Genomic DNA, 57,671 nt, shown 5'->3' on the forward strand with positions numbered 1-57,671 from the left:
CGTAGCATCCACTTTCGTAACCTTCACCACTAAGTACACCACCTTCAACCAATACGGTTCCTCCTTCTTTTTGACCTTTTTCCAAGGCATCTTGGTACATTTTTACTGCATCCGTGTCAATCAATGGACCAACGTGGTTATTTTCATCCAATGGGTTTCCAATGCGAAGTTGTTTATAGGCATCGGTAACTGCTGCTTTTACTTGATCGTAGATGGAATCGTGGATGATCAACCTTCTTGTTGAAGTACAACGTTGTCCCGCGGTTCCAACAGCACCAAACACTGCACCGATCACTGTCATTTTAATGTCTGCCTCTGGAGTTACGATGATGGCATTGTTTCCTCCAAGTTCCAATAGCGATTTCCCCAATCGGGCGGCAACTGCTTGCGCTACAATTTTCCCCATACGGATAGATCCTGTAGCCGAAACCAAGGGCACACGATTATCATTGGTCATCATTTCACCGACCTTGTAATCTCCATTGATTAGGCAAGAAATACCTTCTGGCAGATTGTTTTCACGGAATACCTCCGCAATAATGTTTTGACATGCAACCCCACACATGGGTGTTTTTTCCGAAGGCTTCCACACACAAACATCCCCACATACCCAGGCAAGGGCAGTGTTCCAGGCCCAAACGGCAACCGGAAAGTTAAAGGCGGAAATGATTCCGACAATCCCTAGTGGGTGATACTGTTCGTACATTCGGTGACCCGGGCGTTCCGAGTGCATGGTCAGCCCGTGTAATTGTCTTGAAAGGCCAACTGCAAAATCGCAGATATCTATCATTTCCTGGACCTCTCCCAAGCCTTCTTGGTAGGATTTTCCCATTTCATAGGACACCAATTTCCCCAAAGGCTCCTTAAGCTCACGGAGCTTTTCACCAAATTGGCGTACAATTTCCCCTCTTTGTGGAGCAGGAACCAATCGCCATTCCTTAAACGCTTCCGTGGCGGACTGCATTACCTTCTCGTAATCATCGGAGGTGGTGGTTTTAACCTTTCCAATCAGCGCTCCATCCACTGGGGAATAGGAAGCTATGGCCTCGCCGGAACCAAAGTTCTCAGACCCGGTGGAAGTACCATCATTTATTTCGTTTAAGCCCAACATTTTTAGGGCCTCATCAATTCCAAATGCAACTGCGGTTTTTGACATTTATAACTTTTTATAGGTGTATTGTTATATTTTGCAATATTACGAATATTCCGGATGAACATAGTGAAGATTTCCTAAAGGAAAAAATGCATTAATAATAATCCTATTCCTAGTAAAGCGGGAAGTGCTTGGATGGTAAAAATCTTCTTGGAGGCCGTGAACGCACCATATATTCCTGCCACCGAAACACAGCCCAAAAAGAACAGGGCCACATACACTTGCCACTCCGGATCTTTAATTAGCAATGACCAAATAAGCCCTAGGGCCAAAAAGCCATTGTATAAACCTTGATTTGCGGCCAAGGTCTTGGTGGGCTCAAACAATTCTTCCGGAAATTTGCGGAACACTTTTTTTGCCTTTGTGGTCCAAGCGAACATTTCTAGCCATAAAAAATAAAAGTGTAGTAGGGCAACAAGGCAGATAATTAATTTAGCAGCAAGCAACATAGCTATTCCTTTGAGGTAAAACGTTCATCTGTTGGCATGACAGTGCCACAATTGTCACAAGTCCTTAATTCTTCCGAATTGTAAAAATGCTCGAAATGGGCCAAAAAGTCCTTTTCAATATCGTGTAGTGTAAAATAGGCCTCGTAAAGTTTATGGTTACAGGTGTCACAGAACCACAGGAGGCCATCGTCCACATTCATGTGATTTCTTTTGCGTTCCACCACCAAACCAATCGAGCCTTCATGTCTCACCGGGGAATGTGGAATTTTTGCTGGATGAAGATACATATCCCCAGGGCCTAATTGCATGGTCTTCTTTTGACCGTCTTCCTGGATATGCACTTCAATATTTCCTTCCAACTGATAAAAGAGTTCCTCGGTTTCGTTATAGTGATAATCCTTACGGGCATTGGGACCGGCCACGATCATTACAATATAATCCCCAGCGTCTTTGTACAGGTTCCGGTTGCCAACCGGAGGCTTAAGGGTATCTCGATTTTCCTCGACCCACTTATTTAAATTGAAAGGAGCTTGTACCGCCATGTCCAAGATTTTTTGAAAGGTATAAAAAACCTTTTTGCCAACATAGGGTTTAACAAAAAGACCCATGCTATGCATGGGTCCGTATTCCTTTGTATCCTCAAGGTTTATTCTGCGTCCACCCGCATAAATATTTGGGTATAATAAGGTCTACCCTGTTTGTCCACCTGGACACTTAAGGTTGTATGGGTAAAATTCCCCTCCAATGTCGTTTTATGTGTGGAACTCTTGAGCCAACCTTCCAAGGTCTTCTCCGCGGTATTGTAAAAACGGGCAACATTTTCACTCACTTTCACGGCATTGATTTCAGTGGCAATCTTGCTTGCCCTTTCCTCGAAATTATCATGACTCAATTTGTTCTTGGAAATCATATAATCGTTATGGTCCTTGGCATGCACATAGGAGGAAGGACTTGACTGAAGCGAGCTCTCGCCAATAGATTTTCTGTGATCGTTCACTAGGTTGAGCAATTCCGTTTCCATTTTTGCCGGATCAATAACAGCCTTTTCGTTTTCGAGGAAAGTCTCAGTCAACTCCAGCTCTTCTTGAACGGACGGTGACTTACTGCACATCGTTAGTGCAGCGACGGATGCAAAGACCCAAAGGGTATAAAATATCTTTTTCATTTTCGGGGGTGTGCGTTGGGGCGGTTCTAAAACCCCAAGTGTTCAAGAGGCTAAACTATCGGAGAAGTCACCTAATTCCATAAATACTCCATGGAGCACAAAAATCAACGTTAAGTGGTACATATAACAGCATTGGTCTCTGAACTTACTGAGCGTGAGTTCATTTCATCGGAAAAAGCGCACCGTTTATATAATGATGTTATTCGGCTGATCCGAATGGTCTTGGTCCGAATCCGTTTCGGGCCGCTCGGCCTCTAGGACCCAGGAAAAAACCAAAGCCCCTATCTCCTTAACGGGGGTATAGAAAAGGGATTCTTTTTTCGTATCCTCATTTATAAAGTTGAAGGATGAGGTAAGGCGTTCAAAAAAAATCAGGAGTGCTCCAATAACAATGGCAGTTTTCAACATTCCAAATATGGCTCCTGCAATTTTATTCAAAAGGCCCAACATGGCGAAGTCCGCAATTTTGGTCAGGAATTTTCCAGCGAAATGAATCAGCACAACAATCCCAATAAAAGTGATAAGAAACGCGGACACCTTTAAATATTGGCCGTCCCAGCCCATATTTTCCGAAAGGTAATCTGCAGTTAGATAAGAAAAGTGGATGGAACCATATATTCCAGCAATTAGGGCGACCAAGGAGGCAATTTCGACAAAAAGACCGTTTTTCAATCCCTTATAAAGGCTCCAAGCCAAAAGACCGCCTATTACGATATCCAAAAAGTTCATCCCATCAATTTTAACAAATATAGGATATTGATTCCTACCTTTGATTATCCTAAAAATTGTATGGCAAGAGACGAAACACTTAAAGAACGATGGGAGCAATTGGTTGAAAAACTATCGGCCCAATTTTCGGATGGCGACCCCTTGGATCTCGACGGGATCATCTATTTGGTGGGGGTGCAGGAATTGGGCAATTTTCACCGTAGTTTTAAGAAAGATGAAAAAGTAAATCTTATGCATATCGCAATCTGTAGATTGCTGGAGCCTTATGGGTATTACGATTTTGATTTTTTTGATGAGGATGGATGGCCCCATTACATAGTAAAGGAACAGCTGCCACCTTTGAAACCTGGAGAGCAGGCCATACTTATGAAAGAGGCCTTGGTGCACTATTTTCTGGAAAAAGAGTACATTCAATAATAGAAATCCTTCAAATGGACCAACCAACACCTTTTACGAATCTGGACAGGGATGAGCGAATCCTGAAAGCAACTCAAACAACCTTTGATCTTGTGGTCATTGGTGGAGGAATCACAGGAGGGGGTATCGCCCTGGATGCTGCCGCTCGAGGGCTAAAAGTTTTGTTGCTGGAAAAAGGGGATTTTGCCTCCGGGACAAGTAGCAAGTCCACCAAATTGATCCATGGAGGACTTCGCTATTTAAAACAGTTCGATTTTTGGTTAGTCAAGGAAGTAGGTTCAGAAAGGGCCATTGTTCACAAATTGGCCCCCCATTTGGTATTGCCCGAAAAAATGTTACTCCCCTTGATCGAGGGCGGGTCCTATGGTAAATGGCTGACTTCAATTGGGCTGAAAGTATATGATATTTTGGCCCAGGTAAGCGGGGACGACAAACGTCAAATGTTGGAAAAAAAGCAAGCGTTGAAGCTGGAGCCACTTTTGCCTAAAAAGATTTTGAACGGTGCCGGGTACTATGCCGAATATCGCACGGATGATGCCCGTTTAACCTTGGAAAACATTAAAACAAGTCTACAATTTGGAGCCGAGGCCCTGAACTACATGAAGGTAACAGGGTTCCAGTATACGGATGGGAAGGTAACTGGGGTAACTGTTGAGGATGAGGTGTCGGGGAAAGAACAAAATATCAACACCAAATATGTGGTAAGCGCAGCAGGTCCATGGGTCGATGAACTGCGGACCATCAACAATTCCAAAAAGGGAAAGCGCCTTCATTTAACCAAAGGGGTCCATCTGGTGTTCCCAAAGGAAAAACTTCCCGTAAAACAATCCGTGTATTTTGATGTGCCGGATGGTCGTATGATGTTTGCCATTCCAAGAGGCAAGGTGACATATGTGGGGACCACAGATACCAACTTTAATCTTGATAAAGACCATGTGCGAACAGATTTGGCTGATGCAATCTATTTGATATCGGCAGTGAACAATATGTTTCCAAACATCCAATTGGAAATGGAGGATATAGTTTCATCTTGGGCAGGACTCCGCCCCTTGATCCATGAAGAGGGCAAATCGGCATCTGAATTGTCCCGAAAGGACGAGATCTTCACCTCAGATACTGGACTCATCAGTATAGCAGGAGGGAAATTGACAGGCTATCGCAAAATGGCCGAACGTACCGTGAACCGTATCGGGCAAAAAATGAACGAGGACCACGGAACAGAGGTCCCAGATTGCACAACAGATAAAATTCCCCTTTGCGGAAGTGCATTTAAGAAGTTCAAGCAGGTGAAGAAATATATAGAAGAGGTATTTCAGCGCATTGAAGGAGATGGATTTACCCAATATGATGCATGGTACCTGGTTACCACCTATGGCATTCAAACAGAAACAATTTTGGAGCACTATGCCCAGCTTGGCCAAGCAAGCAATCAGGAGCGGATGATCCGGGCTGAAACCCAGTTTTCCATAGCTAACGAAATGGTACTTAACCCAATGGATTTCTTTATTCGAAGAACAGGCCGGCTGTATTTTGACATTGAAAGTATTAGCCTGTTTATGGAGCCAGTGTTGGATGAGTTCAAACAGGCTTTTGGTTATGACCAAGCGCAATTACAATCCTTTAAGGAGCAATTGCTGCATGAGCTGGATGCCCACTCCAACTTTTCTTTGGATAGGGTTTAGGCACCTTGGAACAACCGATTGATCGGCTATTGGAATTCCCTATATTTGAGCGAATTAATTTCTTGGCAACCGATGGATGGCAACCTTTATTTTTTCTATGGTTGGTGGCAATTTGCTGTTTGCCTTTTCGCTTTTTTTGCCTTGATTGCGATTTGGTGGCAGATTGGGAAAAAGCAAAATGATTTTGGGCAAGTTTGGTTGGCCCTGTCGATTCTTGCTTGGGCATTTTCGGGTTTATTGGAGGTTTATTTTGCTGTAAGAATTCCCAATAGCGGACTATATCTGGAAAGTGGACGTAGCATTTTATCACTCTTTAACAGCCTGTTTATCCTATTGGCTCTGCCATGGTTCCGATATCTTCCCAAACCCTTGGCATACATTATAAAAGGAGGGTTCTGGAGATTCATTGTAGGGGTTCCGTTCCTTTTTTGTTTGGCATTTACCCTGCATAAACTAATAGCTGGCCGGGAATATGGATACATTCAGGAATTGGATGTCTACTATGCGATTTTCACCTTGGTATTTTTGGGCGGGGTGCTTTGGGAGTCCTTTGCAAAAAGAAGGTTAAAGGTGCTTTCCTGGTTGTCCCTGGTTTGTATTCTGATTATTCTGGTAGCGCAGTTTTTTAAACTCTCGGAATCTGAGGGGACACTGTTGCTATTTTCTGCCATTTTCAAAACCAGTTTGATCATGCTATTTTTTGCCCTTGCACTTAGTTGGGTCAAGGAACTTGCTGAAAATATCATCCCTAAATCCGCCAACTTGAGCCTGGTGTTTTCCAAGGAAAAAGACAACGCTGGAAAATGGATGTCCACGGTTTTATTAAACGGGTTTCCAGGAACCAAGGAGCGGAAATTAATCCTGAGTCCCCGCTTACATGCCCTCCTTTTGGAGTTTGCCCAGCGATGTAAAAATGGAGAAGATCCATGGCTCGAAATCAAGCCTAAGAATTTTTCGGTAACAGAAAAGACCTATGATATTGGGGACTACAATCAAATAAAAAGACTGCTTAATGCTCTTTTGGACGGTCTCTTCGGAAAAGACAATTGGACCCGCGAACAGCATTTGATTCCTTTAAAGAATACCTTGTTCGAAATGTCGGAAAGTAGGAATCGAAAGATTCGCATGATACTCCCTCCTGAAAACATATTCCTGTAAAACAACAACTTACGTATAGATTGTCGGCTCTCGGACTTACCGACATGGAATAAGCTTTTCCGACATCCCCTGTGATTTTTATGGTCTTTTTTCAATTTCCCGAAAATTTGAAAATAAGACCCATGAAATTCCCATCGCTATGTTTATTATTACTTGTCACTCTTTTTCCATTTCATGTGTCAGCACAAGGACTGGACAAGCAAATCAATGACTCCTTTATGCCATTTGCCGTTTGGTGGGAAGGGCTTATTCTTGGTACAATACCTATAGGAGGCGCCAATATTCCAGTAGTGCTAATGCTACTGATTTTGGGAGCCCTGTTCTTCACCATTTATTTTAAAGCGGTGAATGTGCGGCTTTTTCCCATGGCCATCAATGTAGTTCGAGGCAAATATGACGAACTGGAACGCGCTGCAAATGGGGGAGACCAAGGAGAGGTCAACCACTTTCAGGCTTTGGCTACAGCAGTTTCGGGAACAGTCGGATTAGGGAATATCTCCATGGTGGCCGTTGCCATTTCTATTGGAGGTCCGGGAGCAACCTTTTGGATGATCTTGGCCGGGATCCTTGGCATGTCCACAAAATTTGTGGAATGCACCCTGGGGGTGGCCTACCGCGATATCGATGAAAATGGGAAAGTGTTTGGCGGCCCCATGTACTATTTGTCCAAGGGTCTAAAAAGGAAAGGGTTTGCGACCCTTGGAAAAGTATTGGCTGGTATTTTTGCGGTCCTATGCGTGGGAGCATCCTTGGGTGGGGGCAACGCCTTTCAGACCAATCAGGCCGCAGCGCAAATAATAAGTCAATTTCACATAGAGCACCAGGCTTCCGGGAGCCTTATTGGATTGATTTTCGCCCTTTTCGTGGGGATTGTGATCATCGGGGGCATTAAACGGATTGCCAAGGTAACGGGCAAGGTGGTGCCTTTTATGGCCCTACTTTATGTTTTGGCGGCCCTTTTCATCATTTTTTCCAACATTTCGTTGGTGGATGATGCCCTTGCCTTGATAGTTACCGAAGCCTTTACGCCCAAAGCCACAGTAACAGGAGGGTTTATTGGGGTAATGATTCAAGGTTTTCGTCGGGCGGCATTTTCCAATGAGGCGGGGGCGGGATCTTCCGCGATAGCGCATTCTGCCGTGAACACCCCTTATGCTGCATCCGAAGGCTTGGTTGGCTTGCTGGAACCCTTTATTGATACTGTGTTGATTTGTACCATGACCGCCATTGTCCTGATCCTTTTTAATATGGACGGTATGTTTGTGTATGGGGATGTTGTCAATGGAAAAGCCTTAATGCTGGATGGGTCCCGATTGGGAGGAATCAATCTTACTTCCCAAGCCTTTGAGCACGCTATTCAAGGGTCGTCCTTTGTTTTGGTAATCGCGGTAATCCTCTTTGCTTTTTCCACGATTCTTTCGTGGTCCTATTATGGACTTCAAGCATGGAAGTATCTTTTTGGAAGGGGCAAATGGACAGACCTAATTTATAAGGTAATATTTTTAATGTTCACTGTTTTAGGGGCAGCCATCACCTTGGATGCGGTTATTAAATTTTCCGATGCCATGATTCTTGCCCTTGTTTTTCCTAACATGATCGGTTTGCTCTTTTTGTATCCGAAAGCCAAGAAAGAGCTCGAAAAATACCTGAACGCTATAAAAATGGGATTGAAAAAAGCATAGGGCTAGGGGAAAGCAATGGAATCCAACCCTGCCATTTCCCTGGCCCAATTAATAATAAGATTGATGGTGCCTTCGTCCCACTTGCCCGGTTTTCCCTCAAAAGAGTTTTTCGGACTTTCATGTATGGTATTCCAATGATCCAAACCAGGATACTCGTGCAAAAGATGGTCTGTATGGCCATTCCGTTTTAAGACTTCCATAATCATGTGATTGTCAAACGCAGACATGATCCAGTCGTGTGTTCCCCGTAAAATACGGACAGGCACTTTAATTTTTTCCCACTGCCCTGCCAAATCAAATTCCTGCAATTGTTGATAATAGGCTACGGGACGGCCATACATGTGTGCTGGGGAATGATAATTGTAATCGGCCAATGCCGGGTTTTCATCCACCACATCCTGATAAGATTTTTTCTGTACCATCATTCCATAATAAAGTGGGAAGTAATACTTGTTCATTTTTTCGGTTATCTGGGATTCGGTATTGCCTTGGAATTGAAGAATACGGCGTTCAATTTCCAACATGTGCTCAAACCAAGTCTTATAAAAAGTGCCGTCGGATATAACCCCTGCCAGGTCAAACTCGTTGGCCAATAAGGGAGCCAAGGCGCTCCCCATGCTAGAGCCATAAACCACGATTCTGGAAGAATCCACATAAGGCTTGGTTTTGAAATACTGAATCGCTGCTTGGTAACCCGCCAAATCCGTAACAAAATCTGATTGGCTGCAATCACCCTCGCTGTCACCAACTCCAGGCTTTTCAATCCGCATGACAACCATCCCCGATTTTTCCACCAAATCTTTGATAGTCTGCACCCAGTTTCCGCTTCGGCCCGGATAGGTTTCAATACTGGAACAACTGAGACCTCCAATAAGCACAACCGCGGGTTGTTTTCCCGTTTTTTTAGGCTTGGTAATAATGATTCTTTGAGTGATGCCATGGGCGCTGGTGACCTCTTCATAATAGGTGTCCAACCCAGCATGTTTTTCCTTCTCCAAGGGATTGAACTCTACCATTTTCTCAATGGATTGATGATTCCGAATCACTTTAATTTGGGTAGGGGTATTGGCCCTGAGTCCATAGGATATCTCGGTCCAGATTTCATCAGAGTTTACGGTAGTTCCATTAACCGCAACAATAAGGTCATTGGCTAAAAACCCAGCCTTCGCCAAAGGACTATTGGTATCTATTTCCAGAATTTTGGCACCGGGCTTTCCCGTTTGTGGACCTTGGATTTTGGCTTCCCAGGAACTTCGTCTTCCCAACACTTGGGATTGGATTGGGAAAGTAGCGACCAAAAGAAAGAATGCGATGAATAGACAACAGTTTTTCATGACGGATGTTTTATGATTTTCTTAAAAGTAGATTCCCTAATTTTAGACAAGGGACATTTTATGTCTAGGTGGGGGTTTTTTATACCAAACCCCTTTTGTACATGACATAAAAAATCATGGTTTAGTGAAATCGACCACTAATTTTTACCTATTTGGATCAAGAATCGCGACCCACTGCGTTTTCTGGGTATTGTACTACCTGCTATTTGGATTGCTTTGGGTTGGGGAAGAAGGGTACTTGGCCTCCTTTTATTTGGAATTTATTTTGCTCCCCACACGGATTTTGGCCGTGTACATCACCATCTATTTTTTGCTCCCGCGCTTTTTGTTGAAAAGAAAGTACCGTAGTTTCTTTATAGGCTATGGCCTTACGCTTTTGCTGGGGGGTATACTTCAAAGGGTTTTTATCCACTTATTTTATGAGGAGCTGCTCTTAAACGATTCCACTTCCGGGCTTTTTAGTGTGATGATGTTGGTGCGGGCCATTGTGCTCATCAACACCACTGTGTTACTGGTGCTTGGCGCAAAACTTTTTCAATTGTGGGCTATTGAACAGGAGAAAAACAAGAGCTTGGAAAGCGAAATCTTGGAAATACGGTCCAACAGAAAAACGCATCGGGTTCCGGTGGACAGTATTCTTTTTGTGGAGGGCTTGGGGAACTATGTTACTTACCACTTGGCCGATAAATCGAAAATTACCAGTTATGGGAGCATCAAGGCTACCCTGGCACAATTACCGCCCAATTTTAGGCGTGTGCACAAATCCTATATTGTAAATAAGGAACACATTAAATCCTACGATACCTTGACCATCGACCTGCAGGACACTACGATTCCCCGGGGTAAGAGTATTGCCGATGATGTATTGCTGAACTAATTCTAGTTTAGTTTATCCGTCAGTTTTTTAAAGACCTTTTTCGGATTTTTCTTTTCGTACAACACCTGATACACGGCATTGATAATGGGTGTTTTGGTCTTCTTAATTCGGTTTTGGTTGATGAGGTGGGCACTTTTGGTGGCATAATAACCTTCCGCGACCATGTTCATTTCCATCATGGCACTTTTTACGGTGTACCCCTTGCCGATCATATTGCCGAACATGCGGTTTCGGCTAAAGGTGGAATATCCGGTTACCAAAAGGTCCCCCAAATAGGCCGAATTGTTGATGTTCCGTTTCATTTTATAGACTTTGTCAATAAACCGTTTCATTTCCCGAATAGCATTGCTCATAAGCACGCTCTGGAAGTTGTCGCCATATCCCAATCCATGCGCAATTCCCGCCGCAATGGCATAAATGTTTTTTAGCATGGCGGCATATTCAGTGCCTATAATATCGTCCGAAATTTTGGTACGGATATAATGGCTTTGCAGTGCTTCCGCAACCATCTCGGCTTTTGGGGCATCCGCACAAGCAATGGTCAGGTAGGAAAGTCGTTCCAAAGCTACTTCCTCGGCATGGCAGGGCCCTGTGATCACCCCAATGTTTTTGAAGGGAATTTGATAAACATCGTGAAAATGTTCCCCAACGATTAAGCCACTCTCAGGAACAATTCCCTTAATAGCGGAAAATATGATTTTATGATCCAGTGAGGCAAAGAGCTTTTTAAGTTCTGATTCCAAAAAAGCTGAAGGAATGGCAAAAACAAGGACATCTGAGGCATCCACTACAGTGTTCATGTTATTGCTCAACAATAGTTTGGAAACATCGAACTCAACGGAGCTTAGATAGTTTGGATTATGGCCCTCCTCCATAATATGGTCAATGGCTGGTTCGCTACGCATGTACCAGGCCACTTGATCCAAGTTTTCGACCAACATCTTAACAATGGCAGTTCCCCAACTACCACCTCCAATTACCCCAAAGCGAAGCTTTTTATCCATCCATCCGATTTATGGGCAAAGCTAAAAAATATATCCCAGCACCTGTAATTTGTGCATAATCAAATAGTTATGATTTTGGCATAGTGCTTGGTTTATACCAAGTAGAATCAAAAACATGTAGATTATGAGAAATGGAAAACTACTTATTGGAATAGTGCTGGTTGGCATTTTGGCCAGCTCTTGTTATACAGAGGTCATTGTTGAAGATGACTTTATTGAAGAATCTCCCATAAATACGGCCCTGGTGCTTGAGTCCTTTGATTTGTGGTACGTGGACATCAATGCCACCAAAGGAAGTGGTGAAGTACCCTTTTTGCAACGGGCTTTTACCCTAACTTTTGATCGTGGGGTACTCCGGGCGAATAACAATCTGGTTGGAATTGGAAAGACCGGGAATGGCATGGGGATTTCCGTAGGAAACTATGGGACCTTGTCCGGTGCGGTTGAAATAGATCATGACGTGGATGGTTTATGGGTGTTGGAAGTTTTTGCCGTGAACAATAGTACTTTGGAATTATACGATTCCCGTTCGGATACCTCCTATATTGTTCGGGGATACCAGCGCAGTAATTTTGACTACGACCAGATTTTCTATGATAATATCCATTATTTCCTGCAAGAATATGAAGCTTGGGAAAAGGTCTTTACCAGTGAGGAAGGAGCTATCAATGAATTTGATGATGAGAACTTTTTACAGTTTTTATCGGGAACCGAAGGGGACTTCTTTAGATCATCAGTCGATGAAAACGGTACTCCCGTTGTGAATTTGCAATGGGATTACGAAGGGGACTATCAAATTTTTAATATTGCCAACGACCCCGACCTCAAAACTTTAACACTGGATTATGACTTTTTGGGCAATGACTATTTTGAACTTTACGTTATTGATGATAACACTATTGAACTTTATCATGTGGACAGCGAAACCGTTTATGAGTTTAAGGGAAGAGGATATATTCAGTATTTGAAAGCGGGAAATAAAGCTGGTAAAAAGCGTTCAAAAGTTAAAAATTCCATAATGAACGTTACAAAACAGAGAAAAATGTAAGGGAACAAGAAAGTGTTCGACATAGTTTACAAGTTTTTTGGTTGGTTATTTAGTTAAGAATCGCTCCAAGTTCTCCGCTTGGGGCGGTTCTTTTTTTAATCCCCAACCTTAACGATCTTTTTGTTGTGGACCAAATATTGTTTTTTAAAATCCGATGGATTTTCCCCGCTGATGCGTTTAAAGGTCCTGTTGAAATAAGAAAGGCTTTCGAAACCACATTCATAACAAGCTTCACTCACATTTTTGCCCATTAGCAACAATCTTTTGGCCTGACTGATTCGGTATTGGTTTAGAAAATTGATAAAGGTGTTACCGGTGGCTTTCTTGAAATACCGACAGAAAGCTTCTTTGCCGAGATTACATTGCTCCGCTACATCCACAATTCCGATTTTCTGTTGGTAATGCTTGTCCACAAATGCATAAATACCCCGCAACCGGTCTTGTTCCTTTTTCCGAAATTTATTGATGTAAGGCTGTTCATGAAGCAAAAAGAAATCTTGACTATGGGCCAGTTCCCTAAGGATACCGATGGATTCCATAAAAAACTCAAAAGGGGCAAGGGCGTGAAGCTTTTTCAATCGCTTCCCCACCTTATTTTTGGTTTCCCCCGTAAAGACAATACCGTGTCTTGATTTTTCGAAAAGCGCATTGATGCTCCCTAGTTCAGGAATGTTGGCAAGCACGGACTCCTTAAAGCCGGGCTTAATGTGCAAGACTTCTTTTTCATATTCGGTTTGCACTCCATAATCAAAATTTAAATGGGGAATGTTGGAGCCGATAAAAACCAAATCGCTATCCGAATAATTGGAAATGCTATCCCCCACGTGCCTGGTGGCACTGGCACCTTCAATGAAGACAAGCTCATACTCAGGATGGAAATGCCAGTAAAAAAGATGGTTCAACCTAGGGTGGTGCAAAAGTCGAAAAGGACTTTTGGAATCGGGCGATATGGTCTCCAGCTGCACCTTCATTTTAACTTTACTATGCATTAAATTAAAAATATGAACAGTAAATATCAAAATAATTCAAATTTGTATCAATATTGAGGTTGAGAAACAACAAGGTCCTTTCTAGTTTTACCCTATCGAATTTGGAAGTCAAAAAAATCAGAAACCATGGGAAAAGAATCAAAATTGGAAATGGCCAACAAGGCCCATGAAGAAATTCCTGGCAATCCCTCCACGGCAACCAGTAGCAAAATCAGACTAAACGACCGCTCCAAAGGTCAACCTCTTCGCGTACTATCTGAAGCGGATTGGGACTTTTGGGTGCATAATGGATACATTGTAATCAAGAATGCCATTCCCAAAGAGCAAGTCCAGGCCACGGCGGATTTTATCTGGGAATTTGATGAAAAGAACCCCAATGATACCAAAACCTGGTATGCCCCACCACGGGCAGAAATGAAGATGAAGGAACTTACCGGAACGGGCATGGTGGAGGTGTATAACCATCAGCATTTATGGAACAACAGGCAAATGCCAAAGGTTTACGATGCCTTTGTGGATGTTTGGGGCACCGAAAAATTATGGGTGACCATAGATCGCGCCAACCTGAATTTTCCCTTGCAAGAGGGAGTAAAGAAAAAAGGATTCATCCATTGGGATTATGACCCCGAAACCAAACCCCAAAATGTGCAAGGTGTATTGGCCCTTGCAGACCAGACGGATGAAAATATGGGTGGATTTCAATGTATACCGTGGCTTTATAGGAATTATGACACCTGGAAACTGACCCAACCCGAAGACAGGGATCATTTTCAGCCCAGTTTGGAAGGTTTGGAGGATAAAATTGTAAAAGTGAAAATGGAAGCAGGGGACTTGTTGATTTTCAATAGCTTGGAACCCCACGGTATACGGCCTAACCTGTCCGGGAACAAAGTACGGGTCGCCCAGTACATCTCCATGATGCCGGCCGAAGAAGACAATGAGGCTTTGCGACAATGGCGAATCAATTCATGGAAACACCGAATAGCGCCTGAGGGATATGCCTTCCCCGGGGACCCGCGTAATTGGGAGCAAGAGAAATACGAAACTGCAAAATTGAGCCCATTGGGAGAAAAATTATTAGGGCTAAAGAAGTGGTAAGATCACCAAATCCTTAAAAATGAGGCTATTTATGGCTAGCTTAGGGAATAATGGTATTTTTGCCCGCTTCAAGTAGAAAGACATGAAGAAGTACCTCAACCTTTTCGACTTTTCCCAAAAAGTAAACTACCGCACCGAAGTGCTTTCTGGATTGACCGTGGCCTTGGCCTTGGTGCCAGAAGCAATTGCCTTTGCCTTGATTCCCGGTTTTTCGCCCCTAACGGGCTTATATGCCGCCTTTGTCTTGGCATTGGTCACCTCCATTTTGGGAGGACGCCCGGGTATGATATCTGGGGCAACTGGTGCAGTGGCCGTTATTTTTGTCGGCTTGATTTTGGAACTCAAACAAACGTTTCCAGGCATTGAGCCCACCACAATTCTAAACTATGTTTTTGCTACGGTAATCATTGCCGGGGTCATCCAGATTTTGGCAGGGGTATTGCGATTGGGGAAGTTCATCCGACTGGTTCCCCATCCGGTGATGTTTGGATTTGTAAATGGGTTGGCCATTATCATTTTTATGGCACAGTTTCCAAATTTTTATGATAAAGGAACCGGAGAATTGTTGTCTGGGGCTTCATTGTATACCATGCTTGGGTTAACCGTTTTGACCATGATCATCATTTGGGGTTTCCCCAAACTGACCAAGGCCGTACCATCTTCTTTGTTGGCCATAATCGTTGTTTCGGCCATTGTAATTGGATTTGGAGTTGACACCTTAACGGTGGCCGATACCATGCAAGAAGGTGAAAGTATTAAAGGAGGGTTTCCTCCATTGTCCATTCCTAAAATCCCCTTTACCCTGGATACTTTCATGATTGTAATTCCCTATGCCGCCATTGTTGCTGGGGTTGGTCTGATTGAAAGTTTGCTTACCCTTAATATTATTGATGAGATTACCGAAACACGAGGAAGCGGCAACAAGGAATGTGTTGCCCAAGGGACTGCAAATATCCTTTCCGGATTCCTTTCCGGGATGGGTGGATGCGCCATGATCGGACAGAGCTTGATCAACACCTCCTCTGGGGCGAGGGCGCGACTTTCAGGAATCACTGCAGCAGTAATGCTTTTGGTGTTTATTATGTTTGGCAGCAATCTTATCGAACGCCTACCGATGGCCGCATTGGTCGGTTTAATGTTCATGGTGGCCATTGGAACCTTTGAGTGGGCCAGTTTCAAGACCTTTAGAAAAATGCCAAATTCCGATGTGATTGTGATGGTTTTGGTGACATTGATTACCGCGATAACCCATAATTTGGCCATAGCGGTTTTGTTGGGGGTAATTATTTCTGCCTTGGCCTATTCTTGGGAAAATGCAAAGCGTATCCGAGCTAGAAAACATGTGGATGAGGACGGTGTTAAACACTATGAAATATATGGTCCGTTGTTCTTTGGGTCCACTACCTTGTTTGCAGAAAAATTTGATGTGCAAAACGACCCAACCGAGGTAATCATCGATTTTCGTGAAAGCCGTGTTGCCGATATGTCGGGGATAGAAGCCCTGAACAAGATTACTGAACGCTATGCCAAAGCAGGCAAAAAGGTGCATTTAAGGCATTTGAGCAAGGATTGTATTCGATTGCTGAAAAATGCCGAAGACATTATCGAGGTCAATGTACTGGAAGATCCAACCTATAAGGTTGTTGTGGATAAAATAAACTAATGGGGTTTCCTTAGTTGGAAAAAATCAGGTAACCCACAAAAACAAAGAAGGCTAATACAAAAAGGGTTAAAAAGTACATACGTATTTCCATAAGACGATCCCTTTTGGCCTGTGCAATAATCTTATCCCTTATTTTCTTTTGTTCAAATGGCGTAAGTTCCTTGAAGTGCAGCTGGGTTTCATTGGTGTAACCTTCATAAGCCTCCCTAATTTCACTGTAACTGCGTCTTTTCCGCAATAAAGCGCGGTTCGCTTTTACGACTAACATTGGTTGACTTGCTGAACCCATGGGTTATTCTTTATCTATGGGTAGCGAAAATCCGATTTTGTTACAACAAGCAAGGATCAGTTGTTTCTTAACCTGCCATTAAAAACGCTAATATTTGGATTGATTGGATTACCCGATGCCCTTCGCATCATGGTAATTTGCCCGGCATGGTAAATGCAATCCGATAGCATCCCGTTGATCATGTTCCAATAGGGAAATGCACTTTGGTTGTCCCCACGTTGAAAGATGACCTTAAAGTTTTCAAAGTCCTCGGCCTTTTTGCCTGCCATGGATACACTGGCTGCTTTTAGGTTTTCCAAAGTTTTTTTTCGCAACTCTTCATAGGACAATTTTGAAAAATCGGCAGGGCGCACATTGGGTTTGGCCAGCGGTGCGTTTTTGATCATCTCGGACATTCCGTAAATATGGAAAAGGGTTTCCATAATAGTTCTTCCGTCCTCTGATGGTTTATAGGCCAAGTCCTTTTCCGTTAAATCTTTGGTGGCCCAATGGTACCGGAACCCAAGACCATCGATCATTCTGGCTGCCACATTACCAGGGCTATAATCAGCCGGGTAATCCGGAATTTGGTGGTATGGCAATTCTTCTTGCGCGTTCATGGTATTGATTAAAAATAAGGAAAGAAACAGAATCTTGGCAATGGTGAGCGGGTTCTTGGTTGTCATATTCTTTTTTAAATAGGCAGTCAAATTAACCGTTTTGTAGGTGACCTCCCAGTGTTTTGACAAACATTTAGCATAATGGATTACCTACTGAAGTTTAATTCCATTGTTGACCCTTCTTCCAATTTATCCCATTGTTCAAGGAGGTCGTTGAGGTTTTCTTGGATTCGACCCAAGGTTTCCGAAGTAAGATCAGGGGGATAGGGGAGTCCGTTTTCGGCAAGGATTTCCTTCAGCGTACTTATCAAATCAAAATCCCCTGCGCCGTTTTGCATGGCAGTCGTCAACAGGTTTACGATGTGTTCCGTTTGAAGGGACTCGACAGGTAGATTGTCAGGAATCAGCTCTTCCGGTCTTTGGTCTCTTGGCAATTCAAAATCCTCAATATTGAATCCGCTTGCCAATAGTCCATAGAATGCTTGGGTGAAACCCAAAACAGTTTCCACCGCAAAATGGGCGAAGTCGTGGATTTCAAAATTGGGATGTATCTCCGACCAAGTGGTACTGCCATCCTCCCTAATGCAGTTAAGAATACTGGGCTTGCCCCTTCTTTTTTTAAATTGAATTTTCACGGTTCTAAAAAACTCAGATTGATTTTAAGATTGGGTTAATGGGTTTCCCTACTCGACACACCCCTGATAAAAGGGCGCAAAAGGATGGATTTCGAGCTTGAAGAGTTTATGTTGAATGGCCACATCTTCATAAAGCATATTTTTCACTTCCTGCAGACCGCTTCCTTTAATGATCAGCATTCCGGTATCACTATAGCGTGCTCCTACGGAAATCTTTTTTTCCTTGCGAAGCTTTGAGAGAAATGAGGAGTGCTCTTTAAAATAAGCTTGCTCATGGGGTTGTTTGTCAGCATCCCAGCTTTCTCCTAAAGTATATAGGGCAACAAAGTAAGATGTTGCTTTTTCGGTTTCTTGGGAAAACAAAAGAATGGGAATACAAAGCAGGGGCAAAAGAACCAACAGCTTCTTTATATTGATTAAGTGAATACCTTTCATGATGGTAGGATTTTGTTTTATTCCCGAAGACTCCAAATTTCGTATAAGGGAGCTCCCTTGCTACTGAACCCCGAATGGTGCCAATTGCCTTCTTTAAGATCAAAATCAAAAACAAGGCTGGCCCCGACGCGTGAATTGTCCCTAGAGAAAAACTCTATGTTTTCTGTATATTTTCCATCGACGGTGGTATAGTTTCCTCCCCCGGTTCCCATAAACTGTTTGGTTTCCGTGTTATAGGCAATCCATTGGAAACGCGTCCCAGAAAGAATTTTCATGGTTTTTCGAGGCCGGTTGGTGTCCCTGGACCTCAGCTCCCCGTTTTGTTTTCTGCCCGACATTAACCAAGCCCCAGCCAAGGCACCGGGCGAGCCATCATCAATGCGGGTCCAAACCAAATCATGATCCTTCGCTTTCAAGGTATTTTCGTCCAGTTCAATTTCAAAGACCACCTTGGTTCCGACCCTTTCCGGTTTTTGGGTGTCGAATTCCACGGTCTCTGTCAAGGTGGATCCGTCGAGTTCCCACGCCCCACCATTGGTGCTTATAAAAGCTCCGTTTTTAGCATCGAACCAAGTAGCAACTTGGTAGCCATCAGAAAAAATAACTACAATCCGAACGGATTGACCATTTTCGTTGGTGCTGATATTTTCCCAAGCCCCCAATAAACTTTGACCGTAATGGGAGCTGATAAAAAGGCAAGCGATTAAAGAGAGTGCGAATTTTTTCATGGGTTGGCCGTATCTATACCCATAAAAATACCCAACCTTGGGCAATCCCAAGACAATTTAACATAAAATTGACTTGGCTTTCGCCAAGTCAAATAGTCTGATAATTAAATATTTAGGATTATAGGGTGCGCAAATACTCTGCAATATCCCGAGCTTCTTCTTCGGAAAGATTTTGGTTGAGCATGATGGCATTGTTATACTCTTTCAACAACGCCTTGGCAATTGGATCTTCGCGCAACATACCATCAGGGTTAAGGATCATGTTCATGACCCACGCTGGACTACGTCGTTCGTAAACCCCTTTGACTGCAGGACCGATCATACGTTGGTCCACCATGTGGCAGGCCACACATATGGAATTGAAACTAGCTTCTCCCCGAGCAGCCATTTCCTCGTCAATAGCATCTGGAAAAGTCAGATCTTTGATGGGTCCAACCCCATTGTTGTCCAAATCCACAGGCACACCTTGGGCGGCATCTGCTTTATTATCTTCTGTTTTGGAGCGACTTACTTCAAAGCCATCCTTTTTTTCTTCCTTTTTTCCTCCGCAGCTTGCAACAAAGGCTGCCAATGCTAAGAACACTAGTATTTTTTTCATTTCGCTAAATTGTGTTGTAGTCAGTTGAATTTGTAGGCACTAAGATAACCAAATGGTCAAAACTTTTTTGTTATTTATTATGATGCCCGTAACATTCGGAGGGAACCTTTAGGTGAGGGAGTCGAAAAACTGCAATGCCCTGGTTTCCGAATAACAGATGTTGTGCTTTCCCCAAAAACCTACATGGCCACCATATTTGGGGACTTCCAAATGAATAAGCTCGCTCTTTTCCGCTTCAGCAATTGGATAACAATCCTTCCCAAGAAAAGAGTCGTCCGCAGCGTTGATGATAAGCGAGGGCACTTGAATGTTGTTTAAAAACTGAAGGGAACTACACTTGGCATAATAGTCCAGTGCATCCTCAAAATTGTGGGCTCGACTAGTGTACACATCATCAAAATCCTTTAAGGTTTTGATCGATTTTATATCCGATGTGGAAATCAATTCTGGAAACATTTGCTGTTTCACCCGAAGTTTTGCGAGTAGATGTCTTTTAAATCGTCGGGCGTACAACACATTTTTGAAGGTCAAAAGTTGTTCACAGGAATCGCGTAGGCTACAAGGAACAGAAACAGCCACCGCACCCTTAATTTCGGTTGGGATTTGAATGCCTTCTCCCAAATATTTAAGGGACAAATTCCCGCCCAAACTAAAACCCTTAAGATAAATGCTCCCATAGACCTTGGTTTTCAGAATATGTTCAATGATCTGGTGCAAGTCGGAGGTAGCACCGCTGTGGTAGGAACGATACCTTAGATTGGGTTCCCCACTGCATCCCCGGTAATTCACCGCACAGGCATCATATCCATTTTCGTTGAAAAGTTTGGCACTTCCAGTGATGTATGGCCGCTGGGCATCACCTTCAAGGCCATGCAATAAAACAACCAATTTCTGGTGGGGTGGGGCGGCGTAACTCCAGTCCAGGTCCAAAAAGTCACCATCAGAAAGGGTAATACGCTCCCTGGATTGGACAGGGTTCTTCACCTGTCTAAAGAGACCGTTATAGATGGTTGCCAAATGTCCATTCTTGAAAAAGAGGGGCGGACTATAACTTGAGGGAACAATGGGCATTAATATAGGATATTGTGCATGGGCTTTATTTTGGGAGGAAGGTTTTCTTCATCCAACATATCCCGCAGATCAATTTCAATGGTTCTGCACAAAGCGGTCATGGGCACGTCGTTGATCCGCCCTTCAAAAGGATCCTCGCTGTTGCTGCCCACTTTTTCCATGGTTGAAAATATCCAGGATATCAAAATGGAAAAGAAGATCATTAAAACAATGTACCACCAGTTGTTTCCAGAATCCAATTCCTTCAGTTGGGTTTCGAACACGTTCAACAATCCAAAGGGAAGCAAAAGCAAAAAAATCCAAGTAAAGACGGTGCTGAAATACGCATATTGTCTGGGAAAAGGAGTATTCTTGATGCGTTCGCACTTGCCTTGAAGATTGTACATTTCCTCCAGATTTCCATGGAAAACTTGCTTATCGAACTCTGTTATTTTTCCTTCAGCCAATAATTTCTTCAGATGCTGACCTTGCTTTTTAATCAGATGGGTCGCCACATTTTTCCTGTTTTCCAAACCATCAACTTCTGCTGGGCTCAATAACATGTCCATGCCGGTGCAGACCGGATTTCGTTCCCCGTGCCTGTCAAACAAGCGTTCAACCGCCCTGTTTTCCCGAATGGAAAAGCTGGAGGGTTGCCTAAGTTGGATGCGAAGGGCGTTGATCCACGCAATATGTCGGTAAATTAGTGCCACTTGTGCCGCCCGATCGTTTTCCACAAAACTCAGCACATTATTGGCCCAGGTACGTGAGTAGTTCACAATACCGCCCCAAATTTTTCTTGCCTCCCAAAAACGATCATAGCTTTGACTGTTTTTGAAACCTATATAAAAGGCCACAGCAATACCAATAACGGAAAGGGGCTGAAATGGAATATCGATGTGGGTCCATCCACAAACGTGATAGAGATAAAAAATGATGGCAGCATAGAAGGTAAAAAAGAGAAGGTTTTTCCAAGCAAACCTTAAAATAAGGGACCAGCTAATATTCCGTTTGATGTACATTGCAGTTAGGTTAGTTGATTAACACTTACCAAAATACAAAGAAAAGTAGGAAATAAAACTAGTCCTTGGGGTAGCTGTTTAGGAGATTGGATTGTTCCTCGATGGCCGCTTTGAATTCGGATTTTAAACCAGCAACAAGCTCCGCAACAGGCAGTACGTTTTCAATGGTAGTTACCCCTTGCCCAGCGGACCAAATATTCTTCCATGCTTTGGCTTCGGTATCCAGTTCCTTGCCGAAATCCACCTTATGGGTTTTCTTCAGGTCTTCTTCTGAAATCCCAATGGCCTTTAAGCTTGCGGCCATAAAATTGGCATGTACCCCAGACACAGCTGCAGTGTAAACAATATCACTGGCTCCGGAGGCTATGATCATGTTTCTATACTCTTCTGGAGCTTTGCTTTCCGCTGCGTTGATAAAGCGCGTGCCCATATAGGCCATGTCGGCTCCCATTTGCATGGCACTGGCAACATCCCTGCCCGTGCTAATGCACCCTGAAAGGATTATGGTCTTGTCAAAAACCTTTTTGGCTTCCGCTATCAGACTCATAGGATTTATGGTCCCCCCATGTCCGCCTGCTCCTGCGGCAACCAAAATAAGGCCATCCACTCCGGCTTCAGCAGCTTTTTCGGCATGCCTTTTTTTGATGATATCGTGAAAGACCAATCCCCCATAACTGTGGATGGCATCCACCACCATACTTACTGCCCCTAGGGAAGTGATTACCAAGGGCACTTTGTGTTTCATGCATAATTTAACATCGGCCTCCAATCGGGGATTGGTGGGGTGTACGATAAGATTGACACCAAATGGTGCCGGCTTTTTCCCGGTTTCCTCCTCGAATTGTTTGAGTTCCGATTTTATCTGGATCAACCACTCCTCAAAGCCCTCGCTTGTACGTTGGTTAAGGGCAGGAAACGTTCCCACGACCCCATTTTTGCAGCACTCCACGACCAACTTGGGTCCAGAAATTAAAAAAAGGGGTGCGGCTATTACTGGGAGGCTTAGGTCTTGGATAAACTCGGCTTTTTGACTCATAGCGATAGTTTGAGGTTCTAAATTAAGGTTATTTAGGTCCTGATACGGGCTCAATTCCTAAAAGTATGGTAATTTTACAACTATTATGCATGCATAACAAACATACACCTATGTTTTTTAAGGAATTTGAAGTTAGATGGAACGATTTGGATGCCAACAGACATTTGGCCAACTCTGCCTACATCAATTTTATGAGCCATACCCGAATGTCCTTTCTTACCCAATTGGGGTTTGCCCACAGGGAATTTGAGACCCACGAAATAGGCCCCGTGGTATTTTATGAGCACATCTATTATTTTAAGGAAGTCTTCCCAGGTAAACCTATTAAGGTTTCATTGGAAATCACAGGGATGAGCGCGGACGGTAGGTTTTTTGAATTCCACCATAACTTTTATGATTCCAAAGGAAAACACTTGGCACATTGCGAAATGATGTTCGCTTGGATCGATATGAAAACTAGAAAATTGGTCGCTTTACCAAAAGAGGCCAAGGAGATTTTTGATCAACATGAAAAATCTCCGGATTTTAGGATGCTTACCAAAGAGGACACCCGAAGGCATGCTAAAGTACCTAAGGACTTGGCTTAGGCTTCCTACTCGCTAAATATACCCCCAATAGTACCAGTACCGTGGCAGCAATCTTTACCAAGGTCAATTGGTCCTTTCCCGAAAACAGGGCAAATATGATTCCAATCAAGGGCTGTAGGTAAACAAAGGCCCCTACGGTAGAAGCCCTAAGTTGGGTGAGGGCGAACACATTGAACAGGTAGGTTAAAAAAGTGGTTCCGATAACTACAAAGGCAATTACCCCATAGACCCAAGTGGGCAAAATCGTCCATTGAATTTCGGAGAACTCGGGATACGTAACTGGGAAAGCAAGTATAAACCCAATAGTAAAGAGCCATTTCATCAAGGCTAAAGGGTGATACTTTTCGATCAATTTTTTCACCAAGATCAAATACGATCCATATACCGTTGCATTGAGTACAAAAAGTAGATTGCCCAAGGGAATATTGGGTGCATCTTGACGTATTTCTGCCCCAAAGAGAATCAGACCCAAGGCCCCAACAAAACCCAGGAAAATTCCCAATCCTTTGTTCAAGGTCACCTTTTCTTTAATAAAAAGGGCGGACAGCACCACAACTATAATGGGTGTTATGGTAACCAACACGGCACTGTTTATGGGGGTTGATAATTGCAAACCTTTAAAAAAAGCAAGCATATTGATGGCCATGCCCAAAAAGGAACAGGCTAGGATGCGCAACCAATCCTTGCGCTCAATACGTTGTTTGGGCCCAAAAACCGAAATGGCCCAAAAAAGTAGGGCAGCACCTCCCAACCGAAGCATGATAAAACCGTAGGGGCCAACATAATCCGGCATTGCCCCTTTGGCAATGGTGTGGTTGAGGCCATAGATGGTTGTGGCCCCGAGAGCGGCCAAGAGGGCCAAAGTACGTTTGCTCATGAATGCAGGGCTTCTTTCGCAGCTTCCACCACTTTTTTGGTGTTACCTACAAAAATTTGGTCTCCCAAGATTACTACAGGCCTTTTTAAAAAGGTATAGTGCTCCAGGATGAGCTTTTTGTAGTCATCTTCGTTGAGTTGTTGCTCATGAAGCCCGCGTTGGCGGAACAACATGGCCCGCCTGCTGAACAGGGCTTCGTAGCTTCCGGCCAATGATGCCATTTTGTCCACTTGTTCTGGGGTCATGGGCTCCGATTTAATTTCTTGTAGTTTAACCCCGTCCAAAGGTTCCAATTCCTTTAAAATACGTTGGCAGGTAGAGCAACTTCCTAGATGGTATATTTTTTTCATATGGTTCTATTATTGTTCAACATATTCTGAGGTTCCTTTTTCTCCCGTAGCTGTCAACCATTGCCAATCCAACTTCAATCTGATTTTTCCTTGGTTATCAAGGGATACATCGGCATTGGCTCTTCCAGATTTTAGTTCTCCCTCCTTGGTAAGACATTGGTAAACCATCTGTAGATTTTCACCCTTAAGGGTGCCAATTATATTGCCACATACAATGGCTCCACCAGCATATTCTCCAGTGATTACGTTCTCATTTTGCTGATACTTAAAAACTGTTTCGGTATTGACGGTTCCCGCTTCGGAATTGTCTACCAATAGGAATGTTTTATTGTTAAAGTTGAATCGTGTCATAACAAAAATGAACTGTCCATGGAATTCCAAACAAAGAAACCGAATTTTAACAAGAAAGGGGTTGAAATGATTGTCATTTGAACAATGCAAGATCAACCGCTTTCTGTGCATGGATTTTGGCAGTATCAAAAGTGGGGATGTCGACTTCTTCCGAAGGAATAAGAATCGGCAATTCGGTACATCCCAAAATAACACCTTCCGCGCCTTGATCCTCCAATTTTTTAATGATGTCCAAACATCGCTGCTTGGACGTCTCGGTAAAAACGCCTTTTACCAATTCGTTATAGATAATGGATTGTAAAACATCCATATCCGATACCTCGGGCACCAAAATCTCCAGACCAAATTCTTCCTCCAGAATTCGGGTATAAAAGTCCTTTTCCATGGTAAATTTGGTTCCCAAAAGGGCAACTTTTTGCAGGCCTTGCTTTTGAATGGCCTCTCCCGTTGCCCGGGCTATGTGGATAAACGGGACATCTACAGCTTCGGTGATGGCATCGCTCACCAAGTGGATGGTGTTGGTACACAGAACCACCATGTCGGCCCCGGCAGCAACCAACTTTTGGGCTTGAAGCGCCATAGCCTCCCCAATTTTGTCCCATTGGTTGGCAAAGGAATGTTGTTCAATTTCATCAAAATCCACCGAGGTGAGCACACTTTTGGCAGAGTGTGACCCGCCAAGGGTACCTCTGATCATTTCATTAATATGTTGATAATAGATTTTTGAGGATTCCCAACTCATTCCCCCTATCAAGCCAATTGTTTTCATCTTATCTAATTTTTGATAGATCTTCAGCGCCTTCGATAACAAAGGAAGAGAGAAAATTTGTGATCCTTGCCCTCAAACTTTGTCGATAGCGAATTGGAGCAGTTTGCCCCAAGTACGAACAGTCCAAACAGTTTTCCATAAATTTCACATTTAGATATTCATAAATATCGATTTATAAAACAAAAATGTAATACCTTGCTTTACTTTGAATGAGACAAAAATACAAAATATTTATATATTTATATTTATAGATATGTTAAAATGCTCATTGCATCAATGGACAAACAATTCGACATTATCCTGAAGAACAGAATCATTTTCAAACGCATTTTGGAAAACACTCCAAATGAGGAGCTGTTAAAAATTCCCAACGGCTTTCGAAACAATATCTGGTGGAACATTGCCCATGCCATGGTTACCCAGCAATTGTTGGTCTATAAACTAAGCGGGCTGGCTTTTACCATTGAGGAAGAGCTCATAAACAAATATCGAAAGGGCACTGCTCCGGAGGGGGAACCTGATGCAGAGGAGATTGAAAAAATATCAGGGTACTTAACAAGTACCATTGAACAGATGCAAGAGGATTATTCCAACGGTGCTTTTAAGAATTTCGAGGCTTACATGACCACTCCCAAAATAGGTTTGGATAGTGTGGAAGATGCCATTTCATTTTTGGCTTTTCACGATGGTATTCACCTTGGGGCCATTTTGGCGCTTCAAAAAGTCATAAAAGTGTGATCCTATTTTGCAGTGGGTCGCTTCAGGTATTTATTGGCTTCTGCAAAAGGAATGGTTATGATTTTAGGGCCATCTGCATAAGAAGCAATCTCGTATTGGTTGTAGATCAATTGAATGCCCTCCATGGTATAGCCCAGATTTTCAGATAGGTGAAAACGATCTCCCTCAAACATAAACCCAGTGCTGTTGATGTTTTCATCTTGGGGTACATCTTCCTGGATACGGAACTTGGTTTCGGTATACTTCCTAAATCCATCTTCATCCTCAAAAAGCTCCCAATTTTCCAACTCGGTTCCCTTTACCTTGTCAAAGTTTAGGAAAGAGACAGAACTGTATCCATGGGCGCCTCCTGTAAAGGTATAGGCATTGATTACCAGAGTTAACATAGCGTTGTCCTCGTAGGCTACGTCACTACTTATTTTGGCCTCCCAGCCCACTGTTTCATCTGGAAATTTATCCTTCAACTCCCGAAAACTTTTGGTGAAGGACGCAATGGCCTTGTTCATGGTATCCACATTCTCGGCTTCATCAAACGAAAGTAGAGCGATTACCTCTTCTTGGAGGGAGCGATTAATGGCCTCGGCAACTTTTGTCTCATCTAAGGCCTCTATAAGGTCAATTTTGATATCTGGGCAATCTTTGCAAGCTTTTCCATGATACTGGTTGGGTGCAAACGTAAGTTTATGTCCGGTTTCGCAACCAAGGGAGAGCAATAATAGCAACAACAGGCAAATGGATTTGTTCATCATTTGGGGTTTATGTCTTCAAAAATAAGACTTCATTGATTACTCCAAAAGATAACGATACATTTGTAGGTATATCAAGGAACAATGAGCAAAAAAGAACTGAGCTTCAATAGCAAGACGATTCACGGAGGACAGCAACCGGACAAGGCCTATGGTGCTGTAATGCCTCCCATTTACCAAACATCCACCTATGCCCAATCCACTCCCGGTGGACATCAGGGTTTTGAATATTCCAGAAGTGCCAATCCAACCCGGACGGCCTTGGAAAATTCCTTGGCCAGCATAGAAAATGGAAACTACGGGTTGGCGTTTGCCAGCGGACTTTCGGCCATGGATGCCGTGATCAAATTGCTCAACCCAGGGGATGAGGTGGTATCCACCAACGACTTATATGGAGGCAGCTATCGCTTGTTTAAACAAGTGTTTGAAAAATATGGAATCAAGTTTCATTTTATAGGGATGCAAGATGTTGGTGCCATTGAGGCAAGCATCAATGGCAAGACCAAGTTGATTTGGGTGGAAACCCCGACCAATCCCATGATGAACATTATCGATATTAAAGCGGTGTCGGATCTGGCTAAAAAACACGACCTGCTATTAGCCGTGGACAACACTTTTGCCACGCCGTATTTACAAAGGCCCTTGGATTTGGGAGCTGATATTGTGATGCATTCCGCCACCAAATATTTGGGGGGACATAGCGATGTGGTTGTTGGCGCCTTGGTAGTCAAAGAGAAGGAGCTTGCGGATCAACTTTATTTTATTCAAAATGCCAGCGGGGCGGTTTGCGGACCTATGGACAGCTTTCTAACCCTTCGCGGAATCAAGACCTTGCACGTGCGCATGCAACGCCATTGTGAAAATGGGAAGGCCATAGCAGAATTTTTGGCCAATCACCCTAAAATTGAAAAGGTCTATTGGCCTGGATTTGGGGACCATCCCAACCACGAGGTGGCCAAGGTGCAAATGGACGGTTTCGGGGGGATGATTTCTTTTGTAACCAAGGGAAGTAGTTATGAAGATGCCATTAAAATTGTTGAAAAACTTCAGGTGTTCACCCTCGCCGAATCCTTGGGAGGGGTTGAGAGCCTAGCAGGACATCCAGCAAGTATGACACATGCCAGTATCCCCAAAGAGGAACGGGAAAAAAGTGGAGTGGTCGATGCCTTGATCAGACTGAGCGTCGGTATAGAAGATGTCAACGATCTTATAGCGGACCTGGAACAGGCCATAGGATAGCAGTTTTTGAAAAATTTTCAGAAAAAGGGCATTTGAATTATGTAAATAGTATAATTTTGCCCTCTAATTCCTAATTTGATAAAATTCCCATAAATCGAAACGTGGGAAATTAAACTTGAAATCCGTTATATGGAAGCAAAAATCAAAGCATTTATGGATGAGGTGATTGCCCGAAATGGGCACGAACCTGAGTTCATCCAAGCGGTACAAGAGGTAGCGGAAACCGTTATCCCGTACATAGTCCAACATGATATTTACCATGGCAAAAACATCCTTTTGCGTATGGTGGAACCCGAGCGTTTGATATCGTTTCGTGTGGCGTGGGTCGATGATGATGGGGAAATCCATGTTAACCGTGGATATCGCATACAAATGAACTCGGCCATTGGCCCATATAAAGGGGGACTTCGTTTCCATCCAACAGTAAACGCCAGTGTGTTAAAATTCTTGGCTTTTGAGCAGGTATTCAAGAACAGTTTAACCACCTTGCCCATGGGCGGTGGTAAAGGAGGTTCCGATTTTGACCCCAAAGGTAAATCGGATGATGAGGTAATGCGTTTTTGCCACGCATTTATGTTGGAATTGAACAGGCATATTGGTCCCAATACCGATGTTCCTGCAGGAGATATTGGAGTTGGCGCGCGTGAAATAGGATTCCTGTTCGGGATGTATAAAAAAATTAGAAACGAGTTTACAGGGGTATTGACCGGTAAAGGTCGTTCTTGGGGAGGATCACTGATCCGACCTGAAGCCACAGGATATGGAACCGTTTATTTTGCGGACAGCATGCTCAAGACCAATGGCCAATCTTTTGAAGGCAAGAAAGTGGTGATTTCCGGATCTGGAAATGTGGCACAATTTGCTGCAGAAAAAGTGCTCCAATTGGGCGGAACTGTACTCACCCTATCAGACTCTGGTGGATACATTTATGACAAAGAAGGTATTGATGCTGAAAAATTGGCCTTCGTGATGGATTTGAAAAACAACCGAAGGGGACGTATCTCCGAGTTCGCGGATAAATATGCATCAGCCACATATCACAAAGGCAAAACACCATGGGAGGTTTCCTGTGATGTTGCCTTGCCATGTGCAACGCAGAACGAACTTAATGGTACGGATGCCGAAACCTTGATAAAAAATGGATGTATCGCTGTGGCCGAGGGTGCCAATATGCCTTCTACTCCAGAGGCGATCCACGCTTTCCACGATGCCAAAATTTTGTTTGCTCCCGGAAAAGCTTCCAATGCAGGGGGAGTTGCTACCTCTGGATTGGAGATGTCCCAAAATTCACTTCGAATTAGTTGGACACGTGAAGAGGTAGATGAGCGACTGAAAGGTATTATGGAGGATATCCACGATTCCTGTATTGAATATGGAAAAGAGGCTGATGGCTATTGCAACTATGTAAAAGGAGCCAATATTGCCGGATTTGTGAAGGTTGCCGACGCCATGTTGGCCCAAGGGGTTATCTAAATCCCATACAAATAGGATAAAATGAAAGTGGGCGGTTATTGGTCAATCGCCCACTTTTTTTATATTGGACCATACCGAAAACTCTCATGCAGGTTACCACTAAGGCCATAGTATTAACTTCTTTAAAATATGGCGATACCAGTCTTATCGTCAAGGCGTTTACGGAGTCGGATGGGATGAAATCGTATCTGCTCAAGGGTGTGCTTTCTTCCAAAAAGGGGAAATTGAAAGCGGCTTACTTTTTACCACTTATGCAATTGGAGATTGTTGCCAACCATAAAAACAAGGGAACACTGGAGAGCATCAAGGAAGCCAAGGTGACCCTACCCTATAAATCCCTGCATACCGATATTGTAAAGAACAGCCTGGTGCTTTTTTTGGCCGAAATGTTGGGGAACAGCATTCAGGAGCAAGAGGAGGACCGGGCGCTTTTCAATTATTTGGAATATACCTTGCACTGGTTGGACGAACATGAGGCCCCACCCAATTTTCATTTGTTGTTTTTGTTGAATCTCACAAAGTATCTGGGGTTTTATCCGGACATTTCTGACCAACGTGGGGCATACTTCGATTTATTGGAAGGGAGCTTTAACCGGACCCCTTCGCTAAACCCCCTGATCCAGGGAGATGAAATTGTCCATTTTAAAAAGCTCTTGGGCATAAATTTTGATGCACTTCAGACAGTACAGACAAACAAAGCCTTACGACAGGAATTGTTGAAAAAAGTTATTCTGTATTTTGAATTACATTTGCACGGATTTAGAAAACCGAAGTCCCTGGCCGTTTTAAATGCAGTATTTGAGTAGTATGCGCAACATTGGTTTTGTCCTCTTTTTTTTCATGGCCTCCCTCCACGTTTTTTCACAGGAAATCACCGTTTTGGACGCGGATACGGGCATCCCAGTGGCCAATATTGCCATATTTAACAAGGACAAATCCAAAACCTCCGTTTCCAATTTGAACGGAAAGGCCAATCTTGATGTGTTCGATAGAAACGAACGGATTTCTTTTAGACATATCAGCTATGAAGAATTGGCAACGACCAAATCAAAAATTGGAAAAAAGGGAAACAGGGTATATCTGGTATTGAAACCTGAGGAACTGCAAGAGGTTGTTATGTCGGTATCCAAATGGGAACAGCAAAAAAAGGACATTCCCCAAAAAATTGAATCCATCGACGCCCGCACCGTGGCCTTTACCAGTCCCCAAACTTCTGCCGATTTGCTTCAAAACAGCGGAATGGTGTTTGTGCAAAAAAGCCAATTAGGGGGAGGTAGCCCAATGATCCGCGGATTTGCAACCAATAGATTGTTGCTTTCGGTAGACGGGGTACGGATGAACAATGCCATTTTTAGAGGGGGAAATATTCAGAATGTAATTTCTGTGGACCCCTTTACCATTCGGAACACCGAGGTGGTCTTTGGTCCCGGTTCCGTTATTTATGGGAGCGACGCCATTGGTGGAGTTATGAACTTTTACACGCGAAACCCCCGTTTTTCCTTTACAGATAGTTTGACCGTTTCCGGAAGGGCCTCCTATCGATTTGCATCGGCAAATAAGGAGAACACGGCGCACTTCGACATCAATTTGGGTCAACAAAAATGGGCCTCTTACACCAGTATTACCTACAATAATTTTGATGACCTGGTCATGGGTAAAAACGGCCCGGATTCCTATTTGCGAAACAACTTTGTAGTTCGGGAAAATGGGGTGGACATCTTGAGGGAAAATGGGGACCCCGAAAAGCAAGTGACCTCAGGATATGACCAACTTAGCGTGCTGCAAAAGTTCACCTATAAGCCAAACACCAGTTGGAATTATGATATAGGCCTGCACTATTCGGAAACCTCCGACTATTCCAGATACGATAGATTGATTCGGCCCAACGAAGCCGGAGATGGGTTGCGTTCTGCCGAATGGAACTATGGTCCCCAAAAGTGGTTCATGGCCAATTTTCAGATTACCAAACAGGGGAAGAATAAGTTTTACGACGGGGTAAAGCTCACGACAGCTTATCAGTTTTTTGAAGAAAGTAGGGTCAATCGGGATTTTCAGGCCACCGATAGATTTACCACAAAGGAACATGTGGATGCCCTTTCCCTAAATCTCGATTTTGAGAACAAGAAAATTGGGGACCTAAGATTGTACTATGGGGCGGAATACATCTTTAACAAAGTGCATTCTGAAGGAAGCCAGACCAATATTCTAACCAATGTGGTTATGGATGCTGCAACCCGATATCCGGATGGGGCCACTTGGCAGACCTTTGCAGGGTACATCAACGGCGAATACAAATTAATGCCCAACTTTACGCTGCTCTCTGGAGCACGATACAGCCAGGTTTGGGTGGATGCCCAGTTTGATAAAACCTTTTATCCCTTTCCTTTTGTCGAGGCGGACCTAATTACCGGAGCATTTACAGGAAGTGTTGGTTTTAGCTGGTTCCCCAAGGCCGATTTGCAGGTTACCCTAAACGGGTCAACAGGCTTTAGAGCACCCAACATTGACGATATTGGAAAAATTTTCGACTCTGAACCTGGTGCCGTGGTGGTGCCCAACCCGGACCTGGAACCTGAATATGCCTACAATGCCGAACTGGGTATCCGCAAGAATGTAAAGGATAAATTAGTGGTCAAAGTAGCGACCTTCTATACCTATTTGGTCGATGCCCTGGTACGAAGGGATTTTGCGTTCGATGGAGAAACCGAAATACTTTATAATGGAGAATTAAGCAGGGTTCAGGCTATTCAAAATGCCGCCAAGGCTTATGTTTACGGTTTGGAATTTGGGCTTGAGGCCTTTTTGGATGAAAACTGGTCCGTTGCCTCGAATATTACCCTTACAGAAGGTACAGAAGAAGACGATTCCGGCGAGGACACACCCGCCCGTCATGCAGCTCCCACCTTTGGAGATGTACATTTGGTTTGGCAAAACCGCAAGCTAAAAACCGATTTGTTCCTAAACTACAATGGGGAAATTGGTTATAACGATTTGGCACTGACCGAACGCAGCAAATCTTATATCTACGCAGTGGATGAAAATGGAAATCCATACAGCCCTTCTTGGTACACCCTAAATTTTAGGTCGCAATATCAAATAAGCAATGCACTAAAAGCCACCCTGAGTTTGGAAAACTTTACCGACCAGCGTTACAGGACCTATTCCTCTGGAATTACCGCCCCGGGCATTAACCTTATTTTGGGCTTGGCGTATAACTTCTAAAAAAAGCCCCGATTTCTCAGGGCTTTATTTTTATGATTACCAAGATTTAATGTTCCAATTCTTCCTTGGTTTCTTCTGCAGCCTTTTTCAGGTCTTCCGCGGTCTGATTGGCGGCGTCCTTTAGCTCATCGCCCATTTCCTTGGCTTTCTCCAAAGTTTCCTCACCAGCCTTTTTAAGGCTATCCAAAGCCTGCTCGCCCGCTTCCTTCGCATTTTCGCCGGCATCTTTTACCGCATCCACGGCATCTTTCAAATTGTCACCAGCCTCTTCCAACGATTGTTGGGCCTCCTCGGTCGCCTCTTTGGTCTTGTCTGCAGCTTCCTTACAGGAAACCATAACGGACAAGGTAAGAACCATGACCATAATAGGAATTACTACTTTTTTCATATAAAATGGTTTAGTGTTAATGGTCTCAAGATATAAATTTTATAAGAATTGAATGTGAGGAAGTTATCATATTTAGATCAAGGTACTTAATAGGATTTAAATCCCCTTGCGAACCACAGATATTCCATCTAAATTTTTAATTTTGCAAACTTGTAATTCTAGACGAAGGAGCAGTAAATATGAAGTTTGCGGAATATAAAGGATTGGATTTACCCAAAGTATCCGAATCGATATTGGATTTTTGGAAGGACAATCAGATTTTCGAGAAAAGTGTCTCGACGCGCGAGGGAAAGGAAAGCTACGTTTTTTATGAAGGCCCACCCTCTGCTAATGGCATGCCCGGCATCCACCATGTAATGGCAAGGACCATTAAGGATATCTTTCCAAGGTACAAGACCATGAAGGGATATCAGGTTAAGCGTAAAGCGGGATGGGATACCCATGGACTTCCGATTGAGATTGGCGTGGAAAAGGAATTGGGAATTACCAAGGAGGACATAGGGAAAAAGATATCCGTTGAAGAATACAATGCCGCCTGTAAAAAAGCGGTAATGCGCTATACGGATGTCTGGAACGAGATGACAGAAAAAGTTGGGTACTGGGTAGATATGGACGACCCCTACATCACCTATAAACCCAAATATATGGAGTCGGTTTGGTGGTTGTTGAAGCAGATATACGACAAAGGACTCCTTTATAAAGGATATACGATTCAACCTTATTCACCCAAGGCTGGTACGGGATTAAGTTCCCATGAATTGAATCAGCCGGGAACATACCAGGATGTTACCGACACCACAGTAACGGCCCAGTTCAAGGCAAAAAAAGACACGCTTCCAGATTTCCTCGACTCCATTGAAGGCGACATTCACTTTTTGGCGTGGACGACCACTCCGTGGACCCTTCCTTCCAATACGGCTCTGACCGTTGGGCCCAAAATTGAATATGTATTGGTAAGATCATTCAACCAATACACCTTTGAACCTATTAATGTGGTATTGGCAAAAGCTTTGGTTGGGAAACAGTTCGCCGGCAAGTTTTTTGAAGCTGAAAGCGAAGAGGACTTTGCAAATTACAATGCTGGTGACAAAAAGATACCTTATCAAGTTGGACAAAGCTTTATGGGCAAGGACTTGGTGGGCATCCAATTTGAACAACTGATAGACTATGCCCTTCCGTATGAAAATCCAGAGAACGCCTTTAGGGTGATCAGTGGGGATTTTGTTACTACGGAAGATGGTACCGGGATAGTGCACACGGCTCCGACCTTTGGAGCGGATGATGCCTTGGTGGCCAAACAAGCCACACCCCCTGTGCCTCCGATGTTGGTCTTGGACGAAAACAACAATCCGGTTCCCTTGGTTGACCTTCAAGGAAGGTTTAGACCAGAGATGAAGGAACTCGCAGGCAAATACGTCAAAAACGAGTACTATGAGGATGGTGAGGCACCGGACAAATCTGTGGATGTTGAGATTGCCATCAAACTAAAGGAAGAGAACAAGGCCTTTAAGGTCGAAAAATATGTACACAGTTATCCCAATTGCTGGCGAACAGATAAACCGGTATTGTACTATCCCTTGGATTCATGGTTCGTAAAAGTGACCGACATAAAGGACCGTATGTTCGAGTTGAACCAGTCCATAAACTGGAAGCCCAAGGCGACCGGAGAAGGCCGTTTTGGTAACTGGCTGGCCAACGCCAACGATTGGAACCTTTCCCGATCTAGATATTGGGGAATTCCCTTGCCTATTTGGCGTACAGAAGATGGGCAAGAGGAGATGGTGATTGGGTCTGTGGAAGAACTGAAACAGGAAATGGCCAAAGCTGTAGAAGCTGGAGTTTTGGAAAACGACCGTTTTGAAGATTTTGTGGTGGGCGATATGAGTGAGGCCAACTACGATAAAATCGACCTGCATAAAAATATTGTGGATCAGATTACGCTGGTATCCCCTTCGGGAAAACCCATGACACGGGAGTCTGACCTAATCGATGTTTGGTTTGACAGTGGTTCCATGCCCTATGCCCAATGGCACTATCCCTTTGAAAATAAAGAGTTGGTCGATGACGGCGTGGCTTTCCCCGCCAATTTTATCGCAGAAGGTGTGGATCAGACCCGAGGGTGGTTCTATACCCTGCACGCCATTGCAACCATGGTTTTTGATACCATTTCTTATAAGAATGTCGTATCCAACGGGCTTGTGTTGGACAAGGAAGGCAAAAAAATGTCCAAGAGACTGGGCAACGCCGTTGACCCATTCGAGGTTTTACCTAAACATGGGGCAGATGCCACACGTTGGTACATGATTTCCAACGCCAATCCTTGGGACAATCTTAAGTTTGATATAGAGGGAATCGTTGAGGTGAAGCGCAAGTTCTTTGGGACCTTGTACAATACCTATTCCTTTATGGCCTTGTATGCCAATATAGATGGTTTTACCTATTCGGAAGCGGATATTCCTTTAAAGGATAGACCCGAAATCGATCAATGGATACTATCCGAATTGCATTCGTTGATTAAGAAAGTAGACAAGGCCTATGCGGATTATGAAGGCACCAAGGCCACTCGAATGATTTCCGACTTCGTACAGGAAAATCTAAGTAACTGGTACGTTCGATTGAGCAGGAGACGTTTCTGGAAGGGCGATTACCAACAGGATAAAATATCAGCCTATCAGACCTTATATACTTGTTTGAACATTGTGGCAAAGTTGTCGGCACCAGTGGCCCCATTTTATATGGAGCGATTGTACAAAGATTTGGACAACAGTACCCAAAAAGAAGGATTTGAAAGCGTTCATTTGGCCAATTTCCCAGTTTTCGACCTCAATATGGTCAACAAAAAACTGGAACGAAAGATGCAGCTGGCACAAAAGATATCATCTTTGGTCCTGTCCATTCGCCAAAAGGAGAAGATAAAAGTGCGTCAACCCTTGCAAAAGGTGATGATACCTGTTTTGGACGTTACCCAAAGAGAGGATATTGAGGCTGTTTCTGGATTGATCAAGTCCGAGGTGAATGTTAAGGAAATTGAGCTATTGGACGATGCCTCTGGTATTTTGGTTAAGCAAATAAAACCTAATTTTAAGGTTTTGGGTCCCCGTTTCGGTAGGGATATGAAGGCCATTGCCACTGCAGTTGGGCAGTTGGATCAAGAAGATATCCAAAAAATTGAGCGCGAGGGCGAATTAATGCTTGCATTGGAAAATAAAAGTATTATTTTACAGTTAACCGATGTAGAGATAAGCTCTCAAGATATAGAAGGTTGGTTGGTGGCCAGCTCGGGCGCACTTACAGTGGCCTTGGACGTAACCATCGATGAAAACCTTAAGCAAGAAGGGATTGCAAGGGAGTTGGTCAATAGAATCCAAAACCTTAGAAAAGAATCGGGGTTTGAGGTGACCGACAAGATAGATATTAAAATATTGAAAGACGGTTTGGTAGAAAATGCGGTTTCCAGCAATGAGGACTACATTAAAACGGAAACCCTCACGGCCGAACTTAATTTCGAGGAGAATTTAGATGAAGGCGTTGCAATTGCCTTCGATGAAGTAAATACAAAATTGTTTATCAAAAAACACTAGAAATGGCGCAAGATTTAAAAGTAAGATATTCCGATAAGGACCTAGAGGAATTTAGAGCGTTGATCGAGGAAAAGATAGATAAGGCCAAGAAACATTTGGATCTCTTAAAGAGCTCTTATATGAACGATGGCAATAACGGAACAGATGATACTTCCCCAACTTTCAAGGCCTTTGAGGAAGGCTCGGAGACCATGAGCAAGGAAGCGAATACACAATTGGCCATTCGCCAGGAAAAATTTATCCGGGATTTAAAGAATGCCTTGCTCCGTATAGAAAATAAGACCTATGGAATTTGCCGGGTCACCGGCAAATTGATCAATAAAGAGCGCCTAAAGCTCGTTCCCCATGCCACCTTGAGCATAGAGGCCAAGAACATGCAGAAATAAGAAAACGCCTTTAGGCGTTTTTTGTTTATGAAAGCTTTGTTCATCTTGGTTTGCCTGTTGGGGGTTTCCAATCTTCAAGGACAGAAGCAAATCAAAAAGGCCATACTGGACAGCCGTACCGAGTTTATCCAGATTGATACAGAATTCTGTTATCAAGTTACCCTTCAAACAGCTAGGACCAAGGAGGTCCATGTTGAAGCGTACATGGAAGGAGAATATGCAAAGGATTTGTTGGTCAATTTGGAAGAAAAGGGAGCAACAATGCTGATCAGTGCGGGCTTTCAACCCAATTTCATAAATCCAAATGACAAATTAAGTGCCCATAAAGTAATCTCCATTGCTTTGAAGGTTACGGTGCCCCGATACAGTATTGTATCCGTCTTCGGAACCAACTCCAATGTAGATATTGAAGGGGAGTACAAAAATTTGGTGGTTAAACTGGGCAGTGGCAAATGCACATTGAACAAGGTATTGGAATCTGTGGAAGTAGATACCCAAAATGGCGATATCCTGGTTTTGGCATCCCAAGGAAACTTCAGTGCGGTTTCCACCTATGGGCTGGTGGAGAAAGAGGAAATCCCAAATGGGGATAACCAATACATTTTGAGCTCGGTGGAAGGAACGATCAGGCTTAAGAAAACAAAATAATATCCCTACTTTTGCGCAATCTCTTTTAAAGGCATGAATCTAAAAAAGTCCCTAATAATCATAGTGTTGGTCCTTATTGTGGATCAAATCAGTAAGATCTATATCAAGACCAATTTTGTATATGAGCAATCGCATGAGGTCTTCTCGTGGTTCAAAATCTATTTTATTGAAAACTCGGGAGCTGCTTGGGGAACCAAACTCAGTGATTTTCTCCCCATTTCTGATTCGACAGGAAAACTGATCCTGACCATTTTTAGACTGTTTGCCATTACCGGAATTGGTTATTGGCTTTGGGACATTATTAAGAAGCAATCCCCCAAAACCTTGATTTTGGCCGTGTCCCTAATTTTTGCCGGGGCGGTGGGCAATATCATTGACTCTGTTTTTTACGGGGTTATTTTTAATGATAGCCATGGGCAGGTGGCCACGCTTTTTGCCGATCAACCGTATGGAAGGATTTTTCATGGCAAGGTAGTGGACATGCTTTATTTCCCATTGATAGATAGCAACTGGCCCGATTGGGTTCCTGGAATTGGGGGCAATCGTTTTCGTTTTTTTGAACCCGTGTTCAATATTGCCGATACCGCGATCAGTACTGGAGTGGGTATTTTGATCGTGTTCAATAAAAGGGCTTTCCCTAAGCGTCAATCGGAAGATGCCGAAAATCAGAATGCATAGACCTTTTCGGGGGTAACACAATAGTTTAATGCCACATCGTGGGCATGGGTGTCCTGTATATACGCTTCGGCTTCAAAAAGAGAGAGCCCAATTTTCACGGTTTTTGGTCCACATTTGTTTAGAAAATTGTCGTAAAACCCTTTGCCGTAACCAACCCTGTTTCCTTTAAGATCGAAAGCAAGCAAGGGCAGGAACACCACCTCAATTTTGTTTTCGGGAACAACAATCCCACCCGTGGGTTCGGGAATATGCCATTTATTTTTTTTGAAGACGGTATTATCGGTCAGCAGATAGTTTTCCATGCTGTCGTTTCCGCTCACTTTCGGTACAACAACATTCTTGTCCCTTCCTTGAAGTAAAGTGATGAGGGGTAGGGTATCTACCTCCTTGTGTTCTTCGATACTTAGAAAAATATGGAAATAAAAAAAATCCCAAATTGGGATTTCTAGTACATGATTCGCTAGAACAATACTCAAATCTGAGATTTTGTCGGGATGCATTCCCAATCTCAGATCCTTGTATTTTTTTCTTAGTTCATGTTTCAACATCAAGTGTTGAAGGTTTTTTGGGGTAGGTGTGTTTTGGGGAACCTAATTTTATTCTCTGGTCGAAACCGAAAAAAAGATTTTGAAAAATAACATCAAAATCAAATACATTCCCAAAACGATAACATAGTTCTCCATAGAATTGTATTTATACGGTTAAATGTAGGTAAAAGAATTGAAAAAATCACCATGAAATGCACTTTTTATCGATGAAACGCATGTTTTTTAGCAACTGTTTAACAGGATGCCTGCTTTTACCTTCTTTTTTTGTAAGCCGAATTTGTATTTAGCTGTAACTCAATCCAAAAGTGGTCTTGGAATTTCTAGATTTTTCTAAGCATTGTCCAGTCCTTAAATGGAACCTTGGTATTTTCATAAATATGTCTATCGATGTATTCAACGGGCTGTTCCGTCAAACCAGAAAGGGAATTGGTCAATTTTAACAAAAAACCACCCGTATTTAAACCTACTTTTGTTAAGGAGTCGATTTTTGAGAAGTTTATGTCCGACCTACCTTCTATTAGTGTTCAAATAAGCGCACTGCCCAATAATCCCGGAGTATATCAATTTTATGATGACACGGGGAAGATTCTGTATGTGGGCAAGGCCAAAAACCTAAAGAAAAGGGTCTCTTCCTATTTCAATAAAAAACAAGAGTACGGCAAGACCCGGGTATTGGTCAAAAAAATCCATTCCGTGAAACACATTGTGGTTTCCACAGAATCGGATGCATTGTTGTTGGAGAACAATCTGATAAAAAAATTGTTACCCAGGTACAATGTCTTGCTCAAGGACGATAAATCGTATCCCTGGATCTGTATTAAAAAGGAACGATTTCCCAGGGTTTTTTCAACCCGAAAACTTATAAAGGACGGCTCTGAATATTTTGGGCCTTATACCAGCATGAAAACCGTCCGGACCCTTTTGGAACTTGTTCGGAGTCTGTACCCTCTACGTACCTGTAATTACGACCTTTCCGAAGAAAAGATAAAAGCCGGCAAGTACAAAGTGTGTTTGGAATACCACCTTGGCAATTGTTTGGGCCCCTGCGAAGGGCTTCAAAGCGAGGAAGATTACCATGCGCAGATAGAGAACATTCGTCAGATCATTAGGGGTAATTTCAAGGCCTCTCTGCTACACTTCAAAAAACAGATGAAATTGCTGGCCGAAAATATGGAGTTTGAGAAAGCACAGCGGATCAAGGACAAAATCGAAATACTGGAAAACTATCAGGCACGGTCAACCGTGGTCAATCCCAAGATCAATAATGTGGATGTGTTCTCGATAATTTCGGATGAGACCCATGGGTATGTGAACTTCCTGCAGCTGTCCCATGGCTCCATTGTGCGTTCGCACACCATGGAAATCAAAAAAAGACTGGACGAGACGGATGAAGAACTGCTCCAATTGGCTATTACGGAGCTAAGGCAAAGATTCAATTCACAGTCTAGTGAAGTTTACTTGCCATTTCCAGTTATGGTGGAGGAGAACATTAAGGTAACCTTGCCCAAATTGGGAGAAAAAAGGAGGATATTGGAATTGTCCGAGCGCAACGCCCGCTTCTTCAGACAGGATCGTTTCAAACAAATAAAAATTACCGACCCGGACAGGCACGTTACTAGGATCATGGCCCAAATGAAGGCCGATCTTCGCCTTTCCGAGGAACCTACGCACATCGAGTGTTTCGACAATTCGAACATTCAGGGGAGCAATCCTGTGGCGGCCTGTGTGGTGTTCAAAAATGGCAAACCTTCAAAGAAGGACTACAGGCATTTCAACATAAAAACGGTGGAGGGTCCGGACGATTTTGCCAGCATGGAAGAAGTGGTCTTTCGTCGTTATAAACGATTATTGGGGGAGGATGAGCCTCTGCCCCAGTTAATCGTTATCGATGGAGGAAAGGGTCAACTCTCATCGGCTTTAAAAAGTTTGGAAGTTCTTGGGCTTAGGGGAAAAATTGCAATCATTGGCATTGCCAAGCGCTTGGAGGAGATTTATTTTCCTGATGACCCAATCCCGCTGTATTTGGACAAGAAATCCGAAAGCCTTAAGATTATCCAACAGTTGAGAAATGAGGCCCATAGATTTGGAATCACCCATCACAGGAACAGGCGAAGCAAAGGCGCTATCGATTCCGAATTGGAAAACATCCACGGAATTGGCAAGAAGACTGCGGAGCAGTTGTTGAAACATTTTAAGTCGGTAAAAAGGGTTAAAGAAGCAACCATTGAGAGCCTTGCGGAATCTGTAGGTATGGCGAAGGCAAAAAAAATCTATAAATCGTTCCATTAATAGTTTATGAGGATAACACCACAAATCGTACTTGTTTTTATGTTTATGGGTATCCTTGGAATGTCCCAGACTCCAAATCAGGATCCTCCCAAGGTGGGATTGGTGCTTAGTGGTGGGGGTGCCAAAGGGTTGGCCCATATAGGGGCACTGAAGGTTATTGACGAAGCTGGGATAAAAATCGACTACATAGGGGGTACCAGTATGGGAGCCATTGTTGGGGCCTTGTACGCTTCGGGGTATTCGGCCAAAGCGTTGGATTCCATTTTTAGGGTCACCAATTTTACCGAGCTTATCCAAGACAACGTTCCCAGGGGGGCCAAGACTTTTTACGAAAAGGAGGACTCCGAACGCTATGCCCTCGCCTTACCCTTTACCAATTTCAATGTATCCTTTCCGCAAGCCATCTCCGGAGGGCAGAATATTTACAACGAATTGGTGCGGCTGCTGTTCCATGTTAAGGATGTTCATGATTTTAACAGATTGCCCATTCCATTTTTATGTGTAGCCACCAATGTGGAAACTGGCGAAGAGGTATTGTTGAACAGGGGTTATTTGCCGGAAGCCATCATGGCCAGCGGTACTTTTCCATCGTTGTTTGAGCCCTCGGAAATTGAAGGTGAGATTCTTATAGACGGGGGGGTAGTAAACAATTATCCTATTGATGAAATACGGGCCATGGGAGCTGATATTATAATTGGTGTTGATGTGCAGCACGGATTGGCGACCCGGGAGTCCTTGGAATCCGCTACGGAGATATTGTTGCAGATCAACAATTATAGGACGGTGAAGGACATGAAAAAGAAAGCGCAGCAAACGGACATTTATATTAGACCCGATATTGATGATTTTTCCGTGATTGATTTTGACCGCAGCCTGGAAATTATGGAAAGTGGGGAAGAGGCTACCTACCCGCTATTAAAGGAACTTTCAGAAATCGCAAAAAAACAAGATTCCAAACCCGTCATCAGAAATAAGATCAAGATCAGGGACAGCCTCACAATCAATAGGCTTATTTTAAAAGGAAATGACCGGTATACCCGGGGCTATATCAAAGGAAAGCTAAGATTAAATCTTGCAGAAAAGGTGTCTTTTGAAAAACTAAAACAGGGAATTAATAATTTATCGGCAACCGGAAACTTTAAGGCCATCAGGTACGAGTTGGTTTCCAATGGCTTGGGCACAGATTTGATATTGAAACTCAAGGAGAATCCGACAAAGATGTTCATCAAGATGTCGGCCCACTACGATGATCTCTACAAAAGTTCTGCCTTGATCAACCTCACTAAAAAGAACTTTTTGCTCAAAGACGATGTGGCTTCATTCGATTTTATTGTCGGCGACAACATTCGATATAACATGCAATATTATATTGATAAGGGTTATTATTGGAGTTTTGGGATCAACTCAAATTTTACGGATTTTAACGAGGAAATTCCTTTTGAACTGATCCGTACCAACTTTGATGTCCCCGACGACCCTAACATTAGGGAAATCAATCTGGATGTTACGGATCTCACCAACCAGATTTACCTACAGACCGTGTTGCGGGAAGAATTTGCGTTTACCTTGGGGGTGGAGCACAAACTATTACGGTACAGCACCAGAACACTCAACCAACTGTCCAACGAATCGGCCGAGGCTTTTTTGCCCGAACCCGCGGAGCGCACTTTTTTTGACGACTCGAGTTACTTTAGCACCTATGGGAAAATAACTTTGGATACATACGATGACAAATATTTTCCCACTAAAGGCGTATTCTTTGATAGTGATTTCCACCTATATCTGCTATCATCCGATTTTAATGAGAATTTCAGGGAATTTGCTGTTGGAAAAGCCAGAATAGGTACAGCCTTTTCCCTATTTCCAAATATGAACCTGAATTTGGAATCCGAGGGAGGGGTTAAGTTGGGGACTTCAGGGGTTACCTCCTTTGACTTTATTCTTGGAGGGTTTGGAAACGACTTTGTAAACAATTTTGTCCCGTTCATGGGATACGATTTTATTAGCCTGCCTGGGAATAGTTTTGTTAAAGCTTATGGACGTTTGGATTATGAATTTGCCCCAAAGAACCATTTGTTGCTCACGGCCAATTTTGCCAATGTGGCCGATGATCTATTTAGAACTGGGGATTGGTTTTCCGAGCCCACTTATTCGGGCTATGGACTGGGTTATGGATTTGAGTCGTTCTTGGGACCTATTCAAATCTATTATTCTTGGAGCCCAGAGATTTCGGAAGGTAATTTCTTTTTTAGTGTGGGATATTGGTTCTAACCTGCGAATTGGGCCAAATATGGTGCAAAACCTCTTAAAATACTGTCAAAAATAGGGACTTGGAGGGCAAATTGAAAGAAAGTTAGTTAAAGTCCGTTAAAAACTTATTTTCCTTTAAAACCTTAGCTTATCTTTGCTTCACATAAGGGGTGGTTCCCTTATAACTTTAAGTATTGGTTTTTCATAATTTAAAGTTTGGTTGGTTATTTAGGAAAAGCCCAGTTTTTACACTGGGCTTTTTTTGTACATACTATTTTGGAACAAGTTTTGTTTAGTAATAAGAGAAGAACTTATTTAAGATGCGATTTTAGTAATTTTATACCAACAAATTTGTCATGAAAAAGTTTATTGCCCTTATAGCCCTACTGCTTACAATGCCCGTTGCGGCACAAAGCCAATTACCCGCCTTCAAAAGCGGGGAATGGTTAAAGTTTCGAATCCATTATGGCATTTTAAATGCGAGCTATGCAACGCTGCATCTGACTTCAGATAAAATAGATGAAGTACCCGTTTACCATGTGGTGGGATTGGGCAAGACCACAGGATTTGCAAGCCTTTTCTTTAAGGTTGATGATAGGTATGAAAGTTATTTCGGGAAAAAAGATGGCAAACCATACCGTTTTATACGAAAGATCAGCGAAGGTGGTTATACCAGGGATGTGGAAATCGACTTTAAATACGACCAGGATAAAGCCATATTAAAGGACAACAAAAGTGGGGAAATCATGGATATTCCGGTGCATACCGATGTCCAAGACCTACTTTCTGCTTCGTACTATTTAAGGGATAGATATGGCCTGGATGAGTTTGAGGTTGGAAAATCGATTGATTTGGACATGCTTTTTGATGATGAAGGGATATATAAGTTCAAACTAAAGTATTTGGGAAAAGAAGTGATTCGTACAAAGTTTGGCAAGGTAGAATGTCTTAAATTTAGGCCCGTTGTACAATCTGGCCGTGTTTTTAAGGAAAAAGAGAGCCTTACCCTTTGGGTTTCCAATGATCTTAACAAAATTCCGGTGCGCATCAAGGCAGATTTGGCCGTAGGTTCCCTAAAAGCGGATTTGGACGGTTACAATGGATTGCGAAACCAGTTTAAAATTATAATGAGATAGCAGTTAATGAGGAATGATGAGCGAATTGAGTCCCAAATCAATAAGCTTGAAGAGAAGTACAAAAACTCCGGACAAGACTTAAGTTCGTACCTGGACGGGCTCCTATACCAAAAATACCTTACCTACTGGGACTACATCCATTTGGATACCTTATTGAGCATTCAGGTGCCCCGCACCCATTTTCCCGATGAGGAGATTTTTATAATGTACCACCAGATAACCGAGCTGTACTTTAAGCTCATTTTGCATGAGCAGAAACAGATCGTGGAGAACCGATCACAGGATGTCCAGTATTTCATTGAAAAGGCAAATAGGATAAACAGCTATTTTAAGGCACTGATTTCTTCTTTTGGCATTATGATCAAAGGTATGGAACGCGAGCAATTTCTACGTTACCGAATGGCATTGCTTCCTGCGAGTGGCTTCCAATCGGCCCAGTACCGAATGATCGAGATCTATGCCACACCCTTGGAAAATTTGGTGCATCATACCGAACGGGGGACTTATTCAGAAGAAGACGGTATCGAAGAGCTGTTTGAACACATTTATTGGAAAAAGGGTGCAACGGATTTAAGTACTGGGGAGAAGACCCTGACCCTCAAGCAATTTGAATTCAGGTATACACCACGCCTGCTGCGGATATCCAACCAGGTAAAAAACAGTACCATCTATCACAAATACCTTCAACTGCCAGAAGAACATCGAAAAAATGAAGCACTGATCAAGTCGCTGAAGGAGATGGACATCAATGCAAATGTAAACTGGCCATTGATGCACATGGGGTCCGCATACCGGTATTTGGCTAAGGAAAACAAGGAAGTGGATGCCACAGGAGGCACCAATTGGAAGGACTTTTTACCTCCCAGTTTTCAGAAAATAATATTTTTCCCAACTTTGTACTCGGAAAATGAACTGGAGACTTGGGGAAAACAGTGGGTGGACCACATTTTTAACCCAGCTAATAAAAGATAGAAATGCAGAAATTTTTAGGGGCAATTTTCGCATTGATGGTACTGATATCTTGTAAGGAGAAACAAGAATTGGTACAGCAACTGGAACCAGCAGAACCAATTCAAAAGCCAATTGTAAAAAGATTTGGTTTCAATTTGGACGAGTTCAACGTGGTATTTGACACTATTCAAAAGGGGCAGACCTTCGGAGAGCTTATGCTTAAAAACAAAGTGGACTATCCCAAGATCATCCATATCGCTGAAGAATTTAAAGATACTTTTGACATTCGGCGGATAGATAGAAAACCCTATGTGCTTTTAAAATCCAAGGATACTGCTGAAGCGGCCCAGGTCTTTATTTATCAAAATGATAAGATCAACTATACGGTTTTTGATTTTAGGGACAGCACGGCCAATGCCTACAAAGGAAGAAGAAAGATCAAATCCGTGGAACGTGAAGTTGGAGGAGTTATAGAGAACAATCTCTCTGAAACTTTGGACAATCTGGGTGTTGATTATAATGTAACCATAGACCTGTCCGAAATCTATGCTTGGACCATCGATTTCTTCCGTTTGGAGAAGGGGGATAAGTTCAAGGTTATCTACGATGAACATTTTATTAATGATTCGGTTTACGCAGGAAGAGGAGCGATTAAAGCGGCCCTTTTTGAACATAAGGGCACTCCTATCTATGCGTTTCCCTATGTTACCGATTCCCTTAAGAACATTTTGGATTACTACGACCAGGATGCGAACAATCTGCGGAGCACCTTTTTACGGGCGCCAATTAAATTTGGGTACCGACTATCATCCCGATATAACCTTAAGCGCAGAATAGCCTATTGCGGGTACAAGGTAAGGCCACATAAGGGAACGGATTATGCCGCACCTATCGGCACCCCCATCATTGCCACGGCGGATGGAACTGTTACGGAATCCACGCGACGAGGAGGGAATGGTAGATATGTAAAGATCAGGCACAATGGCACCTATAGCACCCAATACCTTCACATGAAGAAACAAAAGGTGAAAAGAGGGGAATTTGTGCGACAAGGTGATGTGATAGGATGGGTTGGAATGACTGGGAATACAGGAGGTCCCCATGTTTGTTACAGATTTTGGAAAAATGGCAGACAGGTAGATCCCTTGCGCGAAAAATTGCCGGCTGCTGAACCTATCGCCGATTCGTTGCGTACCGAATATTTAACCTATGTTGACCCATTGAAAATCCAACTGGACTGTATCGAATATGTGCTGCCCCAAGAAGAACCTGAAATTGAACCGGTGGAACTAGACGAAAACCAACTAACCCTTAACCCATAAAATGGCATTACCCCAGATAAACCCTACTACTACCCAAGCTTGGAATAAACTTCAAAAACACTTTACCGAAACCAAAAACCAACATCTCCGGAAACTCTTTAAGGAAGATGCTGGGCGTGGTCCGAAGTTTACCCTGCAGTGGAATGATTTTTTGGTGGATTATTCCAAAAATCGGATTACCGGGGAAACTATGGACCTGCTATTGGAATTGGCCCAAGAAGTTGGACTCCAAGATGCCATCAACGGTTATTTTGCTGGGGATTTAATCAACCAGACAGAAGGTAGGGCCGTACTGCATACAGCACTTAGGGCACAAAAAGAGGATGTGGCTTTGGTTGATGGGGTCAATGTTGTTCCAGAGGTTTACGAAGTTCGTGGCAAGATCAAGACGTTTTCAGAAGCGGTCATTTCTGGTGAAAAGAAAGGCTTTACGGAGAAAGCGTTTACCGATGTCGTCAACATAGGGATAGGGGGTTCAGATTTGGGTCCTGCCATGGTAACCGAGGCCTTGAAGTTCTATAAGAACCATCTTAACACCCATTTTGTGAGCAACGTGGACGGAGATCATGTCCATGAAGTCCTAAAAAACTTAAATCCTGAGACCACCTTGTTTGTGGTGGTTTCCAAGACTTTCACAACCCAAGAGACCTTAAGTAATGCCCTTACCATTAAAAAATGGTTCTTGGAGCATGCATCCGAGCAAGATATTGCACTTCACTTTGCAGCTGTATCCACCAATGCCCAAAAAATCGATGAATTTGGCATTTCCCATGAGAACGTTTTCCCCATGTGGGATTGGGTAGGGGGCAGATTTTCCCTCTGGAGCGCGGTAGGACTTTCCATTGCTTTGGCGGTCGGTTACGACAATTTTGAGGATTTGTTGTCCGGTGCCAACCAAATGGACACGCATTTTAAGGAAACTCCTTTTCAGGACAACATTCCAGTAGTTTTGGCCATGCTGAGCGTATGGTACAATAATTTTTATGGTGCTGAAACGGAAGCCATAATTCCTTATACCCAATATTTAAGCCGATTTTCTGCCTACCTACAACAGGGAATCATGGAAAGTAATGGGAAAAGTATGGATCGTTCCGGGCAAAGGGCAGGCTATGAAACCGGAACCATCATCTGGGGAGAACCTGGGACCAATTCCCAACATGCCTTTTTTCAGCTCATACATCAAGGAACCAAGTTGATTCCAGCAGATTTTATTGGATTCAAGGAATCCCTTCATGGCGATGGGGACCATCACAATAAGCTAATGGCCAATTTCATTGCCCAGACGGAGGCCTTGATGAACGGGAAAACCGAAAATGAGGTACGAAAGGAGTTGGAGGGTCAAAACCTCTCCGATGAACAACTCGAATCCTTATTGCCATTTAAGGTGTTCGAAGGAAATAAACCCACAAATACCATCTTCATCCAAAAATTGACCCCCAAAAGCCTTGGCGCATTGATTGCGTTATATGAGCACAAGATTTTTGTGCAGGGAATTGTATGGAACATATTCAGTTATGACCAGTGGGGCGTGGAATTAGGGAAACAATTGGCCAAAAATATTTTGGGTGATATTGAAAATTCCACAATTAGCGATCACGATAGCTCAACACTTCACCTTTTGCAGCATTTTAAGAAGTAAATTAGAAGGTTAGCATTCTTCGGGAAAAAAGCTAAGTACTTCTTTGTCAACTCATTTTAAATGTTAATTTTATATTAATATTTTAGCCTGATTTTTAACTTTCCCTTAAAGGGGAAGATTAGAAAATGCAGCACATTTGCATGGCTATTTAAACTATTTAAACACTCGAAAATGAAAACAATTTACTTGGCAATTGTGGCAATGTTCGCTTCGGCAATGGCATTTTCACAAGTTACTATTACCGGAAAGGTGGTGGATGGCGAATTGGGAAGTGGACTTCCCGGGGCCAGTGTAGTGCTTCAGGGCACAGACAATGGAACATCAACAGATTTTGATGGGAATTTTACGTTGGAAGTTTCTGATAGTTCAGGGACTTTGGTGATTTCTTATATTGGATTTATATCCAAAACCGTTTCCTTTAGCGCTGCGGGCGGAGTTGGAACAATTTCCCTACTTCCGGATGCGGAAGAACTAGAAGGCGTTGTGGTTGTTGGTACAGGAATTATTGACTTGGCAAGCGACAGACAAACCCCAATTGCGGTTTCTTCGGTGCCGATCAAGGTGATTCAGGAGAAAATTGGAACACAGGATGTGACCATGACCTTGGTAAACACTCCATCGGTATACGTTTCTGGACAAGCCGGTGGTTTTGGTGATACCAATATGAGGGTTAGGGGCTTTGATCAAGACAATACAGCTTTCCTTTTAAATGGTCAGCCTATAAACGGTATGGAAGACGGTTTGATGTATTGGTCAAACTGGTCTGGTCTTAACGACATTGCCTCTGGAGTACAGATTCAAAGAGGTCTTGGATCATCCAAGCTTGCGATTTCCTCTGTAGGAGGTACCGTAAACTTTGTGACCAAAGCAACCGAAATGAACGAAGGTGGTTTTGGATACACTACGGTGGCCAACAACAACTACCTAAAAACTTCTGCTGGGTACAACACAGGAATCTCTGAAAAAGGATGGGGTTTAAGTGCCATGTTCTCGCACTGGCAAGGAGATGGTTTTAACGAAGGAAACTACGGAGAGGGTCAAACCTATTTCCTATCCATCGGATTTAGACCAAACGACAACCATAACTTTAACTTCTTGATCACAGGTGCACCCCAGTTCCACGATCAAAACTTCACCAAACCTATTGCCGATTACTTGGAATATGGGATGAACTATAACAACAACTGGGGAACCTACAATGGGGAGTACATGACCGAAAGGAGAAACTTCTACCACAAACCAGTATCTAACCTTAACTGGGACTGGAGCATCAATTCCACTACCAGCTTGTCTACCGTACTATATGCCTCTTGGGGTAACGGTGGGGGAACCGGTAACCGTGGAAACAGGATCAGAACTGCTGAGGGAAGAATAGATTACGATGCTATTTATGCCCAAAATGCCCAGGTGCCTAACGGAGCTGGTGTGTACTTTGGAGCTGACGATGCATACATCACAAGAGCTTCCATGAACTTGCACAGCTGGTACGGATTGATTTCAAACCTAGAAAAGAAACTTTCGGATAACCTAACTTGGAATGTAGGATTTGATCTTAGAACATACTATGGTAAGCACTTTAGGGTAGTTGCCGATTTCCACGGATTGAATTCTTGGAGAGAGAACATTAGACTAAGGGATCAGAACAACAACCATGATACCTTTGGTGGATTTGGAACTTATAAGTTTGTGAATGCTACAGAAAGCTTCAGACCATCTGGATGGGCTGCTGCGTTCAATAGCTATGACGAGACCGAGAAGATTGCCTATAACAACGAGGAAAGAATCTCCTATGGAGGTTTGTTCTCCCAGTTGGAATATGCAACGGATACTTTCTCCACCTTCTTCCAAGGCTCTCTATCCAATCAGTATCACCAAAGATTTGACCTTTTCCAGTATGCAGATCAAGCGTTGATTGATGGAACATCCCCACAAGGAACAGATGAGCCACTACCTGCTGGAATTACAGATGGAGTTGATTCTGAAAAAGTGAACAACTTCGGATTCAACGCCAAAGCTGGGTTTAGCTACAAGCCTACCACGCAGCATAGTTTCTATGCAAACGTAGGATACTACAACCGTCAGCCTTATCACGACAACATCTACCTAAACTTTACCAATCAGGTAAATCCATTAACAGAGAACGAAAAAATCTTTGGATTGGAAGGTGGATATGGTTTCCGAAGCAACGTTTTCTCTGCCAACGTAAACCTATATAGAACATCTTGGAAAGACAGGGTGGTAACAAGCTCCGATGTAGTGAATGATGTGGTGGAGTACACCACCAACTTTGGAACAGAGCAATTGCACACAGGTGTTGAGCTTGATGCCAAAGTAAGACCAAATGATGTGATTTCCTTCAATGCCTTTGCATCCATTGGAGATTGGCAGTACAAAGGAGAAGCTGTTACCCAGGTAACGGATGAAGAGCGTAATGTAATTAGCACGGAGAACAACGACTTTGACGGAGGTAAAGTGGGTGGTGCTGCCCAACTTTCCGGTGGTCTGGGTATGAATCTTAGATTCTGTGAAATGTTCTCTTTTGATTCTGATTTCAGATACTACGATAACCTTTATGCCGATGTTGGGGCCATCAAGGAAAACTTGGAGCTTCCTTCTTACAGCATTGTTGATGCCGGTTTAACGTTCACGATACCTGTAGGAGCCAACAAGGCCAATCAGCTTAAGGTTCGTACGAACATGAACAACGTATTTGATACCGAGTACATTTCAAGATTGACCACGGCCAATATGGTTGAGGCAGGTGACGAAACCTACGATGGGATAAATGTCTCCAACCGAGGATACTTTGGATGGGGAAGAACCTGGAACCTTACCTTGAGGTACGATTTCTAATTTGAAGAAATAAAATCCAAATAGAACCCTCCGCTGTAAGCGGGGGGTTTTTTGTTTGCAAAATCCGTACTTTTAGATTTCACAAACTAAACCGATGGAAATTATAAAAAACCTGCATTCGTATTTGGCCTATATTGTTTTGGCCATTTTAATTTTAGCCTTTGTAAATGCCCTTCTAGGACTTTTGGGGAAGAGGGAATTTACCATGCATAAAGATCTGAGGGTAAGTCTTTTTGCCCTGATTTTGACCCACATTCAATTGTTGATTGGGTTAATCCTGTTTTTTGTGTCCGCCAATGGCTTAAAGGCCATACAAGCCTTGGGCATGGGAGGGCTTAACTCTGCCGCTAGATTGTTGGCTGTGGAACACCCTTTTATCAACATTCTGGCAGTGGCCCTGATTACTATTGGCTGGTCCAAGCACAAGAAAAAGGAAGCAAGTAGTGCCAAGTTTAAGAGCATTACCATCTTTTACGGATTGGGGTTGCTATTTATACTAAGCCGCATTCCATGGGGGCAGTGGTTTAGCTAAAAAAAGTGATTCCCGCGGCTGCATGCTGCCAAAGCTTTAGCGGTAGCGCATAGCGGGAATCTTATATTTTTGGACTATAGGGTGATGTAATTCTTCTCTCGAATGAAATTTCAATCACTGGAACCAATCCCAAAGCTTACATTACTTACTTATAATAACCATCATAGGACAATGTAATACTATTCCCGTCCTCTGAGATTCCCCTAAAGCTAAAATCAATGAAATTGATGGATTCATTAATTTCCCAGACGGTGAGCGACCCGGTCTCAAAGCTTTCTACCCGGTATTCGTCGCCTACTTTTGTTGTGTAAATGGCATGTCCAAGCCATCTGTTGTCCTGTCCAACCTCGTAAAGTTTATAAGTGCCACCATTCTTCCAATGTGTAGGTTCATACACAACACAAATAAAATCAAAGTCATATTTCCCCGATTTAGATTGAACGTTGATGGAATAGCCGTAGCTATCATCCAAAGACTCATAGTCACTTTTTATACTTACCGATTTTAAATCAATATAGTTTCCGTCAATACTACCACTTTGGTAAAAGTATTCTTCTTCTTCTTTTGCACAACTGAGCATTGTTAAGATACATGAAACAATAACCAGCCTACCAATAATACCTTTCGATTTCATTTCTTTCATTTTAGTTAAACAATTGGGTTTTCTCAAAATGCGACCTAGGATGATTTTGAAATCTTAAGCAAAGAAAGGTTTGGATCTACAGGAATTCAATACCCCAAAATGGGTAATTCGACATACATCCGCTAACTGGATGTATTCGATTCAAGGTTAAAGCAAACCTTGTTTTAAATAAAAGGTAATGGCGTGGGAAATGTTTTTGAAATCGTTTTTGGCCAAAATGTTCCTACGATGGGTTTTGACAGTTTCTACGGAAATGTATAGATAATCGGCAATTTCTTTTGATGTCAGTCCTTCAGAGATTAGTCCAAGTATTTCTGTTTCCCTTGGATTAATTTTGTCAACCCTTGTCGTGTATTTTTCAAGTTCATTTTTACTGGAAATATTGTAATAGGACTTTCCTTCTCTAATATTTATAAACGAAACTTTGTTGTTGTTTGTGGTTGTAATATGGCTAATATCTGAATGGTTTACCAGCGAGGCCAACATCTTGTGATTATCGTCCAGTGCAAAGGAAATAGCTTGGTGCAAAAAGAGTTTGTAGTTGTCGTTTTCATCCTTTACCCGCAATTGATAGCTAACCTTATAGTTTTGAATTTCCTCCCTAGGGATAAAATCATATAAAAAGAATACGGCCAACTGTTCGTGCTGTGTTACCAATTCTAAATCCTTTGGGTGTATGAACGTGGTGTATTCGGAAAGGGTAAAGGTTTTGGGGTCTACACCAAAAAGATTCTTGCATGAAGGGCTTACGTATGCAAAGCCTTGGGTTCCAAACTCGAAAATGAACTGGAAAGATGGTCCTGGCGAGTAAATATTGGCAATTAACTGATTTAACTTTTCCTTATCTACGTCAATTTTATCCTTGGCCAAGTATCTTGGGTTATTGTCGTAAATGTTCAAGATTTCCCTAAGTCTAGGCCTTACAATTGACATCAATTCAGTGTTAATTATACTGATATCCAGTACTTTAAATATAACGGTTTTTCATTGATATACCAAGAGACCTCAGCCGCTCAAAATTAAAGAATACCTAAAAAGAGGTATTGTGCCTCCAGCCCCACCCTCCTTCCTTTGCATAAGAACATGGTTAACCAAGAATTCATTAAATGGAGTCAGAAACCATCAAAAACGAGGCGTATCCGAAAAGCCTTAAGAGTAGGGTCAAAACAAAAAGAAATGAAAAATATTAAGTATTTAACAGTTTTAGCAGTAGTAGCTTTATTCTGTACCAGTTGTTCACACAGAATATTGGATTTCACGGTCATCTCCACCAAAAATGTGGATCTGTCGCAAGGGGCTTCTTTTAAAAAGGGGAGCAACAGAGTAAAAGGAGAGGACATGGTGCATTATGTAATCACAATTCCTTTGGGTTCAGTATCCATAAAGGAAGCAGTGGATCAGGCGATTGAAACTACCCCGGGTTGTGTTGCCCTCCTGGATGGCGTAATTTATAGCAAGGGCTGGTGGGCCATATTATATGGAAGAGAGTATGTTGTAGTTGAGGGTACTCCACTAATAGATCCAGGCATGGCATCCAATGAAAGGGCGATGAAGTATGGAAAAATTGAATTCGATAAAAAAGGAGCGGTGAAATTGATGGAAGCCATGGATGAAATGGAATATAAAAAAGAAAAACACAGAATTGAGAAGGCGTCAAAAAAGGAAAAATTCAGCAAAATGGGATTAAGTGATTTTCCGGGTGTGGGAGGTTCTAACTAGAACTTTCTACTGGCCAAGATCAATTTCTTTTCTTTTTTGTGCTTGTGAAAACCCTTTACCTTATGGTAAGGGGTTTTCTTTGTTTTCGATGGAGTTCTTCAAAAATTTATAATAAAAATGCCATTGGCAAGCATTTATTACCTATAGGTGCGCTAGACTGGAGCCCTATTGACCTAAAATTTATTTCACCTCCTTAATCAAAAACAAATACACCGGAAAGTGGTCGCTATACCCTCCGGTACAGGTTTTTCCGGAATAGGTACACTTGGGATACTTTTTATTATTCCATTAAACGAGAACAGTTTTAAAGGTCAATGGTGACGTAGTTGTTCTCCGTAATAATTAGATGATCCAAAACTTCTATTCCTAAAATCGCAGCAGCTTTCGTGATGCGTTCTGTGAACAGAATATCTTGTTCACTGGGTTCCAATTTCCCTGAAGGATGGTTATGGCACAGAATAATTTTTTTACATTTTTTGGAAACAGGAAGACTTAGAATGTCAACCGGTTCGGCAATGTTCCTGTTGCTGGTTCCTATAGTAACCAATTCAATATAATCTATGTCGTTGGCTGTGTTTAGACCCACCGTCCAGAAATATTCTTTTTTTCTGTGAATCTTGTTCTGCCGCCATAGAATCTTGAGCATAATACGAGCAATGTCATCTGTTCCGGATATATGTTTGTCCTCGTCTTTTGGTAATCTTATTGTCATATTGGAAATTTAGGAAAAAGATAACCAAATTGGAATCTTACGTTGAAGTACTAATTTTATAAACGTATTTACCAACTCTATAAATTCCTTTTTTATAAAACCCAATTTTATTTTTTAAGTAAAGATTAATAATATGATTTAATTCTTCAACAAAATCAATTGGTGTCAACAATCTCTCCTCCAATACATAATCTCCAAAGTTATTTTGATTCTTTAGATGGTATTTATGCGCTGAAGTTATTACAATAAAAGTGTTAGTATTATTTGCAAGATACCTAGCAATGTCAAAGCCGTCATTTCCAAGATTTTTGTCAATGGTACCTTTGATATCCAAAATGATAATGTCTCGTTCCACATTAGCGAAACTATTCAGCAGATTTTGATCACATTTATAATAACGTTCAATCTTTAAGTTGCCATTTGCCATTGCTAGATTAAGCATTTGTTCATTAAAATAGGTTTTTACATCATCTACAATCACCACTTTCAATGGTTGCAATCTCATCAAAGTTTTACCAAGGCTACTGATTAGTTTATTTTTCATCACTTAAAATTTTTAAGTTTTCAAGTTCGAAATGTTGGTATGAAAACCCCGGTGATGAGCTCTTGACTTGAACATGGTTTATCTTGAATTCATCATTTCCTTTCACAAGAGCATTGTAATTCGCTTCAAGATCTTTAGCCCATCTAAGACCATATCCAAAACCTTTAGAATCTTTATTGACTTTTGATCCTGACTCAAAAATATTTATGTTGCTAGGGATAGTTTTGGATACGTTAGTAAAAATCAATTTGGGTTTTTTTTCACCAACTGTTTTTAAGTTAACATTTAATCGGGAATTATCTTCGGAATACTTCCAAGCATTATCGATAAAAATGGCTAGGATATACTCCACAAAATCAGAACATTCGTTGATGTAATGCTTATCAGAAATGTTGTTTACCAGGGATAAGTTTTTTGCTCTACCTTCTTCCTGAATAATTGTATAAAGTGTAAAATAATGCTCAATTAGGTATTTAAGGCCAATTCTTTTGTTTGATTTTAGAGCTGGGGAAGAATGAAACTCGTGAACACCAGTTATCATCTGAATGAAATTGTCTAAAATAACAGTGGACCCAATTATTACGCTTAAGGGGTTTTTTAAATCAATTTCTCTGGTGCTAAGGGATTCATCAAGTTTGACTGCTTGTTGAATTATAGTTTGAAGAATTGGGTTTATTTCATGCCTTAGGTTTTTGGATATTGTTGAAAGTGGAACTTTGGGTTCCTTAGTTTCAACGGTACCATCTCTATTAAAAAAAGAAACTCCGTACACACAAATCTCAAATGTGCCCGGAGAAGTATTCCTACAAGGTTTTTGAGTACAGGATATGCAAGTAAAAGCTTTAGGCATTAGAACTTTAGCGAGGAAATTGCGAATATTCTTTCAAAAATGCACAATTTCTACAAATTCTTTGTTGTTTTATCTGAATGATTTTAAAGAAATTTAATGGATTCTGCGTTTCTCAATAGATTTACGAGCTTACGCCAAAAGCACACCAGACTCCAATTGCGATGACATTCTCGAATTGGTGGACCCCTTTGGGATCATCATAGATGTCTTTGGGGTGGTTGGGGAAGATGGCACCGGCACCAATCACGAATTTGAGGACGGGCGTGCCCTTCGCAATCCAGAAGTGGTCCAAGGCAACCCAACCTACACCTTTGGGGAGTGGATTATTCACAACGATTCAGGAGATGCAGGGACAACCAACCAGCCCCAAAATGCCCCGGCGGATTACACCCCCGGCACCCACAATTGATCCAAAGACCCAAATAATTCGTATTTTCTAATAGTAACTAATTAAACGACATATGAAAAAACTTGTATTGCTTTTAGCATTGGTAGTGGGAACTTTTACCCAAATGGAGGCTCAGCGTATTTCCAAACACGCCTTGGGAATCCGAATAGGGGACGATGATGGTTTTGACTCCCTCGGCGCCGAGATCAGCTATCAATTGGGACTGTTAAACAGTACCCGACTTGAATTTGATTTGGGAATCCGTTCTGGGAACAATTACGATGCCTTTAAATTGGTTGGACTCTTCCAATGGGTGATGCCCCTGGATCGTTCTTTTCATTGGTATGCAGGTGTGGGACCCGGTGTGGGAAATGTTAGTGTGGACAATGGGGGCTCCAACACCTTTGCCTTAGTGGCCGGAA

58 protein-coding genes and 1 pseudogene (2 of these 59 cut by a window edge) are annotated in these 57,671 nt (G+C 42.7%); 29 read left to right on the top strand and 30 right to left on the bottom strand.

Going from position 1 to position 57,671, the window contains the following annotated elements:
• The 5 genes from amaB to M3P07_RS12945 all read right to left on the bottom strand — a co-directional run.
• On the bottom strand, positions 1-1,156 hold the 5' portion of the coding sequence (gene amaB / locus M3P07_RS12925; RefSeq protein ID WP_249970344.1) for an L-piperidine-6-carboxylate dehydrogenase. Its footprint begins 398 nt before the window's first position; only the first 1,156 of its 1,554 coding nucleotides appear in the window; the start codon lies at positions 1,154-1,156; its stop codon lies beyond the left edge, outside the window.
• Positions 1,157-1,230: 74 nt separating this feature from the next.
• Complete coding sequence (locus M3P07_RS12930; protein ID WP_249970345.1) at positions 1,231-1,602, bottom strand: DUF1304 domain-containing protein; 372 nt, start codon at positions 1,600-1,602, stop codon at positions 1,231-1,233.
• 2 nt (positions 1,603-1,604) lie between these two features.
• Positions 1,605-2,144, bottom strand: a complete 540-nt coding sequence (locus tag M3P07_RS12935) for a 3-hydroxyanthranilate 3,4-dioxygenase (RefSeq protein ID WP_249970346.1) — start codon at positions 2,142-2,144, stop codon at positions 1,605-1,607.
• A 104-nt stretch (positions 2,145-2,248) separates the two neighbouring features.
• On the bottom strand, positions 2,249-2,767 hold the full coding sequence (locus M3P07_RS12940) for a CAP domain-containing protein (protein ID WP_249970347.1): 519 nt from the start codon (positions 2,765-2,767) through the stop codon (positions 2,249-2,251).
• Positions 2,768-2,953: 186 nt separating this feature from the next.
• The gene (locus tag M3P07_RS12945; RefSeq protein ID WP_249970348.1) at positions 2,954-3,496 is read right to left on the bottom strand and encodes a CvpA family protein; all 543 of its coding nucleotides are present in this window, start codon (positions 3,494-3,496) and stop codon (positions 2,954-2,956) included.
• Positions 3,497-3,556: 60 nt separating this feature from the next.
• Between M3P07_RS12945 and M3P07_RS12950 the strand changes: the two genes are divergently transcribed.
• From M3P07_RS12950 to M3P07_RS12965, 4 genes are all read left to right on the top strand, one after another.
• On the top strand, positions 3,557-3,913 hold the full coding sequence (locus M3P07_RS12950) for a hypothetical protein (RefSeq protein ID WP_249970349.1): 357 nt from the start codon (positions 3,557-3,559) through the stop codon (positions 3,911-3,913).
• Positions 3,914-3,927: 14 nt separating this feature from the next.
• A complete protein-coding gene (locus tag M3P07_RS12955; protein WP_249970350.1) occupies positions 3,928-5,595 on the top strand; it encodes a glycerol-3-phosphate dehydrogenase/oxidase in 1,668 nt (555 codons plus the stop codon).
• A 72-nt stretch (positions 5,596-5,667) separates the two neighbouring features.
• On the top strand, positions 5,668-6,753 hold the full coding sequence (locus M3P07_RS12960; protein WP_249970351.1) for a hypothetical protein: 1,086 nt from the start codon (positions 5,668-5,670) through the stop codon (positions 6,751-6,753).
• A 122-nt stretch (positions 6,754-6,875) separates the two neighbouring features.
• Positions 6,876-8,435 carry an alanine/glycine:cation symporter family protein gene (locus tag M3P07_RS12965; protein ID WP_249970352.1) on the top strand — a complete coding sequence of 520 codons (1,560 nt, stop codon included), beginning with the start codon at positions 6,876-6,878 and terminating at the stop codon, positions 8,433-8,435.
• Positions 8,436-8,437: 2 nt separating this feature from the next.
• Here M3P07_RS12965 and M3P07_RS12970 read toward each other — a convergent pair whose 3' ends face one another.
• Positions 8,438-9,769, bottom strand: coding sequence for an alpha/beta fold hydrolase (locus M3P07_RS12970; RefSeq protein ID WP_249970353.1), 1,332 nt, complete (start codon positions 9,767-9,769; stop codon positions 8,438-8,440).
• A gap of 124 nt (positions 9,770-9,893) precedes the next feature.
• Here M3P07_RS12970 and M3P07_RS17840 point away from each other — a divergent pair, with 124 nt between their 5' ends.
• The gene (locus M3P07_RS17840) at positions 9,894-10,646 is read left to right on the top strand and encodes a LytR/AlgR family response regulator transcription factor (RefSeq protein WP_249970354.1); all 753 of its coding nucleotides are present in this window, start codon (positions 9,894-9,896) and stop codon (positions 10,644-10,646) included.
• A 2-nt stretch (positions 10,647-10,648) separates the two neighbouring features.
• On the opposite strand, the gene M3P07_RS12980 is transcribed toward M3P07_RS17840, so the two are convergent.
• Positions 10,649-11,650, bottom strand: coding sequence for an NAD(P)H-dependent glycerol-3-phosphate dehydrogenase (locus M3P07_RS12980; protein WP_249970355.1), 1,002 nt, complete (start codon positions 11,648-11,650; stop codon positions 10,649-10,651).
• A 124-nt stretch (positions 11,651-11,774) separates the two neighbouring features.
• On the opposite strand from M3P07_RS12980, the gene M3P07_RS12985 reads away from it, so the two are divergent.
• Entirely contained in the window at positions 11,775-12,698 is a 924-nt protein-coding gene (locus M3P07_RS12985) for a nicotinic acid mononucleotide adenyltransferase (RefSeq protein ID WP_249970356.1), read from the top strand.
• A gap of 95 nt (positions 12,699-12,793) precedes the next feature.
• On the opposite strand, the gene M3P07_RS12990 is transcribed toward M3P07_RS12985, so the two are convergent.
• Positions 12,794-13,687, bottom strand: a complete 894-nt coding sequence (locus M3P07_RS12990) for an AraC family transcriptional regulator (protein ID WP_249970357.1) — start codon at positions 13,685-13,687, stop codon at positions 12,794-12,796.
• A gap of 126 nt (positions 13,688-13,813) precedes the next feature.
• Between M3P07_RS12990 and M3P07_RS12995 the strand changes: the two genes are divergently transcribed.
• Positions 13,814-14,785, top strand: coding sequence for a phytanoyl-CoA dioxygenase family protein (locus M3P07_RS12995; RefSeq protein WP_249970358.1), 972 nt, complete (start codon positions 13,814-13,816; stop codon positions 14,783-14,785).
• A gap of 82 nt (positions 14,786-14,867) precedes the next feature.
• Positions 14,868-16,448: a SulP family inorganic anion transporter gene (locus M3P07_RS13000; protein ID WP_249970359.1), complete on the top strand. Its 1,581-nt coding sequence runs from the start codon at positions 14,868-14,870 to the stop codon at positions 16,446-16,448.
• Positions 16,449-16,458: 10 nt separating this feature from the next.
• Here M3P07_RS13000 and M3P07_RS13005 read toward each other — a convergent pair whose 3' ends face one another.
• The 9 genes from M3P07_RS13005 to M3P07_RS13045 form a co-directional block, all read right to left on the bottom strand.
• On the bottom strand, positions 16,459-16,716 hold the full coding sequence (locus M3P07_RS13005; RefSeq protein WP_249970360.1) for a hypothetical protein: 258 nt from the start codon (positions 16,714-16,716) through the stop codon (positions 16,459-16,461).
• A 77-nt stretch (positions 16,717-16,793) separates the two neighbouring features.
• Positions 16,794-17,426, bottom strand: coding sequence for a DinB family protein (locus M3P07_RS13010; RefSeq protein ID WP_249970361.1), 633 nt, complete (start codon positions 17,424-17,426; stop codon positions 16,794-16,796).
• 56 nt (positions 17,427-17,482) lie between these two features.
• Positions 17,483-17,971, bottom strand: coding sequence for a hypothetical protein (locus tag M3P07_RS13015; protein ID WP_249970362.1), 489 nt, complete (start codon positions 17,969-17,971; stop codon positions 17,483-17,485).
• A gap of 48 nt (positions 17,972-18,019) precedes the next feature.
• On the bottom strand, positions 18,020-18,406 hold the full coding sequence (locus M3P07_RS13020) for a hypothetical protein (RefSeq protein WP_249970363.1): 387 nt from the start codon (positions 18,404-18,406) through the stop codon (positions 18,020-18,022).
• 17 nt (positions 18,407-18,423) lie between these two features.
• Complete coding sequence (locus M3P07_RS13025; RefSeq protein WP_249970364.1) at positions 18,424-19,134, bottom strand: membrane or secreted protein; 711 nt, start codon at positions 19,132-19,134, stop codon at positions 18,424-18,426.
• A gap of 118 nt (positions 19,135-19,252) precedes the next feature.
• Positions 19,253-19,732 (bottom strand): c-type cytochrome, encoded by a 480-nt coding sequence (locus M3P07_RS13030; protein WP_249970365.1) that lies wholly within the window; start codon positions 19,730-19,732, stop codon positions 19,253-19,255.
• Positions 19,733-19,840: 108 nt separating this feature from the next.
• A complete protein-coding gene (locus M3P07_RS13035; RefSeq protein WP_249970366.1) occupies positions 19,841-20,803 on the bottom strand; it encodes a YheT family hydrolase in 963 nt (320 codons plus the stop codon).
• Positions 20,803-21,804 carry a bestrophin family protein gene (locus tag M3P07_RS13040; RefSeq protein ID WP_249970367.1) on the bottom strand — a complete coding sequence of 334 codons (1,002 nt, stop codon included), beginning with the start codon at positions 21,802-21,804 and terminating at the stop codon, positions 20,803-20,805. Before M3P07_RS13040 ends, M3P07_RS13035 begins: the two co-directional genes overlap by 1 nt.
• A 58-nt stretch (positions 21,805-21,862) precedes the next feature.
• Positions 21,863-22,840 (bottom strand): NAD(P)H-dependent flavin oxidoreductase, encoded by a 978-nt coding sequence (locus M3P07_RS13045; RefSeq protein WP_249970368.1) that lies wholly within the window; start codon positions 22,838-22,840, stop codon positions 21,863-21,865.
• A 110-nt stretch (positions 22,841-22,950) separates the two neighbouring features.
• Between M3P07_RS13045 and M3P07_RS13050 the strand changes: the two genes are divergently transcribed.
• Entirely contained in the window at positions 22,951-23,427 is a 477-nt protein-coding gene (locus M3P07_RS13050) for an acyl-CoA thioesterase (protein WP_249970369.1), read from the top strand.
• Here M3P07_RS13050 and M3P07_RS13055 read toward each other — a convergent pair.
• From M3P07_RS13055 to M3P07_RS13070, 4 genes are all read right to left on the bottom strand, one after another.
• On the bottom strand, positions 23,411-24,304 hold the full coding sequence (locus M3P07_RS13055; RefSeq protein WP_249970370.1) for a DMT family transporter: 894 nt from the start codon (positions 24,302-24,304) through the stop codon (positions 23,411-23,413). The genes M3P07_RS13050 and M3P07_RS13055 overlap by 17 nt on opposite strands.
• On the bottom strand, positions 24,301-24,654 hold the full coding sequence (locus M3P07_RS13060) for an arsenate reductase family protein (protein WP_249970371.1): 354 nt from the start codon (positions 24,652-24,654) through the stop codon (positions 24,301-24,303). Before M3P07_RS13060 ends, M3P07_RS13055 begins: the two co-directional genes overlap by 4 nt.
• Before the next feature lie 9 nt (positions 24,655-24,663).
• Positions 24,664-25,005 carry an avidin-fold protein gene (locus M3P07_RS13065; protein ID WP_249970372.1) on the bottom strand — a complete coding sequence of 114 codons (342 nt, stop codon included), beginning with the start codon at positions 25,003-25,005 and terminating at the stop codon, positions 24,664-24,666.
• Positions 25,006-25,078: 73 nt separating this feature from the next.
• Positions 25,079-25,774: an aspartate/glutamate racemase family protein gene (locus M3P07_RS13070; protein ID WP_249970373.1), complete on the bottom strand. Its 696-nt coding sequence runs from the start codon at positions 25,772-25,774 to the stop codon at positions 25,079-25,081.
• Positions 25,775-26,035: 261 nt separating this feature from the next.
• On the opposite strand from M3P07_RS13070, the gene M3P07_RS13075 reads away from it, so the two are divergent.
• Positions 26,036-26,512 (top strand): DinB family protein, encoded by a 477-nt coding sequence (locus M3P07_RS13075; protein WP_249970374.1) that lies wholly within the window; start codon positions 26,036-26,038, stop codon positions 26,510-26,512.
• Positions 26,513-26,514: 2 nt separating this feature from the next.
• Here the strand turns inward: M3P07_RS13075 and M3P07_RS13080 are convergent, their stop codons facing one another.
• On the bottom strand, positions 26,515-27,258 hold the full coding sequence (locus M3P07_RS13080) for a DUF3298 and DUF4163 domain-containing protein (protein WP_249970375.1): 744 nt from the start codon (positions 27,256-27,258) through the stop codon (positions 26,515-26,517).
• An 84-nt stretch (positions 27,259-27,342) separates the two neighbouring features.
• Here M3P07_RS13080 and M3P07_RS13085 point away from each other — a divergent pair, with 84 nt between their 5' ends.
• The 4 genes from M3P07_RS13085 (at position 27,343) to M3P07_RS13100 (ending at position 33,192) form a co-directional block, all read left to right on the top strand.
• Positions 27,343-28,497 (top strand): cystathionine gamma-synthase, encoded by a 1,155-nt coding sequence (locus M3P07_RS13085; protein ID WP_249970376.1) that lies wholly within the window; start codon positions 27,343-27,345, stop codon positions 28,495-28,497.
• A 129-nt stretch (positions 28,498-28,626) separates the two neighbouring features.
• Positions 28,627-29,970 (top strand): NADP-specific glutamate dehydrogenase, encoded by a 1,344-nt coding sequence (gene gdhA / locus M3P07_RS13090; RefSeq protein ID WP_249970377.1) that lies wholly within the window; start codon positions 28,627-28,629, stop codon positions 29,968-29,970.
• Positions 29,971-30,056: 86 nt separating this feature from the next.
• Positions 30,057-30,776, top strand: a complete 720-nt coding sequence (gene recO / locus M3P07_RS13095) for a DNA repair protein RecO (RefSeq protein ID WP_249970378.1) — start codon at positions 30,057-30,059, stop codon at positions 30,774-30,776.
• The gene (locus M3P07_RS13100) at positions 30,760-33,192 is read left to right on the top strand and encodes a TonB-dependent receptor (RefSeq protein WP_249970379.1); all 2,433 of its coding nucleotides are present in this window, start codon (positions 30,760-30,762) and stop codon (positions 33,190-33,192) included. The genes recO and M3P07_RS13100 overlap by 17 nt, the downstream gene beginning before the upstream one ends.
• Before the next feature lie 46 nt (positions 33,193-33,238).
• On the opposite strand, the gene M3P07_RS13105 is transcribed toward M3P07_RS13100, so the two are convergent.
• Positions 33,239-33,580: a hypothetical protein gene (locus tag M3P07_RS13105; protein WP_249970380.1), complete on the bottom strand. Its 342-nt coding sequence runs from the start codon at positions 33,578-33,580 to the stop codon at positions 33,239-33,241.
• A 179-nt stretch (positions 33,581-33,759) separates the two neighbouring features.
• On the opposite strand from M3P07_RS13105, the gene ileS reads away from it, so the two are divergent.
• From ileS to M3P07_RS13125, 4 genes are read left to right on the top strand one after another with little or no spacing between them, the layout of a single operon-like run.
• A complete protein-coding gene (gene ileS, locus M3P07_RS13110; RefSeq protein ID WP_249970381.1) occupies positions 33,760-37,161 on the top strand; it encodes an isoleucine--tRNA ligase in 3,402 nt (1,133 codons plus the stop codon).
• Positions 37,162-37,163: 2 nt separating this feature from the next.
• Complete coding sequence (locus M3P07_RS13115; RefSeq protein WP_249970382.1) at positions 37,164-37,547, top strand: TraR/DksA family transcriptional regulator; 384 nt, start codon at positions 37,164-37,166, stop codon at positions 37,545-37,547.
• A 27-nt stretch (positions 37,548-37,574) separates the two neighbouring features.
• Positions 37,575-38,195, top strand: coding sequence for a DUF4097 family beta strand repeat-containing protein (locus M3P07_RS13120; RefSeq protein WP_249970383.1), 621 nt, complete (start codon positions 37,575-37,577; stop codon positions 38,193-38,195).
• 33 nt (positions 38,196-38,228) lie between these two features.
• Positions 38,229-38,873 carry a lipoprotein signal peptidase gene (locus M3P07_RS13125; RefSeq protein ID WP_249970384.1) on the top strand — a complete coding sequence of 215 codons (645 nt, stop codon included), beginning with the start codon at positions 38,229-38,231 and terminating at the stop codon, positions 38,871-38,873.
• Here M3P07_RS13125 and M3P07_RS13130 read toward each other — a convergent pair.
• Positions 38,861-39,421, bottom strand: coding sequence for a 5-formyltetrahydrofolate cyclo-ligase (locus M3P07_RS13130; RefSeq protein WP_249970385.1), 561 nt, complete (start codon positions 39,419-39,421; stop codon positions 38,861-38,863). The two genes, M3P07_RS13125 and M3P07_RS13130, sit on opposite strands and share 13 nt — an antisense overlap.
• Positions 39,422-39,919: 498 nt before the next feature.
• Between M3P07_RS13130 and uvrC the strand changes: the two genes are divergently transcribed.
• The 8 genes from uvrC (at position 39,920) to M3P07_RS13170 (ending at position 52,393) form a co-directional block, all read left to right on the top strand.
• Positions 39,920-41,710, top strand: a complete 1,791-nt coding sequence (gene uvrC / locus M3P07_RS13135; protein ID WP_249970789.1) for an excinuclease ABC subunit UvrC — start codon at positions 39,920-39,922, stop codon at positions 41,708-41,710.
• Between the two features lie 6 nt (positions 41,711-41,716).
• The gene (locus M3P07_RS13140; protein WP_249970386.1) at positions 41,717-43,981 is read left to right on the top strand and encodes a patatin-like phospholipase family protein; all 2,265 of its coding nucleotides are present in this window, start codon (positions 41,717-41,719) and stop codon (positions 43,979-43,981) included.
• Positions 43,982-44,316: 335 nt separating this feature from the next.
• Positions 44,317-45,096 (top strand): DUF3108 domain-containing protein, encoded by a 780-nt coding sequence (locus M3P07_RS13145; RefSeq protein ID WP_249970387.1) that lies wholly within the window; start codon positions 44,317-44,319, stop codon positions 45,094-45,096.
• A 6-nt stretch (positions 45,097-45,102) separates the two neighbouring features.
• Positions 45,103-46,068, top strand: coding sequence for a tryptophan 2,3-dioxygenase family protein (locus M3P07_RS13150; RefSeq protein ID WP_249970388.1), 966 nt, complete (start codon positions 45,103-45,105; stop codon positions 46,066-46,068).
• 2 nt (positions 46,069-46,070) lie between these two features.
• Positions 46,071-47,369, top strand: coding sequence for a M23 family metallopeptidase (locus M3P07_RS13155; protein ID WP_249970389.1), 1,299 nt, complete (start codon positions 46,071-46,073; stop codon positions 47,367-47,369).
• Position 47,370: 1 nt separating this feature from the next.
• Positions 47,371-49,008 (top strand): glucose-6-phosphate isomerase, encoded by a 1,638-nt coding sequence (pgi, locus tag M3P07_RS13160; RefSeq protein WP_249970390.1) that lies wholly within the window; start codon positions 47,371-47,373, stop codon positions 49,006-49,008.
• A 171-nt stretch (positions 49,009-49,179) separates the two neighbouring features.
• Positions 49,180-51,861, top strand: a complete 2,682-nt coding sequence (locus tag M3P07_RS13165; RefSeq protein WP_249970391.1) for a TonB-dependent receptor — start codon at positions 49,180-49,182, stop codon at positions 51,859-51,861.
• Positions 51,862-51,955: 94 nt separating this feature from the next.
• On the top strand, positions 51,956-52,393 hold the full coding sequence (locus tag M3P07_RS13170) for a hypothetical protein (RefSeq protein ID WP_249970392.1): 438 nt from the start codon (positions 51,956-51,958) through the stop codon (positions 52,391-52,393).
• 145 nt (positions 52,394-52,538) lie between these two features.
• Here the strand turns inward: M3P07_RS13170 and M3P07_RS13175 are convergent, their stop codons facing one another.
• Positions 52,539-53,027, bottom strand: coding sequence for a hypothetical protein (locus M3P07_RS13175; protein ID WP_249970393.1), 489 nt, complete (start codon positions 53,025-53,027; stop codon positions 52,539-52,541).
• 156 nt (positions 53,028-53,183) lie between these two features.
• Positions 53,184-53,969, bottom strand: coding sequence for a response regulator transcription factor (locus M3P07_RS13180; protein ID WP_249970394.1), 786 nt, complete (start codon positions 53,967-53,969; stop codon positions 53,184-53,186).
• 243 nt (positions 53,970-54,212) lie between these two features.
• On the opposite strand from M3P07_RS13180, the gene M3P07_RS13185 reads away from it, so the two are divergent.
• Complete coding sequence (locus M3P07_RS13185) at positions 54,213-54,755, top strand: hypothetical protein (RefSeq protein ID WP_249970395.1); 543 nt, start codon at positions 54,213-54,215, stop codon at positions 54,753-54,755.
• Positions 54,756-54,935: 180 nt separating this feature from the next.
• Here M3P07_RS13185 and M3P07_RS17800 read toward each other — a convergent pair.
• The 4 genes and pseudogenes from M3P07_RS17800 to M3P07_RS13200 form a co-directional block, all read right to left on the bottom strand.
• A pseudogene (locus tag M3P07_RS17800) lies at positions 54,936-55,022 on the bottom strand (hypothetical protein); the annotation flags it as partial.
• A gap of 37 nt (positions 55,023-55,059) precedes the next feature.
• Complete coding sequence (locus M3P07_RS13190; protein ID WP_249970396.1) at positions 55,060-55,467, bottom strand: JAB domain-containing protein; 408 nt, start codon at positions 55,465-55,467, stop codon at positions 55,060-55,062.
• Positions 55,468-55,504: 37 nt separating this feature from the next.
• A complete protein-coding gene (locus M3P07_RS13195) occupies positions 55,505-56,011 on the bottom strand; it encodes a hypothetical protein (protein WP_249970397.1) in 507 nt (168 codons plus the stop codon).
• Complete coding sequence (locus M3P07_RS13200) at positions 56,001-56,783, bottom strand: histidine kinase (protein WP_249970398.1); 783 nt, start codon at positions 56,781-56,783, stop codon at positions 56,001-56,003. The genes M3P07_RS13195 and M3P07_RS13200 overlap by 11 nt, the downstream gene beginning before the upstream one ends.
• A gap of 256 nt (positions 56,784-57,039) precedes the next feature.
• On the opposite strand from M3P07_RS13200, the gene M3P07_RS13205 reads away from it, so the two are divergent.
• Both M3P07_RS13205 and M3P07_RS13210 read left to right on the top strand, forming a co-directional pair.
• A complete protein-coding gene (locus M3P07_RS13205; RefSeq protein WP_249970399.1) occupies positions 57,040-57,270 on the top strand; it encodes a hypothetical protein in 231 nt (76 codons plus the stop codon).
• Positions 57,271-57,322: 52 nt separating this feature from the next.
• Positions 57,323-57,671, top strand: partial view of a hypothetical protein gene (locus M3P07_RS13210; protein ID WP_249970400.1) — the 5' portion only. It continues 140 nt past the right edge of the window; only the first 349 of its 489 coding nucleotides appear in the window; the start codon lies at positions 57,323-57,325; its stop codon lies off the right edge, out of view.

This window comes from Flagellimonas myxillae (assembly GCF_023502235.1).
Lineage (GTDB): Bacteria > Bacteroidota > Bacteroidia > Flavobacteriales > Flavobacteriaceae > Flagellimonas > Flagellimonas myxillae.

Bases quoted from the DNA above. Each gene is read 5' to 3' on its own strand.
- M3P07_RS12930 (WP_249970345.1), bottom strand. From the start codon at position 1,602: ATGTTGCTTGCTGCTAAATTAATTATCTGCCTTGTTGCCCTACTACAC.
- M3P07_RS12935 (WP_249970346.1), bottom strand. From the start codon at position 2,144: ATGGCGGTACAAGCTCCTTTCAATTTAAATAAGTGGGTCGAGGAAAAT.
- M3P07_RS12940 (WP_249970347.1), bottom strand. From the start codon at position 2,767: ATGAAAAAGATATTTTATACCCTTTGGGTCTTTGCATCCGTCGCTGCA.
- M3P07_RS12945 (WP_249970348.1), bottom strand. From the start codon at position 3,496: ATGAACTTTTTGGATATCGTAATAGGCGGTCTTTTGGCTTGGAGCCTT.
- M3P07_RS12950 (WP_249970349.1), top strand. From the start codon at position 3,557: ATGGCAAGAGACGAAACACTTAAAGAACGATGGGAGCAATTGGTTGAA.
- M3P07_RS12955 (WP_249970350.1), top strand. From the start codon at position 3,928: ATGGACCAACCAACACCTTTTACGAATCTGGACAGGGATGAGCGAATC.
- M3P07_RS12960 (WP_249970351.1), top strand. From the start codon at position 5,668: ATGGATGGCAACCTTTATTTTTTCTATGGTTGGTGGCAATTTGCTGTT.
- M3P07_RS12965 (WP_249970352.1), top strand. From the start codon at position 6,876: ATGAAATTCCCATCGCTATGTTTATTATTACTTGTCACTCTTTTTCCA.
- M3P07_RS12970 (WP_249970353.1), bottom strand. From the start codon at position 9,769: ATGAAAAACTGTTGTCTATTCATCGCATTCTTTCTTTTGGTCGCTACT.
- M3P07_RS12980 (WP_249970355.1), bottom strand. From the start codon at position 11,650: ATGGATAAAAAGCTTCGCTTTGGGGTAATTGGAGGTGGTAGTTGGGGA.
- M3P07_RS12985 (WP_249970356.1), top strand. From the start codon at position 11,775: ATGAGAAATGGAAAACTACTTATTGGAATAGTGCTGGTTGGCATTTTG.
- M3P07_RS12990 (WP_249970357.1), bottom strand. From the start codon at position 13,687: ATGCATAGTAAAGTTAAAATGAAGGTGCAGCTGGAGACCATATCGCCC.
- M3P07_RS12995 (WP_249970358.1), top strand. From the start codon at position 13,814: ATGGGAAAAGAATCAAAATTGGAAATGGCCAACAAGGCCCATGAAGAA.
- M3P07_RS13000 (WP_249970359.1), top strand. From the start codon at position 14,868: ATGAAGAAGTACCTCAACCTTTTCGACTTTTCCCAAAAAGTAAACTAC.
- M3P07_RS13005 (WP_249970360.1), bottom strand. From the start codon at position 16,716: ATGTTAGTCGTAAAAGCGAACCGCGCTTTATTGCGGAAAAGACGCAGT.
- M3P07_RS13020 (WP_249970363.1), bottom strand. From the start codon at position 18,406: ATGAAAGGTATTCACTTAATCAATATAAAGAAGCTGTTGGTTCTTTTG.
- M3P07_RS13025 (WP_249970364.1), bottom strand. From the start codon at position 19,134: ATGAAAAAATTCGCACTCTCTTTAATCGCTTGCCTTTTTATCAGCTCC.
- M3P07_RS13030 (WP_249970365.1), bottom strand. From the start codon at position 19,732: ATGAAAAAAATACTAGTGTTCTTAGCATTGGCAGCCTTTGTTGCAAGC.
- M3P07_RS13035 (WP_249970366.1), bottom strand. From the start codon at position 20,803: ATGCCCATTGTTCCCTCAAGTTATAGTCCGCCCCTCTTTTTCAAGAAT.
- M3P07_RS13040 (WP_249970367.1), bottom strand. From the start codon at position 21,804: ATGTACATCAAACGGAATATTAGCTGGTCCCTTATTTTAAGGTTTGCT.
- M3P07_RS13045 (WP_249970368.1), bottom strand. From the start codon at position 22,840: ATGAGTCAAAAAGCCGAGTTTATCCAAGACCTAAGCCTCCCAGTAATA.
- M3P07_RS13050 (WP_249970369.1), top strand. From the start codon at position 22,951: ATGTTTTTTAAGGAATTTGAAGTTAGATGGAACGATTTGGATGCCAAC.
- M3P07_RS13055 (WP_249970370.1), bottom strand. From the start codon at position 24,304: ATGAGCAAACGTACTTTGGCCCTCTTGGCCGCTCTCGGGGCCACAACC.
- M3P07_RS13060 (WP_249970371.1), bottom strand. From the start codon at position 24,654: ATGAAAAAAATATACCATCTAGGAAGTTGCTCTACCTGCCAACGTATT.
- M3P07_RS13065 (WP_249970372.1), bottom strand. From the start codon at position 25,005: ATGACACGATTCAACTTTAACAATAAAACATTCCTATTGGTAGACAAT.
- M3P07_RS13070 (WP_249970373.1), bottom strand. From the start codon at position 25,774: ATGAAAACAATTGGCTTGATAGGGGGAATGAGTTGGGAATCCTCAAAA.
- M3P07_RS13075 (WP_249970374.1), top strand. From the start codon at position 26,036: ATGCTCATTGCATCAATGGACAAACAATTCGACATTATCCTGAAGAAC.
- M3P07_RS13080 (WP_249970375.1), bottom strand. From the start codon at position 27,258: ATGAACAAATCCATTTGCCTGTTGTTGCTATTATTGCTCTCCCTTGGT.
- M3P07_RS13085 (WP_249970376.1), top strand. From the start codon at position 27,343: ATGAGCAAAAAAGAACTGAGCTTCAATAGCAAGACGATTCACGGAGGA.
- gdhA (WP_249970377.1), top strand. From the start codon at position 28,627: ATGGAAGCAAAAATCAAAGCATTTATGGATGAGGTGATTGCCCGAAAT.
- recO (WP_249970378.1), top strand. From the start codon at position 30,057: ATGCAGGTTACCACTAAGGCCATAGTATTAACTTCTTTAAAATATGGC.
- M3P07_RS13100 (WP_249970379.1), top strand. From the start codon at position 30,760: ATGCAGTATTTGAGTAGTATGCGCAACATTGGTTTTGTCCTCTTTTTT.
- M3P07_RS13105 (WP_249970380.1), bottom strand. From the start codon at position 33,580: ATGAAAAAAGTAGTAATTCCTATTATGGTCATGGTTCTTACCTTGTCC.
- ileS (WP_249970381.1), top strand. From the start codon at position 33,760: ATGAAGTTTGCGGAATATAAAGGATTGGATTTACCCAAAGTATCCGAA.
- M3P07_RS13115 (WP_249970382.1), top strand. From the start codon at position 37,164: ATGGCGCAAGATTTAAAAGTAAGATATTCCGATAAGGACCTAGAGGAA.
- M3P07_RS13120 (WP_249970383.1), top strand. From the start codon at position 37,575: ATGAAAGCTTTGTTCATCTTGGTTTGCCTGTTGGGGGTTTCCAATCTT.
- M3P07_RS13125 (WP_249970384.1), top strand. From the start codon at position 38,229: ATGAATCTAAAAAAGTCCCTAATAATCATAGTGTTGGTCCTTATTGTG.
- M3P07_RS13130 (WP_249970385.1), bottom strand. From the start codon at position 39,421: ATGTTGAAACATGAACTAAGAAAAAAATACAAGGATCTGAGATTGGGA.
- uvrC (WP_249970789.1), top strand. From the start codon at position 39,920: ATGTCCGACCTACCTTCTATTAGTGTTCAAATAAGCGCACTGCCCAAT.
- M3P07_RS13140 (WP_249970386.1), top strand. From the start codon at position 41,717: ATGAGGATAACACCACAAATCGTACTTGTTTTTATGTTTATGGGTATC.
- M3P07_RS13145 (WP_249970387.1), top strand. From the start codon at position 44,317: ATGAAAAAGTTTATTGCCCTTATAGCCCTACTGCTTACAATGCCCGTT.
- M3P07_RS13150 (WP_249970388.1), top strand. From the start codon at position 45,103: ATGAGGAATGATGAGCGAATTGAGTCCCAAATCAATAAGCTTGAAGAG.
- M3P07_RS13155 (WP_249970389.1), top strand. From the start codon at position 46,071: ATGCAGAAATTTTTAGGGGCAATTTTCGCATTGATGGTACTGATATCT.
- pgi (WP_249970390.1), top strand. From the start codon at position 47,371: ATGGCATTACCCCAGATAAACCCTACTACTACCCAAGCTTGGAATAAA.
- M3P07_RS13165 (WP_249970391.1), top strand. From the start codon at position 49,180: ATGAAAACAATTTACTTGGCAATTGTGGCAATGTTCGCTTCGGCAATG.
- M3P07_RS13170 (WP_249970392.1), top strand. From the start codon at position 51,956: ATGGAAATTATAAAAAACCTGCATTCGTATTTGGCCTATATTGTTTTG.
- M3P07_RS13175 (WP_249970393.1), bottom strand. From the start codon at position 53,027: ATGAAATCGAAAGGTATTATTGGTAGGCTGGTTATTGTTTCATGTATC.
- M3P07_RS13180 (WP_249970394.1), bottom strand. From the start codon at position 53,969: ATGTCAATTGTAAGGCCTAGACTTAGGGAAATCTTGAACATTTACGAC.
- M3P07_RS13185 (WP_249970395.1), top strand. From the start codon at position 54,213: ATGAAAAATATTAAGTATTTAACAGTTTTAGCAGTAGTAGCTTTATTC.
- M3P07_RS13190 (WP_249970396.1), bottom strand. From the start codon at position 55,467: ATGACAATAAGATTACCAAAAGACGAGGACAAACATATATCCGGAACA.
- M3P07_RS13195 (WP_249970397.1), bottom strand. From the start codon at position 56,011: ATGAAAAATAAACTAATCAGTAGCCTTGGTAAAACTTTGATGAGATTG.